This window comes from Curtobacterium sp. 22159 (assembly GCF_052045775.1).
GTDB lineage: Bacteria > Actinomycetota > Actinomycetes > Actinomycetales > Microbacteriaceae > Curtobacterium.
Window position 1 is genome coordinate 88,871 of sequence record NZ_JBQEPN010000003.1, and the last position, 57,122, is coordinate 145,992.

Consider the following 57,122-nt stretch of genomic DNA (forward strand, 5'->3'; position numbering starts at 1 on the left):
GGCACCGGCACCGGTGGCCGACGCGGAACGGCACTGTCGCTGTCGTACGACGACCACAACGTCGCAAGCACGCGCGCGCAACAGTTGCAGCCGCGCACTAGCGACAACCTCGCCGTCGTACGACGTCGACAACGTCGCAACGCCCGCACAGGCGCTGGCCTGCCACCGCAGCGTGACCGCCTGGAGGCGNCGCCTCCAGTGCGTTGCGTCCGGGCGGGCCGACGCGGAACGACACTGTCGCTGTCGTACGACGGCCACAACGTCGCAACCACGCGCGCGCAACAGTTGCAGCCGCGCGGTTGCGACAACCTCGCTGTCGTACGACCTCGACGATGTCGCAACGCAGCGGGCGGAGCCGCCACACCCACCCCGCACACTTCGTGCACGAACGGTACGCTGGGACGATGACCGAGACCGAGACCGACGTCGATCCCCTCGCCCTCGACCGACAGCTCTGCTTCGCCCTCGCCGCGACGAGCCGGAGCGTCATCGGCCTGTACCGCGACCTGCTCGACCCGATGGGACTCACCCACCCCCAGTACCTCGTCATGCTCGCTCTCTGGGAGCACGACCCGCGGTCCGTCCGCGAGATCGCGCGCGAACTCCGACTCGACTCGGCGACGCTCAGCCCGCTGCTCAAGCGACTCGAGGCATCCGGCTACGTCCGACGGTCCCGCAGCACGACCGACGAACGCCAACTCGAGGTCTCCCTCACCACCGCCGGACGCGCACTCCGCACCCGCGCCGAGGCCGTCCCGCTCGCAGTCGCCGATCGCCTGGGCTGGCCGCTCGGACGGCTCGAAGCACTGAAGGACGAACTCACCGCCCTGCTCGACGTGGTCGACCGGGTGTGATCGACGACCGTTCGTGGCACAATGGTTAGTGTACGAACGAAAGGACGGATCGTGGGTCGCTTCGGACAGTGGTACGAACGGTGGAACAGCACGCTCATCGCGAAGATGGGCCCCTCGCAGATCGGCGCCGGTCACCCCGAGGGCATCGACGACCGCACGATCGACCGCGGCTGCCCGCTCTGTGGCGAGCCGCTCTCCCTGCACCAGGTGATCCGCCCCGAGGGCCAAGTGCGCTCCTCGACCCTCGTGTGCCCCGTTCGCTGACGATTCCCTGCGCGCCGGAATTGCCGAGCGCAACAGGGTGTTGGCTCGCGTCGTGAAGCTCTTCGAACCCGCCGACCTCGGCGCTCTCCACCTGCAGAACCGCATCGTCATGGCGCCGCTCACGCGCACCCGCGCCGGTGAGCAGGGCATCCCGAACGACCTGCTCGTCGAGCACTACGCCCAGCGCGCCGGCCTCGGCATGATCATCACCGAGGGCACCTGGCCCGTGCAGGAAGGTCGCTCCTACCCCGGGCAGCCCGGGATCGAGACCGACGAGCAGATCGCCGGCTGGCGTCGCGTCGCCGACGCAGTGCACGCCCGTGGCGGCCTGATCGTCATGCAGCTCATGCACGGCGGTCGTGTCTCGCACACCGCCATCTCGCAGACCCCGCGGATCGTCGCTCCGAGCGCGCTCGCCGCGCCGGGGCAGACGCACCTCGCCGACGGGTCGAAGGTCGACATGCCGGTCCCCCACGAGCTGACCACCGACGAGGTGCAGGAGGCAGTGCAGGGCTTCGTCCGTGCCGCCCGCAACGCCCTGGCGGCCGGACTCGACGGCGTCGAGGTGCACGGCGCGAACGGGTACCTGGTGCACGAGTTCCTCTCCGCCGCGTCCAACACCCGCGCCGACCAGTACGGCGGCTCCCCGGAGAACCGCGCGCGCTTCGCGATCGAGGTCACCACGGCGGTCGCCGAGGCCATCGGGGCGGACCGCACCGGCATCCGCCTCTCGCCCGAGCACGGCATCCAAGGCGTCATCGAGGACGACCCGGCGGACGTCCGCGCCACCTACACCGCCGTCGCCGAGGGGCTCGCACCGCTCGGCCTGGCCTTCATCGACGTCCTGCACGCCGAGCCGACCGGTGACCTCGTGCAGCACGTGCGCCGGACCGCGGGCGCGCCGTTCATCGTGAACTCGGGCTTCTCGTCGCTGACCACCCGGGACGAGGCGATCGCGCTCGTCGAGGGCGACGACGCCGACGCCGTGGGCGTGGGCCGCGCGGCGATCGCGAACCCGGACCTGGCGCACCGCTGGGAGCAGGACGCGGAGCTCAACGAGCCGCGGCCGGAACTGTTCTACGGCCCGGGCGCCGAGGGCTACACGGACTACCCGACGCTGGCCGAGGCGCGCGCCCGCGTCTCGTAGCGACGCCGAGGCGGACGGGAGGCGCGGTGCCNCGCCTCCCGTCCTTCAGGCGCCCGCGCCCCGCGCCCTCGTCGCCAAGTGCAGCGCCAACCGCGTCTCCGGGTCCGTGAGGTCGACCCCGAGCAGCCGTTCGACGCGCGCGATCCGGTCCGACACCGTGTTGCGGTGGACGCCGAGCACCGCCGCGGTCTCCGCCACCGACGACTCCGCGTCGAGGTAGGCGGACAGCGTCACGAGGAGCGCTCCCCCACCGCGTTCGAGCGGCGACAGGAGCTGCTGTGCGGCGGGCAGGAACGTGTCGGTCTGGGTCCAGGCCAGGAGCAGCTGGGCGAGCCCGAGCCGGTCGACGTGGACGAAGTGGCCGGATTCGGGCCGGCTGCCGGCCAGCCGTGCGGCGTCGCTCGCCTCGCCGAGGGTCCGGACGAGCCCGGCGGGACCCGCCTGCACGCTCCCCACGCCGATGTTGGTCTCCACGGTGCTGCGCAGCGCGTTCTGCGCCCGGCGCAGGCGGCCGGCCACGTCGGTGACGGTGTCGCGACCGGGTTCGTCGACGAACGAGAGCCACAGCGCCCATCCGTCCGCCTGCTCCACCACGACGGCGTCGAGCCCCTCGGCTGCGACGGCCTCCCCCACCTCGCGCCGGAGTGCCACGTGGTCGACGGCCTGCCGCGCCACCACGCGCACGCCGACGTGCCAGGCGTCGAGGCGCCAGCCGGCCGCGATCGTGCGCTGCACCAGTTGCGGGGCGGGTACACCGTCGGTCGCGCGGAGCTCGTCGAGCATCGCCATCCGGTACCGGGCGTCGCGCTCGTCGTCGAGCCGGGTGAGCAGCAACCGGTGCCCGACCGCGACCGCGGCGACGCGGAGGCCGCTCGCGACGACCTCCTGCTCGGCGACGAGGGGTGCCGGCAGCCCGACGGCGAGCCACGCCCGCGGCCCGATGCCCGTCCCGACCGGCACCGCCACGACCGTCTCGCCGGGGCCGTCGGCCGTGACCACCTCGCTGGTGCCGGTCCGGCGCACGAGGACCGCCCGCGCCTCGTCGTCGAGTCCGGCGCCGCGGAGCGCCCGGCCCGAGGCGTCGAGGAAGCGCACGGGGTGCCCCAGCGCTCGGTCGAGCACGGGGAGGAGGTCGCCGAGTTCGGGGCCCGCGTCGAGCGCCGCACGGGACACCGCGAGGGCCGTCTGCGCGGCAGCCGCCATGCCGCTCCCGATGAGTTCGTGCAGCCGGACGGACGTCGCCCAGGGGTCGGGTGTGGCGAGGACGGCGACCCCGAGGCGCTCCGCCAGCGCGACGGTCCCGGCGCCGAGGCCGACTGCGCCGTCGACGACGACCGCGGTCACCCCGGCGGTGGCAGCGCGTCGGAGGAGCACGTCGAACCGGGCGTCCGGCCGCTCGACCGGGGTGAGCAGCACCACGACGTCGTCGTCCGTGCGCAGCGCCCGACCGACCTCGTCGGGGGTGCCGACGATCCCCCGGACGCCCCGGACGGGTGCGGTGCCGGGACCGACGAGCAGCCGGGTGCCGTCGGGCAGGAGCGGGACGAGTGCGTCCAGGCCGGTCATGCGATGCCCTCCGGGACGACGTCGGCGTCGACGCCGTAGGCGCGCGGTGCGACCCGCTCGGTGCGTCGCGGGTCGGCCCACCACCACGGCGCGGACGGCAGGACGAGCACCGCGAGCTCGTTGCCGACGCGGGTGCGGTCGGTCGCGACGGGCTCGAGCGAGCGGGCGTCGACGACGGTGATGACGCTCGGCGTGCTGGCGACCGGGAGTCCGTCGACCAGGCAGTGCACGTACTCGCTGCCTGCTTCGACCCGTGCGACCGCTCCCGTGCGGTCGTCCCGGATCGCCATGCTGCTGTGCACGAACGCGAGCGCGTCGCCCCCACGGCCGACGTCGACGACCCGGCCCTGGGCGACCACGCGGCCGCCGATGCGCGCTGCGAGGTGCTCGGCGTCCCGCGCCCCGTCCGAGGCGCGACCGATCCGCATGGCCCGGTCGACACTGCCCACGACGGCCCGTTCGCGCAGCAGTGCGACGGGGAGGGGCCCGATCGCGAACGCGGCCCATCCGCCGCTGTGCGAGACGGCCTCGCGCCAGACGGTCTCGAGGTCGTGCGGGTCCGGCGCGTCCACGACGATGCGGAGACCGCTCGTGGTGGACGCCGCAGCGGTGACGCTCGGCATCGCCCCGACGAACACCGACAGCTGGTCGATCCGCGGTGCCGCCCGGCCGACGAGGTCCGCGTCGACCAGGGGCAGCCCCGACGCGTGCGCGGTGAGGGCTGCTGCCGGGCCGGTGACGCCGCCGATCTGCGCTGCGACGACCGCGTCGGCGCGCACGCCGGTCCACCGTTCGACCGCGGCGAGGGCGTCCGGCAGCTCGTGTCCGCTCGGCATCTTCTCCTCGAGCACCGTCGTGGAGCCGACGAGCCCGACCGCCGCGACCGACACGAGACCGGGGTCGTCGAGGTCGACGACCGGCACGGTGCGGTCGCCGAGGGCGAGCCGGAGCGCGCTCACCATGTGGTCGACGCGGCCGCCGCCGCCGCACCCGAGGAGCGCGGCGCCCCGTCCGAGCACGGTCGCGTCGTCGGCCTGGAGGCGCGTCACGCCCCCGTCCCGTCCCTCACGCTGGCCCATGGGTCCATTCTGGTGCCGCACGCGCGGGAGCCGCGTGGCGGCCCGGTCGCGGCGGCCGTTCCCGCTCAGGAGGGGGTGAGCACCGGGACCGCGCGCACGTCGGCGTGCAGGTCCTCGACGGCGACGAACGCGTCGTCGAGCCCGAAGCACGACGGGCCGAACACGTCGAGTGCCTCCGGCGTGCGCATGAGGTCGGGCGTCGAGACCCCGATGACCCGCACCCGCTGCCCGAACCGCAGGCGCTCGGTGGTGATCGGTTCCGCCGTCTCGGCATCGAGCACGCAGATGAGGTCCGGGACCACGGCCACGAGTTCGCCGTCCCGCCGGGCCACGAGGTTCTCGTTCTGGAACTGCACCTCGAGCTCCGACCCGTCGGCCCCTTGCACGGTCGCTCGGCCCCGGGCGAACCCGTCGACCGTCCGGCGCTCGACGTCGACGACCTTGCCGTCGAAGAGCTCGCGCAGGTGCGTGTAGATGGTCGCGCCGAACGCCTCGGCGAGGGCGTCCACCGGGTCGCGGTGCTGTTCGCGCGCGAGGCGGATCGCCCGGCCCACGGAGAGCGCGAGCGAGATCGTGCGCGGGACCGCGGTGTCCTTGACCTGTCGGCCGGACATCGCGTACTCGGCGATGTAGGCGACGCCCCCGAGCCGGATCGTGACCCCGCGGGCGAGCCACTCCATCTGCCGGTTGTCGTGGCCGGTCTCGATGATGACGCCGTGACCGTTCTCGTCACTGATCGCGAGGGGACTCCCCGGCACGCCGTACACCGAGAACGTCTCCATCTGGAGTTCCGGGAACGCACGACCCATCCCGTCCGCGTCGACGACGGGCAGTCCGCCGGTGGCGCCGACGAGCAGCGGGATCATCGAGTTGATGCCGCCGCACTCGATCGGCATGGTCGCCGTCGCGGTCCGGCCGAGGTGCGCCTCGAGTCGGCGGAGTGCACCGAGCGGCTCGGGTCCGGCCGGGATGCGCTCGAGCACCACCGTCGGAGCGCCCATCTGCGCCGTGGGGATGACGAGCGCGTCGTCGTCGACCTCGGACGGGTCGAGGATCGTCACCGGGCCGTGCTGTTCGATCGCCGCGCGGACGAGCAGCATCCCGATCGTCGGGTCGCCTCCGCCACCGGTGCCGAGGAGGGCCGCGCCTCGGGCGAGGTCGGGCAGGTCGTCGACGTCCAGGGTCCAGCTCATCGGGTCTCCCCCTCGCTCGTGGTGCCGTCGTGACGGATCGCGACGGTGTCGTAGCCGAAGTACCGCGGCCCGGCGAGCGTGAGGCCGGCCGCCGTGTGCCACCGGTCGTCGGCGGGCGCGGTGACGATCCGGACCCGCGCGCCGAACCGCAGGCCCTCGGTCGTGATCGGCTCGCCGGTCTCGGCGTCCAACGTGACGATGAGGTCGGGGGCCGTGGTGCGGACCTCCCCGGCCACCTCGACCAGCAGGTGCTCGTTCTGGAACCGGAGCACCGCCTCCTGGCCCGCATCCCGCCCCGTCCCGGTCACGCGAGCCGTGCCGCGCGCGAACCCGGTGACGGTCTTGCGCTCGACGTCCGCGACCTTGCCCTCGAACACGACGGTGCCGCCGAGCACCTCCACGACCGCCTCGACGGGGTCGTCGTTCCGCTGCCGAGCGGCGACGAGCGTCTCGCCGAGCCGCACGCTCAGGGAGAGGCTCCCGCGGACGAAGGACTCCTTCACCTCGGCTCCGGACATCGCGTACTGTGCGGTGATCGCCGAGCAGCCCATCTCGACCGTCGCGGTGCGGGCGAGTCGTTCGGCCCACCGGTTGTCGACGGTGTCGAACACCGCGGTGTTGCCCTTCTCGTCGGCGAGGGCCATCGGGGTCGCTCGGACACCGGACAGCGTCGGGAGCACCATCTGCACCTCGGGGAAGGCCCGGCCCATGCCGTCGCCGTCGACGAGCGGCAGCCCGAGCTCGGCGGCCGCGACGATCGGGGTGGTGGAGTTCACCCCACCGACCTCGATGCAGGCGAGGTGCGTCGGCGAGATGCCGAGGTACGCGGCGAGGCTGCGCACCGCCTCGGCGAACTGCGCCGACGACGGGAGCTTCTCGACCATCACGGTGGGCGCGCCGATCATCGCGACGGAGAGCACCACGGCGTCGTCGGGCAGGTCCTCGACCTGGACCACGTCGACCGGTCCGTGCTCGCGGACGGCCGCCTCGGCGAGGAGTCGGCCGATGTAGGGGTCGCCACCGCCGCCGGTGCCGAGGATCGCCGCACCCCGGGCGAGCGCGGAGCAGTCGGTCCCGATGGTGGTGAGCGGGGCGGCGGGCGCCGCGGTCGTGGTGCTCATCGGACGAGCGCCCCGAGCGCGAGGTCACCGACGGCCTTCGCCCGGATCCGGGTCGCGTTGCCGGGCAGGTACGGGATCGGGACCTCGTCGAAGTCGACGATGGCGACCGAACCCGGGTCGGCACCGGCAGCGATCGCGCGGTCGACCGCCTCCTGACGGGCCTCGTCGACCACCGCGGCACGCTTGCCGTCGCTGATCGCGTAGACCTTGTCGACCTCGCCGCTCACCTGCGCGATGGCGGCGCCGATCGCGTTCGCGACCGAGTAGTGCTCCGGGCGGTGCACGGTGCCGAGGCCGGGCAGCGCGTCCGGCAGGAGCACCGAGCCGCCACCGACCGCGACGACCGGGAGCGGTGCAGACGACGTGCGCATCCGCTCGACGATGTCCGCGACACGTTCGGCGATGACGTCGAGCGCGCGCGCGGCCACCTCGGCCGGCACGCCGGCGACGAGCGACGGGTCGCCGATCTGCCCGCGACCGCCACGGACGGCCACGTCCGTCGCCGTCAGCGTCGATCCGCCGAAGACCATCCCCTCCTCGGTGAGCCGGTAGCCGACCGATCCCGGGCCGACGACGCTGCCGTCGTCACTGATCCGGGAGCCGCCACCGATGCCGACCGAGAGCACGTCGGGCATGCGGAAGTTCGTGCGGATGCCGGCGACGGCGACCTCGCCCGTGGCCTCGCGCGGGAAGCCGGCCGTCAGGACGCCGACGTCGCTCGTGGTGCCGCCGACGTCGACGACCGCGCAGGTGTCGAACCCGGAGAGCACCGCAGCGCCGCGCATCGAGTTCGTCGGCCCGGACGCGAAGGTGGCCACGGGGTACCGGCGGGCGTACTCGACGTCCATCAGGGTGCCGTCGTTCTGGCTGAGGAACAGCGGAGCGTCGATGCCGCTGCCCGTGACCGACCCGGACAGGCCGTCCACGATGCGGTCGGCGAGTTCCCGGAGCGCAGCGTTGATGATCGTCGCGTTCTCCCGCTCGAGCAGGCCGATGCGCCCGATCTCTGACGACAGCGAGAACGCCACGTCGGGTCCGAGCTCCGCGGCCATGATCTCCTGGGCGCGCTGCTCGAACTCGTCGTTGATCGGCGAGAAGACCGACGAGATCGCGACGGAGCGGATGCCGGCGTCGCCGATCGCACCCGCGTGCCGCTTCAGCTCCTCGGGGTCGAGCTCGGAGATCACCCGTCCGTCGAACTCGTGCCCGCCGTGCGCGAGGAACGGCCGGGCGTTCACTGCGGACACCAGGTGCGCAGGCCAGTCGGTGAACGGCGGCAGGGACGCCGTGGCGGGCAGGCCGAGCCGCACCGCCGCCGTCGGGGCGAGCCCACGTGCCTCGATGAGCGCGTTGATGAAGTGCGTCGTGCCGATCATCACGCCGTCGATGTCCGCCGTCCCGAACGCGTGCTGCTCGCGGAGCCCGTCGAGTGCGGCGACGATCCCCGACGTGACGTCGGGGCTCGTGGACCGCTTGACCGCGGCTCGGACGGTGCTGCCGTCCATCAGGACGGCGTCCGTGTTGGTGCCGCCGACGTCGATGCCGATGCGCATGGGTGGTTCCCTTCGGTGGTGCTGTGGTGCGGGTGCGGGTCCGCTGGCTCGGTGTGCTGGGACCGGCCGCGTCGTCACGCGGATCAGGTACGCGGCGGCGCGACCGGTCGTCGGGGGTGGTCCCTCAGGCCCGCGTGGACGCGGGGCCGACCGGTGCGGTCTCGGTGCGGCTGACACCGAGCCCGCGGACGAGGCCGGTCTTGCCGGCGATCACGTAGAGGACGAAGGCGATCACGACCGAGTTGATCGACGGGATGCCGAACGCCACGAAGTAGCCGACCACCGATGCGATGGCCCAGACGACCAGGGTCGCCGGGACCCACGTGGGCGAGGTGGCGGGGATGCTCTCCGCGTCGCTCAGTTCACGACGCCAGCGCTTCACCACGAAGTACTCGGCGACCATGATCCCGGCGATCGGCGGGAAGACGACCCCGAGGACGGTGAGGAACGGGGTGAACGCGTCGAGGAACCCGACCGCGGCGAGGACCGAACCGATGACGCCCATCACGAGGGTGACGACGCCGCGGTTCACCTGCTTGCCGAAGACCGCGTCGATGAAGTTCGTGACGCCCAGGCTGGAGCTGTAGATGTTCCAGTCGTTGATCTTGAACGTGCCGAGCAGGATCACGAGGATGCCGACCCAGCCGACGCTCGAGGTGATCACCCGGGTGATGTCGGAGGACCCGACCGCGTGCGCGAGCAGCACGCCCGCCAGGCCGATCGCGTACTCGCCCAGGGTCACGCCCAGCGCGGTCTGCTTCACCACGTCGCCGACCGATCGGTTGAAGCGGGTCATGTCCGGCGTGATGACGGCGCCGACGATGAACCCGCCCGCCACGAGCGTGGTACCGGCGACGAAGCTCAGGTGCGGACCCGCCGGAGCGCGCGACGCGAGTTCGGCGATCGAGTGCTGGCTCAGCTCGACGACGACGGCCCAGCCGACCAGGATCAGGAAGAGCGGCACGGTGATGTTCGCGAGCCACTGCATGGAGTGGAAGCCGCGCAGGACGATCGCCGTGACGAGCAGACCGAAGACGAGCGACCACGCCCACGCCGGCAGGATCGGCAGGATCGAGACGAGGCCGGCCGCGGAGACGCCGGACTGGATGCCGAACCAGCCGATCAGGCTCATGCCGATCGCGAGTCCGACGAGTGCCGACCCGCCCTTGCCGAAGCCGGTCCACCGGGCGATGACCGAGGTGTTGAGGCCCTCGCGGACGCCGATGACACCGACCAGCACCGACACGATCTCCAGGATGACGGCACCGAGCGTGATCGCCCAGAACGCCTCCCAGAAGCCCATGCCGAAGCCGAGCGTGGCGCCGAGCAGGAACTGGGACAGCGCCGAGATCTGGCCGAAGCGCTGCACGGCGACCTGGAACCAGCCGTAGCGGGCGGACTGCGGGACGCGGCTCAGGGAGTAGTCGTCCACGACGACGGACTCGGAGGACGGGGTGCGTGGTGCTGACACTGCGGTATCGCTGGCCATCGGTGGCTCCTCGGGGGGAGGGAGGGTGTCGGCGGGCGCCGATCGGGGTTGGAGCAACCGTAGGGGGATCACCGAACGCGGTACATGTGCAGAACGTCGTTACGGGCGCATGAATCGATGCACACTGCACAGAAACCGCGAGTCGGACCCGGTTCTTCGCCCCGCGACGTGACGATCGGCCCGGCGGGCCCGTCTCCTCCAGTGGCGCTCCCGGGCTCTGCCAGCCTGTTGGCGCGTCGCACGCTCCGGGACCGGATGGCCGATGCGGAGCGTGCGGGGAGGTGGCCGGTGGGGTTCGGCCGCCTCCCCACCACGAGCGGCACCGCCGGAACCCGAACCGGCGGTGCCGCGCCGGGGTCGGTGCAGCGCGGCCGGAGCAGTACGTGCGGGTGGAACGCAGAACGCCCCGAGCCGGAGGGCTTCGGGGCGTTCTGCTGTTCGGTGTGTGCGCTCGAAGGGACTCGAACCCCCAACCTTCTGATCCGTAGTCAGATGCTCTATCCATTGAGCTACGAGCGCAGGTGGCCTTGCGGCCGTGGAAGACTCTACAACAGGTGCACCCCCGGGCGCCAATCGAGCGCCTCCCACAGCCGACCCCGGCGTGTCGCCCCTCAGTGCGCGGCGAGCTCCTCGTCGAACACCTCGGCGAGGAACACCTCGAGCGCCCGCCACGACCGTCGGTCCGCTCGCGCCTGGTACTGCGCCCCGTGGTCCGGCGAGTCGGCGTCGGGCACGGCGAACGCGTGCATCGCCCCGGCGTAGGTGACGACCTGCCAGTCCACCGCCGGGGCTGCGCGCATCTCGTCCTGCCACTCGGCGATCTGGGAGTCGGGCACGACCGGGTCCGATCCGCCGGTGAGCACGAGGAGCTTCGCGCGGACGTCCCCGGCGTCGGACGGGTCGTGCACGAGCAGTCGTCCGTGGAACGAGACCGCCCCGACGAGCTCGGCACCGGTACGGGCGAGTTCCAGCGCCGCCGATCCGCCGAAGCAGTACCCCATCACGACGACCCGGGAACGGTCGACGTCGGGGTCCTCGAGCAGCCGGTCGAGTCCGGCTCGGACCCGTGCCCGCATCAGCGGGAGGTCTCCGTAGAACGCGCCGGCGACCTGACCGGCCGTGTCGTCACCGGGTCGTACGTCGGCGCCGTACACGTCGGCGCCGAACGCGACGTAGCCGAGCCGCGCGAGCATCGTCACGCGGGCCCGGACGTGTTCGTTCACCCCGTGCCAGTCGTGCACGACGAGGACGGCCGGGCGGGGACCGGTGACGGCCGCGTCCTTCGCGAGGACGCCCTCGAGCACGGTGCCCTCGTGGTCGTAGCGGACGGTGTCGACGCGCACGTCGGCGCCGGCGGGTTCTGGGACGGTCTGGAGGACGTCGTCGATGGTGGTCACGTCGGGCACGTTACGCGTCGATGTTGTCCCAGCCCTCGGGCCCGTGCGAGCCGGCGGGGTACTCGTCGAGCGGCGCCGCCCCGTCACGCCAGGCCCGGAGGAAGGGTTCGACGACCTTCCACCCCTGCACGGCACTGTCGCCCCGCACCGAGAGGGTGGCATCGCCCTCGAGCACACCGGCGAGGACCTCGCCGTAGGCGCTCAGCCGACCGGGGTTGAAGGTCGTCTCGAGTGTCGTGTGGTCGATCGTGTACGGGTCGCCGGGTCCGTTCACGTTGAGTTCGAGCTGCATCTCGTCGGGGGCGATCCAGATGCGGAGCCGGTCCGGGTGTTCCGCGCCGGACAGTCCGACGGGCACGTGCGGCGAGTCCTTGAACGTGATGACGATCTCGCGGCGTTGCTCGGCGAGCGCCTTGCCCGACCGCAGTGTGAAGGGCACCCCGGCCCAGCGCCAGTTCGCGATCTCGAGGGTGAGCTGTGCGAGGGTCTCGGTGCCGAGCGACGGGTCCACGCCCTCCTCGTCGGCGTAGGACGGCAACGACCGGTCCCCGACCTCCCCGGCGGTGTACCGCGCGCGCTTGCCGGCCGCGACGGGGTCTCCGCCCCAGGGACGGACGGCGCGCAGCACGAGTTCCTTCTGGGTCCGCAGGTCGTCCGCGTCGATCGAGGCGGGCGCCTCCATCGCGACGACCGCCATCACCTGCAGCAGGTGGCTCTGGATCATGTCGACGAGCGCCCCGGCCTTGTCGTAGTAGCGGGCGCGCCCTTCGAGCCCGAGGGTCTCGTCGTAGACGATGTCCACCCGCTCCACGTGCGCGGACGACAGCAGCGGTTCGACGACGCGGTTCGCGAACCGCAGTCCGAGCACGTTGAGGACCGTTGAGCGGCCGAGGAAGTGGTCGACGCGGTGGATGCGTTCCTCGGGGAGGAACGAGTGCAGCAGGTCGTTGAGGTGCTCGGCGCTCGCGGCATCCGTGCCGAACGGCTTCTCGAGCGCGAACCGCGTCCCGTCGGGCAGGTCGAGCCCCTTGAGGACGGCGCAGCTCTTCTCGGTCACCGCCGGCGGCAGGGCGAAGTAGACGGCCGGGTCGTGCTCGCAGGCTCCGAGCAGGGTCTCCAGGTCGTGCGCGTCGGTGACGTCCGCCTTGTGGTAGCTCGACGCTTCGACGACTGCCTGCAGACGGTCCGACAGTCGGCTCTCGCCGGTGGCGCCCTCGTCCTCGTTCCGTGACGCCTGCGCGTTCTCGAAGGAGTCGCGGACCTGCGCCTTCCAGTCGGCGTCGGAGATGTCCTCGACGCCCGCGCCGACGAGCTGCACGTCCCAGTCCTCCTTCACCTCGAGGAGGCTCGCGAGGCCGGGGAGCAGCAGCCGCTTCGACAGGTCACCGCTGGCACCGAGGATGAGCAAGGAGGTCTGGAGGCTCGACATGCCCCAGAACGTACTCACGCGTTCCGACACGTGGCCGGGTGACGTCGATACGGTGGGACCAGTTCGGCGCGAGGGAGCACCATGAGCAGTGGGTACGGAGGGCGACGCCTACGCGTCGCCGTGGTCGGGACGGGCATGATCGCCGGGGTGCACGCCCGCGCGGCGCGCGCGGCCGGCGCCGACGTCATCGGGGTGCTCGGCCGGAGTGCGGCGCGGTCGGAACAGGTCGCCGCCCAGCTCGACCTCCCCCGGGGGTACGCGTCCCTCGACGAGGTGCTCGCGGACTCCCCGGACGTCGTGCACGTCTGCACCCCGAACGACCAGCACCACCCGCAGGCCCTCGCCGTCATCCGGGCCGGGGTGCACGTCGTGTGCGAGAAGCCCCTCGCGATCGATGCCGCCCAGGCCTCGGAGCTGGTCGACGCCGCCCGGGAGGCCGGCGTCGTGGCGACCGTCCCGTTCGTCTACCGCTACCACCCGATCGTGCGGGAGATCCGCGGCCGCATCGCCGCCGGCGACCTGGGACGCGTGCTGGCCGTGCACGGGCACTACCTGCAGGACTGGATGCTCGACGAGGACGCCTCGTCGTGGCGGGTGGACGCCGGCTCCGGCGGGCTCTCCCGCGCGTTCGCCGACATCGGCTCGCACTGGTGCGACCTCGTCGAGTTCGTGACGGGCGAGCGCTTCGCGAGCGTCTCCGCCGCGACCGACATCGTCTACCCGACCCGCCCGGCGGCCTCCGGTCCGTCCTTCTCCGGTTCCCCCGATCCCGACCCGGTCGCCGACACGAGCACCAGGGCCGAGGTCACGACGGAGGACACCGCGGTGGCGACCTTCCGGACCGGCACCGGCCGGATCGGCAACGTCGTGATCTCGCAGGTCGCGTCCGGCCGCAAGAACCGGCTGTGGTTCGAGGTCGACGGCACCCGCGGCTCGGCGGCCTTCGACCAGGAGCAACCCGAGACGGCCTGGTTCGGGAACGAACGGGGTGCCCAGATCGTCGTCCGCGACCCGGCGCTCGGGGTGCCGGACCAACGCCGTCTGGCGCTCGTGCCGTCCGGACACCCGCAGGGCTACCTCGATGCCTTCGCCGCCTTCGTCGCCGACACGTACGCGGCCGTCCGGAGCGGTGCCGACCCGGCCGGCTGGCCGGAGGGGCTGCCGACCTTCGCGGACGGCGCGCGGGCGGCACAGATCATCGACGCGGTCATCGGCAGCGCGGCCGACGGCGCCTGGAGGGAGATCCGATGAAGCTCGGGATGCTGACGGCCTGCTTGCCCGGCTGGTCGCTGGACCGCATCGCGGAGTTCGCCGCCGGACAGGGGTACGAGCGGCTGGAGGTCGGGGTGTGGCCGGGGACGGGCGGTCGTGACTTCGAGGCCGCGCACCTGCCCGTCGCGACCTTCACCGACGAGGACGCAGAGGCGACCCGTGCACTGCTCGACCGGACCGGGCTCGAGATCTCGGCGTTCGCCTACTACGAGAACAACCTGCACCAGGACCCGGACCGACGCGCCGCGGTCAAGCAGCACCTGTTCCACGCCGTGGACGCCGCGCAGACCCTCGGGGTGCCGTACGTCGGGACCTTCATCGGACGGGACAACACGAAGTCCGTGCGCGAGAACATGCGCGAGGGCGACCGGGTCCTGCCGGAGCTCGTCGACTACGCGGGTGAGCGCGGGGTGCGCCTCATCATCGAGAACTGCGTGATGGAGGGGTGGCACCCGGACGGCTACCCGGGCAACATCGCCTACTCCCCCGAGCTCTGGGACTGGGTCACCGGGCTGGGGTTCGGCCTGAACTGGGACCCGTCGCACCTGACGTGGATCGGCATCGACCCGGTGGAGACGATCCTGCCGTTCGCCGAGCACATCGTGCACGCGCAGGCGAAGGACCTGGAGCTGTTCCCCGAGCGGCGGAACCGGTACGGCTTCTTCGGCAAGGTCGACAAGGGCGACGACCCGTGGGACATGGGCTGGTGGCGCTTCCGGGTGCCCGGGCGCGGGGTCGTGGACTGGCCGCACGTGGTCGACCGCCTGTACGAGGCGGGGTTCGACGGCACGCTCAGTGTCGAGCACGAGGACCCGCTGTGGGGCGGGCCCGACGACAAGGTGCTCGAAGGCCTCCGGATCGCGCACCGCACGCTGCGGCCGCTCATCGCCCGGGAGTCCTGAGCCCGTACAGGAACGGCCGAGCACGCTGGGCGCATGAGCACCACAGTGAGCGACTTCGTGATCGACCGCATCAAGGCGTGGGGCGTCTCCCGCGTGTTCGGGTACCCGGGTGACGGCATCGGCGCCTTCGACGGTGCGCTCGGCAAGGCGGACGGGAGCGAGCGCGCGCTCGAGTACGTCCGGCCGACGCACGAGGAGATCGCGGCGCTCATGGCGACCGCGCACGCCAAGTTCACCGGCGAGGTCGGGGTCTGTGTCGCGACGTCGAGCCCGGGGGCGTTCCACCTGCTCAACGGGCTGTACGACGCCCAGATGGACAACCAGCCCGTCGTCGCGATCGTCGGCCAGCAGGGCCTCGCCTCCATCGGGACGTTCACCCAGCAGGAGTCGAACCTCGAGCGCGTGTTCGCCGACGTGGCCTGCTACGTCGAGACGGTGACGACGCCGGACGCGGTCGGCGTGGTCGTCGACACGGCCTTCCGGACGGCGATGCTCCGGAAGCAGCCGGCCGTGGTCGTCCTCCCCCACGACGTGCAGGCGATGACGTACGAGGCGCCGTCGGCGGAGCACTGGGTGTCCCGGTCCAGCGACGTGGCACCGTCGACCCGGATCACGCCACCGGCCGACGAGGTGGCGAAGATGGCCGACATCATCAACGCCGGCGAGCGGGTGACGTTCCTGGTCGGCGCCGGAGCACGCGGCGCGACGGACCAGGTGCTCGCGGCGGCCGAGAAGGCCGGTGCCGGCATCATCACGGCCCTCCGCGGCAAGGACGTCGTCCCCTCCGACGTGCCCTACCACACCCAGCAGGTCGGACTCCTCGGCTCCCGGCCGAGCCTGACCCAGATCAAGGAGTGCGACACGATCGTGCTCCTCGGCACGAACTACCCGTACGGCGAGTACCTGCCGGCGACCGGTCAGGCTCGCGGTGTCCAGGTCGACATCAAGCCCGAGCAGCTCGGCCTGCGGTACCCGACCGAACTCAACCTCTGGGGCGACGTCGGAGCGACCCTCGACGCGCTGCTGCCGCTGCTGACGGCGAAGTCGGACAGGTCCTGGCAGGAGCGCCTCGCTGGCGAGATGCGCGAGTGGGAAGCCGAGATGGCCCGCCAGGCCGAGGTCGGCTACGACGACGGCGTGAACCCGCGCCGGGTGATCCGCGCCGTCGACGAGCACCTGCCCGAGGGCGTGACCGTCACCTGCGACGCCGGCACCACGGCCGACTGGTACGGCCACCACATCCGGCTCCGCCGCGGCATGCGTGGTGACCTGTCCGGGCGACTCGCGACGATGCTCGCTGCGATGCCGTACGCGGTCGCCGCGAAGTTCGCCTTCCCGGACCGCCCCGCGGTGTGCACGATCGGCGACGGTGCGTTCCAGATGCTCGGCATGAACGAGCTCATCACGGTGAAGAAGTACATGGCGGACTGGCCGAACCAGCAGCTCGTCGTCGTGATCATGCACAACGACGACCTGGGGCAGGTGTCGTGGGAGATGCGCACGGAGGACGGCAACCCGATGTGGCGCGGGTCCCAGGACGTCGAGACGATGGACTACGCCGGCTACGCCGAACTCCTCGGCTTCACCGGCATCGCGGTCCACGACGACGACGAGGTCGAGGCAGCCGTCGAGCGTGCCTTCGCGAACCCGGGCGTGACCGTGATCGATGCGTACGTCAGCCGGAACGTGCCGCCGCTGCCGCCGCACATCACCGCCGAGTACGCGATCAACACCGCGAAGAGCCTGCTCAAGGGCGACCCGGTGGAGCTCGGCGTCGTCAAGGACTCGGCGAAGGCGATGGCCACCGAGGCCGTCGAACGCGTCAAGGGAGCACTCGGCCGCGACTGAGGTGTGCGCTGTGTGAACAACACGTGACGTGTTGCGGCAACTGCTGGCGCGTTGCCTGTGGGAGTTCGTAGGTTCTCGGACGATGAACGCACACTCCACCTCCCCGCGCCGGCGCAGCCGGATCGTCGGCGGGGCAGCGCTGGCCACCGCCGGCGTCCTCGTCGCCCTGTCCGTCCCCTCCGCCGCGGTCGCTGCCGACGGCGACACCACGATCGACATCCTCGACATCAACGACTTCCACGGTCGCATCGAGTCCGAGGGCACGGCCGCCGACAAGGCTGCCGGTGCCGCGAAGCTCGCCTCCGTCGTGCAGTCGTACCGCGAGGCCAACCCGAACACGATCTTCACGAGCGCCGGCGACAACGTCGGCGCCTCGACGTTCACCTCGCTCATCCAGCAGGACTCGCCGACCATCGACGCGCTCAACGCGATGCACCTCGACGTCAGCGCGATCGGCAACCACGAGCTCGACAAGGGCCAGGACGACCTGACCGGGCGCATCGAGGACCGCGCGGACTGGCCGTACATCTCGGCGAACATCGTCAAGCAGGGCACGACCGACCCCGCCTTCACCCCGTACCAGGTCGTCGAGAAGGGCGGCGTCAAGGTCGGCTTCATCGGCGCCACCACCGAGGACCTCATCCCCGGCCTCGTCAGCCCCGGCGGCGTGAAGGGCCTCGCGATGGCCCCGATCGTCAGCCAGGTCAACAAGTACGCCGACCAGCTCACCGACGGCAACGCCGCGAACGGCGAGGCCGACGTGCTCGTCCTGCTCGTCCACGAGGGCGCCACCACCTCGAACATCGCGGACGCGACCGGCAACGGCGCCTTCGGCAAGATCACCTCGGGCGTCTCGTCGAAGGTCGCGGCGATCGTCTCGGCGCACACGCACGCGAAGTACGACCACTCCATCCCCGGACCGGACGGCACGCCCCGCCCGGTCATCCAGACCGGTTCGTACGGGGTGAACTACGGCCACCTGAAGCTCACCGTGGGCTCCGACAAAAAGCTCACGGCCATCACCTCCGAGGTGAAGTCCGTCAACGCCGAGACGACGGTCCCCGCCGACCTCACCTCGACGAACGCGGTGGCCGGGATCGTCTCCTCGGCGAAGGCGGTCGCCGACGTCGAGGGCGCGAAGAAGCTCGGGGAGATCACGAGCGACTTCCGCCGCGCGGTGCAGTCCGACCGCACCTCCGAGAACCGCGGCGGCGAGTCGAAGCTGGGCAACTACATCGCCGAGGTGCAGCGCACCGCGACCGCCCGGCAGGGCTCGCAGGTCGCGTTCATGAACCCGGGCGGGCTCCGCACCGACATGCTCTACAAGTCGAGCGGCGCCGGTGACCCGGACGGGACCGTGACCTACAAGGAAGCCGCCCTCGTCCAGCCCTTCGCCAACACCCTCGTCACCGAGGACATGACCGGCGCGCAGATCAAGGCCGCCCTCGAGCAGCAGTGGCAGCCCGACGGTCTCGAGCGTCCGTTCCTGAAGCTCGGCGTGTCGAACGGCTTCGCCTACACCTACGACCCGTCGAAGGGTCGCGGCGACCGCATCACCTCGATGTCGCTGAACGGGAAGACGATCGCGCCGACGGACACGCTCAAGGTGACCGTCAACTCGTTCCTGTCGACCGGTGGCGACAACTTCGCCGCCTTCGCGACGGGGTCGAACATCGCCGACTCGGGTCAGGTGGACCTGCAGGCCCAGGTGGACTACTTCGCCGCGCAGACGAAGGCCGTCGCACCGCCGACCGACCAGCGTGCCGTCGGTGTCACCGTCACCCCGACCCCGGCCGGTGGCTTCCAGCCGGGCGACGAGGTCACCGTCGGCCTGTCGTCGCTGACGTTCTCGAGCGACGACCCCGCCACCGCGGGCCGGGTCTCGGTCAGCGCGGGCGGCACCGAGCTGACGAGCGCTGACGTCGACCCGTCGATCGTGGACAAGACCGACGAGCAGGGACGCGCGACGCTGACGTTCCGGGTGCCCGGCGCCCCGACGGCCGCGAACCCCGCGACCGCGCTCGGCGCCGCGTTCGGCACGACCGTCCTCGCGGCGGCCGTGGCACCGGCCGCCACCACGGACGAGCCGCTCGTGGTCACGCTGCCCGACGGCCAGACCGTCACGCTCGCGGTCACCATCCCGATCGCCGCCGCGGTCGACCCGACGGACCCGGCCGACCCCGCCGACCCGACCGATCCGACCACGCCCGGCGCCGGTGACGCCGGTCCCGGCACCGGTGCCGCCGGCGGCGACACCGACGGGGTCGTCGACGGCACGGTCCCGGCGAACGCCGGCGGTGCGCTCGCGTACACGGGCGCCGACATCGCGGTCCCCGCGATCGCCGCGGGCGTGCTGCTCCTCGCCGGACTCGTCGCGCTGGTCGTCGCACGCCGGAAGCGGGCACAGCGCGAGGTGACCGTCCAGGCGGACTGACCGCGCCCCTCCCGGCCCGAGCGGCCGGAGCGGCCGGAACGGCCGGAACGACGGATCCCGAGCGGGCCGTCCCACCGAGGTGGGGCGGCCCGCTCCCGTCCGTCCAGGAGGCGCGTCACCCCGTCAGCACGCCCCTCGCCGTCGTCTCGGTGCGCGAACCGGCCCTTCCCACGGCTTCCCGGTGGTGGCGGCGATGCGCGGGGTACGCTCGGCCCTGTCGCATCGCGACGCGTCGCGCCGGGTCGCCTCTCACGCCGGGCGGTGGTTCCGCCCGTCGAGACTCCGCGGCGCGGGTGCTCTCCGTCTCCAGGGAAACGACGGAGGGCACCCACCACCGGGGCCGCCGGGGGTCAGCGGAACAGCTGCTCGCCGATGTACGAGCCCTTGCGCGGGGCAGGCGGGATCGCGAACACCGCGGAGCCGATGTGCGAGATGTACTCGTTCAGACGGTCCGACGCCCCGAGCCTGCGCTGCAGCCGGGTGAAGTGCTCGGGGTCGTTCATGTAGGCCGTGAACAGCAGCCCGGCGTCGAGCTGCCCGTACTGGTTGAGCCCGTCCGTGTAGTTGTACGGACGGCGGAGGATCTTCACCCCGCCGTTCGCCTCGTGCGCCGCGAGCGCGATGTGCGACCGCGGGTCGATCTTCTCCGTGCCGTCGGCGCCCTTCGCTGCAAAGTCCGGCGTGGTGTGCTCGGACCCGCCGGACAGCGGCGCGCCCTCGATCTTGGTCCGGCCGAACACGCGCTGCTGGTCGCTGACGACGTCGGCGTCCCAGATCTCGATGTTCATCCGGATCTTGCGGACCACCTGGTACGTCCCGCCCGCCATCCAGTCGGCACCGTCCCCGGCGTCGTCCGCGCCGATCCACACGAAGCGCTCGTACTCCTCGTCGGTGGTGACGTTGCGCGTGCCGTCCTTGAACCCCATGAGGTTCCGCGGTGTGGACTGGTCCGGCCCGGCGGACGCACGTCCGAAGCCGAGCACCGTCCACCGCACCGTCGCGGTGCCCCGGGCGATGCGGGCGAGGTCGCGGACCGCGTGGTACGCCACCTGCGGGTCGTCGGCGCACGCCTGCAGGGACAGGTCCCCGCCGGTGAGCGTGTCGTCGAGGTTGTCGCTCGGCAGGGTCGGGATCGCCGCGAGGTGCTGCGGCTTCTTGCCGGCGAGCCCGAAGCGCTCGTCGAAGATCCCGGGGCCGAGTCCGACCGTGACGGTGAGCGACGCGGGGCCGAGGTCGAGCGCCTCGCCCGTGTCCGCACCGACGCCGTCCCCGTGCGCGGGTTCGACGCTGCCGACCGTCTTGCCGGCCTGCAGCTGCGCGATCGATGCCGACCACCGGGCGAGCAGCACCTGGAGGTCGGTGGTGACGCTCGACGCCATGTCGAAGGTCATGAACACGCAGTACCGCTGCGGCTCCGTCCGCACGCCGCCCTGGGGTGCGCGGGCCGCGGTGGCGTAGAACGGGTGGCTCCGCGAGAGGTCGATCGACTCGTCGCCGTTCGTCGCCGCGGTGAACGGGTCGACGCCGGTCGCGGCCGTGGACCCGGCGATGCCGGCGGCTGCTCCGACACCTGCCCCCGCTGCGGCGAGACCGGCACCGAACAGACCACGCCGGGAGACGTCCGGGCGGCTCACGCCGTGGCGACCTTCTCGGCGAGCCGGGACAGCGGGTCCTGCAGCGCCTGCACCTGCTGCGAGATCTTGTTCGCGTCGGCGGCCTTCGTGGCTGCGTCCCACGTGCGGAAGCCGCCGAGGGCGCTCGAGTCGCGGTAGTCGTCCATCAGCGTGTTCGTGGCGTCGAACTGCTTCGCGATCTGCTTCGTCAGGGTGGGGTCCAGCTTGGTCAGACCCGGCTTGAGGTACGCGAAGGCCTGGCGGGCGCCCTCGACGTTCGCGGCGAGGTCGACGAGGTCGATGTGGCTGAAGGCCTCTTCCTCGCCGGTGATCTTGTTCGACTGCACCTCCTCGAGCAGACCGGCGGCGCCGTTGGCGAGGTCCTCCGGCTTGTAGTCGAGGGTCGGGACGAGCTTCGCGAGCAGCTCGACGTTCTCGGTGAGGTCACGAGCGGTCTGCTTGGTGGACGCGGTGATCGCGCCGGCCTGGAACAGGTCCTTCTCGACGGCGTGGAAGCCGCTCCACCCGACGGCGTCGTCGAGGTTCGAGGCGCGCATGTCGATGAGGTAGTCGAGGTTGCCGGCGTTGTCGGTGGCCTTGAAGCCCTGCTTCACGAAGCCGTCGACGTCGCTCTCGACGTGCTCGTAGTACGGACGGGCGTTCGCGTAGTCGGTCTTCGCCGCGGTGAGGTCGCCCTTGTCGACGTCGGCCTGCAGCTGCCGCACGGCGGTCACCATGTCGGTCACCTGGCCGTCGACGTACGTGGCGTAGCCCTTCGTGCCCTCCTGCAGGAGCGTCGCGGCGCTGCTGTTCGCGGTCGAGGTCGCCTTGCCGGTGACGGTGAAGTCGGTGAGCTCCTGCTCGGCACCCGGGCAGTAGACCTGGTACTTCCCGCCGGTCAGCGTGGCCGTGAAGCGGACCGCGCCGAGCCCCGGGGCGAGGTTCTCCTTCTCGCCGAGGATGCGCTGGTCCTGCAGCAGCTCCACCTCGGTGATGGCGGTCGACGACTCGTTCTTCACGGTGAACGTGACGGGGCCGGCGGGCACCTTGGTGGTCGAGACCGAGCACGTGTCCGATCCGTCGTTCTCCAGGGTCACCGAGACCCGGGACACCTTGCCGGACCCCGTGGACCCGTTCCCCGCCGAGGAGGACGAGTCCGCGCAGCCGGTGAGTGCGAGCGCGGTCACGACGCCGACGGCGCCGAGCGCGATCAACGGGCGGGCGGTCAGGGGGCGGGCGGTCCTACCGAACGGCATACTCGGGGCTCCTCGTGGGGTCGGCGGGCGTGGTGCCCGACGGGTCGGTCTCGGGGGCGGTGGTCGGGGTGAGGGGTCGGCGGCGGCGGTCGCGCAGGGCCAGGAGCGCCTGGGTGACGGCGGCCACGCCGAGGGCGATCGGCAGCCAGGCCTTCCAGAGCAGCAGCTCGGCCGACCGGGTGGCGGCAGCGGTGACGACCGCGGCGTGCTGCTGGACGTGTGCGTCGGGGACGGACCACAGGTCACGGTCGAGCGTGGTGGTGCGTGCGGACGGGAGGCCCCCACCGCTCAGCGTGAGCACCGTGCGTTCAGTGCGGCTCGCGTCCAGGACGCCCCCTCCGACGGTCCAGAGGGTCACGGTGTCGCGGACGGCCCAACGCGCGGTGAAGGGGCCCGGGTTCGTGCTCGGCGAGATCCCGACGGGCACGCGGCCGAACAGGGTGACGAGGTCGTCGAGGCCGAGGGTGGCGGGCCGGGAGGCGCTGGACGCGTCGTCCGTGACGCGCCACCGGTCTGCCGTCACGCCGGCCCGGGTGACGCGCTGGTGCGCCGACGCCGGCAGGGTGATCCGTCCCTCCTGGCCCGTCCCCGTGGTCCGCAGCACGGCGCTCGTCCCGTGGACGGAGGCCGTGACGGACGTCGCGTCGCCGGTCACGTCGGTCGTCGGCGACAGGCTGGCGCCGCCGGTCGGGACGGCGACCACGAGCGCGGCGGCCGCGACGGCGAGGGCGGTGGCGATGCCGGCCCGGACGGCCGGCACGCACGCGGGAGCCGGACGCCAGGCGCGGGGCCAGAGCGAGATCGCCAGGACCGGCACGACGTAGAGGACCCAGCCGAGTACCTCGATGACCCGCGGGTCCGGTGGGATGCCGAGCACGCCGGTCACGAGCGCGCCCTGCACGGAGCCGTTCGGAGCGAGCCACGAGAGGTCGACGGTGCGCTGCTGGCCGATCACGATCCAGCCGGCCTCGTGGGCGCGGCGGAGCACCGTCAGGACGAGCCCGCCGGCGACGAACACGAGGAAGATCCCGGTGCCGGTGAAGAACTTCGACAGGTTCAGCCGCACACCACCGGTGTAGATGCCGTACCCGATGACGACCGCGCCCCCGATGCCGATGACGGCGCCGAGGGCAGCGAGTCCGGTGTCCGCGGACGCCTGGAACGTGGCGAGCAGGAAGACGGCCGTCTCGAAGCCCTCCTTGAGCACGGCGAGGAACGCCATGCCCGCGAGCGCCCAGGCGGTCCCGCGGCCGAGTGCCGCGCTCGCGCTCGCCTCGAGCTCCTTCGTCAGGGATCGCGCGTGGCTGCGCATCCAGACGATCATGCCGGTGACGAAGACGACCGCGACGACGCCGATGACGGCTTCCATGCCCTCCTGCTGCGCCTGCGGCAGACCCTGCTCGACCACCTGCAGGCCGAAGCCGACCGCGACGCTGAGCACGACGGCGGTCCCGACGCCGAGCCACATCGGTGCGAGCGGTACCCGGTTGCGACGGAGGAACGCGGCGATGATGCCGACGATGAGGGTCGCTTCGAGGCCTTCGCGGAGGCCGATGACGAGAGTGGCGAGCATGACGAAGGTGAGGCTAACCTAACCGGCCGTCGCCCCGCCACTCCGCGCCGGTGATGTTTGATGGTTCTCATGAACCTGCTGTCCGTCGAAGGCCTGGCGTCGATCACGAACGTGCTCGACCTGGCCGGGGTGTTCGCGTCGGCACTGCTCGGCGGTTCCCTCGCCCGGACGATGGACTTCGACCTCTTCGGGTTCCTCGTCGTCGGGTTCGTCTCGGGCCTCGGCGGCGGCATGCTCCGCGACACCCTGCTGCAGAACGGACCGCCCGTCGCGCTCGTGGACCCGCTCTACGCGCCGGTCGCGATCGCGGGTGCGCTCATCGCGTTCTTCGTGTCGTTCTCGGAACGTGCGTGGGACCGGCTGTTCACCGTGCTCGACGCCGCGGTCATCGGGTTCTGGTCGGTCGTCGGGGTCCAGCGGACGTTCGATGCCGGGCTCCACTGGCCCGCCGCCATCATCATGGGGACCATCACGGCGGTCGGCGGCGGTGCGATGCGGGACCTGCTGCTCCGCCGTGTGCCCGCGGTCTTCGGCGGCAACGCCCTGTACGCCACGGTGGCGGTCGCCGCGTCGGCCGTCATGGTCGTCGCGTCGCACCTCGGGGCACCGTCGGTCGGGATCGTCGCAGCGATCGTGCTGTCCCTCGGGCTGCGGTGGGGAGCGGTCCGGCGGGGATGGGGGCTGCCGAACGGCCGCGACTGGCAGCCGAAGTCCACGCTCGGCTCGCTCCTGCAACGGGGACGGAAGCTGCGCCCCGACGCGATCCGACTGCTGCGCCGACCCGGCCGACGCTCCGGTGTGGGCAGCGTGCGCCACGAACAGGCGCCCACCGGCGAGAGCGACCGCACCGACCGCTGAGGGGTGTCATACGCCGACGGCCGGGCGTAGCATCGGTACCGCCGGGTATCGTCCCGGCGCACGTCGCCCGCTCCGGCACCGACGCGACCCGAACGCGGCGGATCCGAACGGACGTGTTGACGGGGGCTTCGCTGATGCCGCGCGGGATCAGACGCGCGGCGCGGCAGGTCCCCGGTCACGCGCTGCCTCCAGCACAATGGTCCTGACCCACCACCACGCCAGCCCGACGAAGCCGGACCCGACGGACCGCGGCGGGCCCCGTCGAATCAGGAACCGATGAGCGACGACGCCTCCGTCTCCCCCACTCCACGCACCCCGCGGGCCGAGGTCCGCGAACGTCTCCTGAACGCCGGTGCCGCGGTGTTCGCCGAACAGGGCGTGCACGAAGCCCGGCTGGACGAGGTCGCCGCCCGCGCCGGGTTCAGCAAGGGCGCCGTGTACTCGAACTTCTCGTCGAAGGAGGACCTCGTCGCGCAGGTCATGCAGCGCGCGACGAACCTGGTGCTCGGCTCGCTGCGGGAACTCGTGCGCGCCGACGTCACCGCCGTGGAGATCGGGGACGTCGTGCGTGCGGCATTCGGCCGCCACGACCAGAGCGCACAGTTCGCGCTGCTGTCCGAGTTCCGCGGCTACGCGCTCCGGCACCCGGAGTTCCTGCCCGAGTTCGTCCGACAGCGGCGCGAACTGCAGGAGGGCGTCCTCGAACTCGTCCGGCTGTGGTTCGGGGCACACCCCGAGATCGACCCCGGGATGCGGTTGGAGGACCTGGCGACGGTGCTCATCGGGGCGAACGTGGGCATCGTGTTCGACGCGGAGGCGCTGCCGGGAACGAACCCGGGCGAGGTCGTCGCTGCCCTGGTCGAGGCGGTCATCCGGAGGCGCTGACCACCGCCCGCACCCGGCTCCTGCCTCGTGCCTGCCGCGGCCCCGTGCGCTAGGCGGGACGTCGGCGTGTCCGGCGGCCCTCGTGCGACCACGCCGACGACGGCAGCAGGCTCGGCGGCAGCACGCGCGACCGCACCACCCGCACGACGGAGGAGGACCGGTCCAGCGCGGCCCGCGCCTCCTGGACGGCGACCAGCAGCGCACCGGTGTCCACCGCGGCCGGTCCGCCCGCGGCGAAGCGCTCACGATCGACGGCGTCCACCACGGTGTCCAGGGACGGCAGCACGTCGTCCGGCACGGCAGCCCGGAGCCGACCGAGGACCGCCCGAGCCGTCCGCGCAGCGGCGGCGGCGTCGCCCGGTGGTGCGAGCCCCGGCGCGTAGCCGTGGTCCGCGACGTCGTCGAGCACCTCTCGCCAGGCGTTCACGGCGGGCGACCTGCCGGAGCGCACCGCACCGATCCGGGACCGTCGGCGAGCCGCGCGGACGACGCCCGGGGTCACGAGGAGCGCCACCACGAGCAGGAGCCCGACGGCGAGTCCGAGCGGCCCGTCGTCGCGGCGACCCGTCGACCCGGCGGCGCCCGGCGCGGCGGAGGACGTCGGCGTCGGGTCCGTCGACGCGGCGGGCGCGGACCGGTCCGGCGCCGGCAACGGGGTGTCCGGTGCCGCGGCCGACGGCGTCGAGGTGGGCTCGGTGGGGGCGGTCGCGGCCTGGTCGGAGTCGGGGGTCGGCTCGAACGCGACCCAGCCGGCGCCCTTGATGTACAGCTCCGGCCACGAGTGCAGCTGACGGTTCGACACCGAGTACTCGCCGTCGGCCCGGGTCGGCCCGGCTCGGTACCCGACCGCGATGCGCGACGGGATGCCGAGCGTGCGTGCCATGACCGCCATCGCCGACGCGAAGTGCACGCAGTACCCCTCGCGCACCTGCAGGAACTTCGCGACGACGTCCATGCTGTCGCCGTCGTACCCCTGCTCGACGGGAGCCGTCTCGGAGTAGGTGAACAGGTCGCTCCGGAACCACTGTTCGAGCGCGCGGCCCTCCTCGTAGTCCGTGCCCGCGCTCCCGGCGACGCGGCGGGCCGTGCTCGCGATGCTCCGGGGAAGGTCCTTCGGCAGCGCCCGGTCCGTCCGGAGCTGCGCGGCGGACGGCGCGGCGAAGCCCCGTTCGTCGCCGTGGCCGAGCAGCCCGGAGGCGGCGATCGCGTCGAGGTACTCCCCCGCCCACGTGGACGCGCCGTACGCCTCGTACGTGGCGCCTCGGGGAGTCGACGGACCGGTGGAACGGACCGTGCTGGAGTCCCCCATCCAGCGCCACTGCCCGAGGTCGAGGTTCGTCGAGCGGGACTCGATCGACATCGCCCCGGACGGGACGGGCAGGTAGTTGCTCGACAGCCCCGTCACACGGATCGTGACGTCCCCGCGGGTGGACAGCCGCGGGTTGATGCCGACCGCCCACTGCTGCCGGTCCGCCGTCTCGGACTTCGAGGCGTCGGTCGTCGTCGGCACCCAGTCGCCCGTGCCGAACTCGTCGAGGTCGGCGAGCTTGAGGTACTCGGGCTGCCCGTCGGACGAGCGGTAGCGGAAGACCTCGAGCTCGTTCGGCTGCCGGAGGTCCTTGCCGAGGTTGAGCAGCGTGCCGGGACGCCCCGGCTGCACGGGCGACTGGATCGCCCCGGTGACGCCGGACAGCCACCCGGCATCCAGCGGCACGACCGCCGGGAGCCCCACGGCCACCACGAGGCCGATCGCCCCGACGACGGCCGCCGGCACCGCGCGCTGCAGGGGACGCACCGACGACCACAACAGGGCGAGGAAGGCGACACTGGCGGCGATGACGAGTCCGGGCGACGCCGGGGTCCCGGTGACGACCCCCGGCACGATGAGGATCACGAGCGCCGGTGTCGCGGCGAGCGCTGCCGTCGGGGCCACGGCGGCGAGGAACAGCGACACCCCGGCGACCCAGCCGATCGCGACGGTCACGATGAGCCGGATCGCGTCGGACTGCGGCAGCGGCGCCGGGTTGAGACGGACCGCCGCCAGGGTCTCGCCGAGCGCGCCGTCCTGGTCGAGCCAACCGAGCGGCTGCACGCCGTTCAGCACCGCGGCCGCACACGAGCTGACGATCAGGGCGGCGACCAGCGCGACGAAGCGGACACCGGGAGCACGACGACGCACGGCCAGCACGGTGCCGACCAGCACGGCGACGACGAGCACGCCGGACACCCACCACGCGATGCCCTGCACGAGGGGCCGCATCGCGAGGGCGGCGATGAGCACCGGGACCGGAGCGAGCGCCACGACCCAGGGGCTCGGCGAGTCCGGTCGTTCGGCGCGGGCGTCGGGATCAGGGCGGGCCTCGGACCGAGCGGAACGCGTGCGGGTCTGGACGCCGCTCACCGGATGCTCCCCGGCGCGTGCGCCCCGGCGACCGGCACGACGAGGGTCCGCCAGCCGCCGCGGTCGAGGATCCCGCGGACCACCGGGTCCGGCGGGACGATCGTGGCGAGGATCCCACGACTCGACCCGGTCGTCGACGACACGAGTTCTGCGGCCTGTTCGGCGGTGCAGTGCCCGGTGACGACCGCGGTCATGCCGTGCACGTCGCGGCCACGGACGTCGGGCAGGACCTCGGTCACCTCGCGCGCGTCGGATCGGATCCGCACGTCGGCGAGTCCCACCAGCACGTCGGTCAGGCCGCCGGCGTCGCCCGCATGCCGCGTGCTCCCGGACGGCGAGTCGCTGACCAGGACGACCCGGGACGTCCGTGCGGCCAGTGCACGCGCGACGCTCGCGGCCACCACGACGGCGTGCTCGAAGGCCGCATCGCCCCCGAGGTCGGACAGCTCGGCGAGGTCGTCGCGGCCCAGCCGCTGGTACGACTCACGGCGCACGTCGAGGGCGATGACCGCCTCGGGCGGTTGCGCCTGCGTCGTCTGGCGCACGTGGAGCTCCCCGCGGCGGGCACTCTGCGCCCAGTGCACGCGCCGGATCGGGTCGCCCGGGCGGTACGGCCGGAGTTCGCTGTCGTCCGCCGACCCGCCCTGGCCGACCCGGCCCTCGTCGGCGGAGACGGCACCGGCGAGCGCACCGGTGTCGAGCGCGGCGAGCGGGGTCGTCGCCGGGACGACGACGACCTCTTCCGCCGCGACCACGGGCCGGTCGATGCGCAGCAGTCCGAACGGGTCCTCGACGCGGATGGTCACCGGCCCGACCAGGCTCCGTCCGCGGTGCATCGCGAGCGCCTCGACGTCGAGCACCGCCGGCGGGAGGTTCGGCCCGACCTGCGCGTAGGTCTCGGCGGTCGACAGGCTCGCCAGGCCGTCGTCGAGCTGCTCGCGGACGAGCAGGGTCGAGCGTGGTCCGAACGGCAGGCTCGTGCCGCCCAGGGTGATGCGTTCGCGGAAGACCTCGCCGACCTGGACGATCGCGCGCGCCGTGCCCCGGCTGCCGCGGAGCGGTGCCGCCACGACGAAAGCCATCACGATGCCGAGCACCACGAGGACGAGCAGCAGGAGCCCGGCGGACACCGCCACGCTCGTCGTCCCCACGAGCCCGCCGCCGACGAGGCCGACACCGACCGCGATCACCGTCCACCCGCGCGCCGTCGGCCGCGGGAACGGGGTCCGGCGGAGCAACGCCACCCCCCGACGCCCGTACCGCAGGGCGGTCGATCGCGCGGCACCCGCCCGCAGTGCGAGCGACGAGGGTGCCGACGGCCCGGACATCAGGAGCGGACGGGTGCCGCCGTGAACGGCACGGCGGTGTCGGAGACGATGCGCACGACGATGTCGCGGACGGTGTCGTCGCCGGTGCCGCCCAGGCCGCGGGCGACCGGGACGAGCCGGTGCGCGAGGATCACCGGTGCGAGGGTGGCGACGTCGTCCGGCGTGACGAACGGTCGGCCGAGCAGGGCGGCGTGGGCGCGGGCGGCCTGGGCGAGGTGGAGCGTGGCGCGCGGGCTGGCGCCGAGCACGATGTCCGGGTGGGTGCGGGTGGCGCGGACGATCGCGACGATGTACGCCTCGACGTCGGGCGCGACGTGCACGGTGCGGACCGACCGGATGAGGTCGCGGAGCGTGGTGACGTCGACGATCGGACGGAGCTGCGCGAGCGGGTCGCCGCCGCCACGGTTCGTGAGCATCCGCCGCTCGGCGTCGGCGCTCGGGTACCCCATGGTCAGGCGCGCCATGAACCGGTCGCGCTGGGCCTCGGGCAGCGGGTAGGTGCCCTCCATGTCGATCGGGTTCTGCGTCGCGACGATCATGAACGGTCGGTCCAGCGGACGCGTCACGCCGTCGACCGTGACCTGCGCCTCGGCCATCGCCTCGAGCAGGGCGGACTGGGTCTTCGGGCTCGTGCGGTTGATCTCGTCGCCGATGACGACGTTCGCGAACACCGGTCCGGGCGAGAACCGGAACGTGCCGGACGACTGGTCGAAGATGTTCACGCCCGTGACGTCCGACGGGAGCATGTCCGAGGTGAACTGGATGCGGTTGACCGACCCGCCGACCGATGCACCGAGCGCCTTCGCCAGGACCGTCTTGCCGACGCCGGGGACGTCCTCGACGAGCAGGTGCCCTTCGGCGAGCATCACGGTCAGCGCCGTGCGGATCGCTTCGGTCTTGCCGTCGATCACGGTCGCCACGGCGGCGATGATGGCGTCCCCGACGTCCTGGATGCGGTCGATGGGGAAGGCGGGGTCCGTCGGTTCCGGCACGCAGGCCTCCTCGGCTCGGGACAGGTGTCGTGCATGCTACAACGGCCCGGTGACATCTCCCGGGGATGCGTCACCGACTGCGCCCCGGGACACACGCACCGCGGGGCGGACGGGAGGCGCGGGGCGGGCCCGCAGCGTGCCTCCCGTCCGCCTCGTCAGCGTCCTCCGGCGCGCGCCGACAGCGCCGCGTCCGCCGCCAGCAGGACCTCCGCTGCGACGGCCGCCCCGTCCTCGCGCCCGAGTTCGGTGTCCTCGTGCTCGATGTTCACCCACATCTCCGGGTCGACCTCGTGCAGCGCGGCGAGGAACTCCGTCCAGTACGCCGTGTCGTGCCCCTTGCCGAGCGCGACGAAGTCCCACGCGGACGGCTTCGGCCACTCGTTCGCCCACTCGTCCCCGCCGAGGTTCGTCCGGGGCTCCTCCGGCGACAACCGGCGGAACGCGTTGTCGAGCACCCCGTCGATCGCCGCGTGGGGGTTGATGCGGACGTCCTTCGCCGCGGCGTGGAACACGAGCGGTCCGAGGTCCCGCACGACCGCCACCGGGTCCATCTGCTGCCAGAAGAGGTGGCTCGCGTCGAGCTCGACACCGATGTTCGTCAGACCGCCACGGGACACCAACTCGCGCACCGATGCCGGGTTGAAGACGAGGTTCTGCGGGTGCAGTTCGAGCGCCACCCGGACGCCGTGCTCCCGGGCGAGGGCGTCGATCTCCTGCCAGAACGGCACGGCGACGCTCCACTGGTACTCGAGGACGTCGAGCGCCGCCGAGTTCCACGCGTTGACGATCCAGTTCGGGCGGGTCGCTCCGGGCTCACCGCCGGGCAGGCCGGACATCGTGACGACGCGGTCCTGACCGAGCCGGGCCGCCAGTCGGATGCTCCGCCGGATGTCCTCGGCGTGCCGCTCCCCGATCGAGCGGTCGGGGTGCAGCGGGTTCCCGTTGCAGTTGAGGCCCGCGATCGAGACCCCGGTGCCGTCGAACCGAGCGAGGAACGCGTCGCGCGCCACGTCGTCGACGAGGATCCGGTCGAGGTCGGGCACGTGCACGGGCGGCAGGAACCCGCCGGTGTTCAGCTCGATGCCGGTGAGTCCGTTCCCGGCGATCGCTGCGAGCGCGTCCTCGAGCGGCCGGTCGTGGAAGATCGCGTCGTAGAGACCGAGTTTCATGCGTGCACCGCTTCCGTGACCGTCTGGGCTGCCCCACCTGCGGCGGCGGACCGCGCCACCGCGTCGAGGACCTCCATGTTGTGGACGCCGTCGGAGAACGTCGCGTTCGCCGGCAGGGGGTCGGTCGTGTTGCCGGTCACCTCGTCGAGGAAGGCCCGTGCCTGGTACTCGAACATCTGGTTCTGTCCCCACCCGACCCCTGGCGCGTCCATCGCCATCCCACCGGCGACGTAGGGGTGTTCGGGGCCGAGCACGACCTGACGGTACCCGCCGAGCCGCGATCCGTCGGACTGCAGTGCGAGGCCGATCTCGGACGCGCGCTCCTGGTCCCAGCGGGCGGCGCCCCGCTCGCAGACGACCTCGACGACGAGGCCGTTCGGGTGCGCGGTCGCGACCCGCGAGACCTCGAGCGAACCGACGACCGTCCCGTCGACGAACCGTGCACCGAATGCCGCGTAGTCGTCGTTCTCGACGTCGGCGGACTCCCCCGTCAGCGGGACCGTCTGCCCGCGGAGGGCGAACCCCGCGGCGATCGGGCGCTTCGTGATCGCGGTCGTGAACGTGCCGCCGTTGACGCTCCGGATCTCGCCGGCGAGGAACTCCGCCACGTAGGCCAGGTGCGAACCGACGTCCGCGAGTGCCCCGGTACCGGGCGCCCCGGCGAAGCGCCACGAGAACGGCACGTCCGGCGACGACCCGTAGTCGGTCCAGTACCGGCCGGACACGTGCAGGACCCGCCCGAGCGTGCCGTCCTCGACGAGCTCCTTGACGGCGGCGAGACCCGGTGCGCGCCGGTAGGTGAACCCGACGCGGGCGACCTGACCCCGCTCGGCGGCGGCGTCCGCGGCGACGACCATGGCGCGGGCGTCCTCGAGGGAGTCGGCGAGCGGCTTCTCGCAGAGCACGTGCTTGCCGGCGGCCAGCAGGCCCTCGACGATCTCGCGGTGCAGGGTGTTCGCGACGACGACGCTCACCACGTCGATGTCGTCCGCCTCGGCGATCGCTCGCCAGTCCGTGTCGTGCCGGGAGTACCCGAAGCGTCGCGCGGCCCCGGCGGCGAGCGGCTCGTACACGTCCCCGACCGACACGAGCCGGACCGGCGGGAGTGTCGACCCGAACAGGGACGGTGCGTTCCGCCAGGCGGCCATGTGCGCCTTGCCGGCCATGCCGGCTCCGATGACGGCGACGCCGATGCTGTCGCTCATGTTCTCTCCTTCGAGAAGACAGGTGGTTCTGGAACGTTCCAGAAGATGTCGGTAGACTGTAGCCCGTCCCACCCATGTCCTGTCAAGCGTCTCGCCGGAGGATCCGCGTGCCACCTCGCCCCCCGACGATCATCGACGTCGCCGAACGAGCCGGCGTCTCCAAGTCGCTCGTCTCGATGGTCATGCGCGACGACCCCGGGGTCTCCGACGCCCGGCGTTCGGCGGTCCTGGCGGCCGCCGCGGAACTCGGGTACCGGCCGAACCGGGCCGCGGCGATCCTGGCCGGCACACGCACACGGACGATCGGCGTGGTCGTCGACGACTTCCGGAACCCCTGGTACGTCCCGCTGCTCAACGGCATCCGCGAGGCGCTGGCCCCGCACGGTCTCCGGCTCACGCTCGCCGACACGCGCGCCAACGCCCACCTCGGCTCGTCACCGTTCGACGACCTCGTCTCGCTGCGCGTCGACGGCGTCGTGCTCGCCGCCGAGGGGTTCCCCGACCTCGTCGTGCCACCCGACACACCCGTGGTCGTGGCCGGCAACCGGGCCGACGTGCCCGGCGGGCTCGACGTCGTCACCTCGGACGAGGCGACCGGCGCCCGGCTCGCGACGGAACACCTCCTCGACCTGGGTCACCGCCACATCGTGCACGTGAGCGGTTCGGGAGGCCCGGCCGCCGTCCGCCGCGACGCCACGGTCACCCGTCTGGTCGCGGCCGGCACCACGCCGGTGGTCTCCGGCGACGGCGCCACGTCCGACACCGCAGGCTTCGACGCCACCCGGCGAGCGCTCGCCGACCACCCCGAGACCACCGCCGTGTTCGCCGCGAACGACCTCATGGCGATGGGCGCGATCGCCGCCGTGCACGAGGCCGGGCTCCGGGTGCCCGAGGACGTGTCGGTGGTCGGGAACGACGCGACCCCGCTCGCCGCGTCACCACTGCTCCGGCTGACGACCGTGGACCCGCACAACGACGAGGTCGGACGGCTGGCAGCGGCGCGGCTCGTCGAACGCATCGGCGCGCCCGAGCACGCCGCACCCACCCGCACGCTCGTCCCACCATCGCTCGTCGTCCGCTCGACGACGGCGCCGCCCCGCCACTGAGGCGCGTCGCTCAGCGCGGCAGGCCCAGCGTGTTCAGGGACCAGAGCGCGACACCGTGCAGCCCGAGCTGCCGAGCGAGCACCACCCGCGCCCGGTACGAGCGGGCGTCCGACCAGTGCAGTTCCCGCCCGTCACGGAGCTTCGCCGACCATTCGCCGTCGCGCTCGGACCACCGTGCAGCACGCCCCGCGAGCCGGCTCGCCGCTGCCGGAGCGACCTGCGGGTCACCGGTACCACCCCAGACGTAGCCGTACCCGGCGATGCCGAGGTCGATCCGGTCAGCCCGGAGCCCCTCGTGCTCGGCCGCGGCGACGACGCGCTTCGCCCAGGGCAGGGCGCCGATCGCACCCGGGCCGCTCCACGGGCCGTGCTGGTCGTACGTCATGAGCACGAACCGGTCGACGTTGCCCGCGAGCGCACGGAGGTCGTAGCCGGTGTCCCGGAACCCGGCCGCGTCGGTTGATGCCATCACCGCCATCGAGACGCGTGCGCGCTTGCCGAGCCGGTCGTGCACGGCGCTCCGGAGCCCAGCGGCGAACGCGACGAGTCCGGCGCGGTCCTGGCTGCGGAGCGACTCGAGGTCGATCTGCACGCCGCGCATGTGTTGCTGCGCCGCGAGCGTGGCCAGCTGGTCGGCCACGCGCTCCCGGTTGCCCGCGTCGGAGAGCAGGGCCGTCCCGACCTCGGGCGAGAAGTCCCCGATCGACTCGGAGTAGTTGCTCACGAGCAGCTCGGGCACGGCGCCGCGCTTCGAGGCGGTGCGCGCCAGCGTTCCGACGCCGTCGGGCAGGGCGTTCAACCCGGCCCCGTCGTCCGTGACCGTGACGCCGTCGATGCCGATGGTCGCCGCCCGTGGCGCCGCGTCGGAGACCCGGGCGGCTGCACCGTCGTCGGGCTCCACGTACGCCTCGACGGACGGGCTGCGCGGCGTCCCGTTCGTCGACGCGACCCCCGGGGAGACCGAACACCCGCCGAGGACCGCCCCCACGAGGACGATCCCCACCACCAGCCCTGCGCGACGCACCATCCGCTCACCGTAGCGTGCGGGCGGAGACGAGCCGCGCCTCCAGTCCAGGGGACCGACGCAGACCGCGACTCGTCAGACCGCGGCGCCCTCCAGCCGGTCGACCGCGACCGCGAGCTCCTCGAGCTCGGGCACCTCGCGCGCCTCGGCGAGCGCTTCCTCCAACGCCGCGGCGTGCACCGGCGTGGCCTCGTCGAGCAGGGCCTGACCGGCGTGGGTGAGCTCCGTGTAGAGCCCGCGACGATCGTCGGCGCAGAGCACGCGCGTGAGGAGCGCGCGTTCCTCCAGCCGGTTGACGAGGCGGGTGGTCGCGCTCGGGCTGAGCGCTGCGGCGCGCGCGAGCTGCTGCATCCGCATGTGGAAGCCGTCCTGTCGCCGCAGCGCGTCGAGGACCGTGTACTCGACCACCGACAGGTCGACCGCACGCAGCGCACGTTCCAGCCGCGCCTCGATGAGGCCGTGCAGGGACGCGAGGGTGCGCCACCCGTGGGCGCGGACGGCGAGCGACGTGTCGTCGACGGACATGGGACCTCCAGCGGTGCTTCCGGGCAGGATTGCTTGCTTGCGCGGATACCCCGCGTGTGCAACTATCGATATCCCGCGTCTGCAACAACCAGCGTACGCGGCACAGCAGCGCCGCACAACGGAAGGACATCCATGCCAGCGGGACTCATCGCCCTCGCACTCGGCGGGTTCGGCATCGGCCTGACCGAGTTCGTCATCACCGGCCTCCTGCCCGAGGTCGCCGCCGACTACGGCGTGACCGAGACCACCGCCGGCTGGTTGGTCACGGGGTACGCCCTCGCCGTCGTCGTCGGCGCGCTCGGACTCACCGCCGCCACCACGCGGCTGCCCCGCAAGCCCGTCCTCATCGGGCTGCTCGTGCTGTTCGTCATCGGCAACACCCTCTCCGCGATCGCGCCCGTGTACGGCGTGATGATGGCCGGCCGGGTCATCGCCGCACTCTGCCACGGAGCGTTCTTCGGCATCGGGTCGGTCGTCGCGTCCGACATGGTCGCGCGGGAGAAGCGCGGCTCCGCCGTGGCGCTCATGTTCACCGGACTCACCGCGTCGAACGTCCTCGGCGTCCCGTTCGGCACCTTCCTCGGCCAGGCCCTCGGGTGGCGCGCCACGTTCTGGACGATCGCCGCGATCGGCATCGTCGCGCTCGTCGGCGTCGCCGTCCTCGTCCCCCGCGTCCGCACGCCCGAGGCGGAGACCCCGTCCCTCATCCGCGAACTCGGGGCCTTCCGCTCCGGCCAGGTGTGGCTCTCGCTCGGCATCACCGTGCTCGGCTTCGGCGGGATGTTCGGCGCGTTCACCTACATCGCGTACACCCTAACCGACGTCTCCGGGTTCCCGTCGAGCAGCGTCCCGTGGTTGCTCATCGTGTTCGGCATCGGCCTCTTCATCGGCAACTTCGCCGGGGGCAAGCTCGCGTCGCGGTCCATCGACGGCACGCTCCTGGTCGTCCTGGCGATCCTCACGGTGGTGCTCGCGGTGTTCGCGCTCGTCGCGACCTCCCCCGTCCTCACCATCGTCGCCCTCGTGCTCATGGGCGCGTTCGGGTTCGCGACCGTGCCCGTGCTGCAGACGCGGGTCATGCACTACGCCGATCACGCCCCGACCCTGGCGAGCGGTGCCAACATCGCGGCGTTCAACCTCGGGAACGCCCTCGGGGCCTGGATCGGCGGCCTGACCATCGCGGTGGGCCTCGGCTACACGTCGCCGATCTGGGCGGGCGCCGGGATCACGCTCGCGGCGGTCGTGCTCACGGCCCTCGCCGCGGGTGCGGCGCGGCGCGGCCGTGCGGCACACGACGTCGCGACGAGCGGGGTGGCGACGGTCTGACGCTCCGGTCGCCTCCCGTCCGTCATCGCTGCTGCGCTCGGGCGTAGCCCGCACGTGGCGCGTCGGCCCGGGCAGAAGCACGACGAGTGGCGTGCGAGCGAGGCTCGGGCGACAGACGCGAACGTTTCGTCGAACGGAGAGCCGGGACACCCCGACGATCCTGGAGCGGAGACGGAGGGATTTGAACCCTCGGTCCCCTCAAAGGGGACTCCACCTTAGCAGGGTGGTGCACTCGGCCTGACTATGCGACGTCTCCAAGCACTCTTGCGAGCGCTGCGACCACCATACAGGAGGTCGAGCCCCGTCTCGACCTCGGCCACGCGCACCCGTTGCGGAACGGTCCCCCGAAGTGGGGACATGCGGGGGTTGTCGACCCGTACCCCGGTCAATAGCATCGTCGGGACGCGGCGATCACGTTCCGGGGTCTCCACCCCGCAGTCGCGACACAGCACCGACGTCGCTCCCGGCGGCCGAGCCCGACGCGCCCGATCGTGTGGCGCTCGGCCCGGGAGCGGCCGAGGGGGCGCGGCCCACCACCGCGCCCCCGTTCTCGGTCTGTCGTGACGCCGCGAGCGGCAACCGTTCTCGGTGCGCGCGAGCGTGCTCGTCAGGCAGTCAGGAGCCGAACGCCTTCGAGCAGGTCTGCTCGTCGGCCGACTGTCCCTGCAGCCCGTCGATGGTGTCGTCGGGCGCGCTCGACGCCGCGGCGCTCCCGGTCGGAGCGGTCCCGGCAGGAGCAGCACCGGTGGCGGGAGCACTCGCTGCACCGCCCGCGGACGGGGCGGGCGACGCTGCCGCCGTCGGACCGGCAGCGGCACTGGTCGGAGCGGCGGACGCGGCACGTTCCGACCCGATGCCCGTGCTGTCCGCTCCGAGCGAGAACGACTGGTCCGTCTTGATCTTCGCGAACAACTGCGTCGCGAGCTCGGTCGACGGCTGCACCTTGCCGGAGTAGACCCCGGTACCGCCCGTCGTCCCGGGGTACTGCACGAAGTTCACCTGCGCGAGCGGGAGGTCCTGCAGCGCCCGTCCCATCTGCACCATGGTGCCGACGTCGTTGAGGCTCTGCGACAGCTGCATGTTGGACGCCGCTGCCCGGGCGAGCTTGTAGAGCGTCGCCGGTGAGGTGAGGGTGTCGTTCGACTTCACCGTCCGCAGCAGCGAGGACAGGAAGACCTGCTGGCTGGAGATCCGTCCGAGGTCGGACCCGTCCCCGACGCCGTGCCGGGATCGGAGGAACGCGAGCGCCTGGTCACCCTGGAGCGTCGAGGTGCCCTGCGGCAGGTCGAGCCCGGTGTAGCGGTCGTGGATCGGTTGCGCGACGCACACCGGCACACCGCCGATCGCGTTCGACATCTCGATGACGCCCTTGAACGACACCGCCGCCGAGTACTGCACGTCGAGTCCGGTCAGGCCCTGCACGGTCTGGACGACGCAGTTGAGCCCACCCTCACCCCACGCCGTGTTGATCGGCCGTGCCGACTGCGCCGCCGTGGTGCCCGAGCCGTCCGGCTTCCGGCACGCCGGGATCGGCGCGACGAGGTCACGCGGGATGCTCACCGCGGTGGCGTTCGAGTGGTCGGCGGCGACGTGGAGCAGGATGTTGACGTCGTTCAGGGTGGCCTCGCGTTCGCCGTACGCGGTTCCTTGTTCGGGGTCGTTGTCCGTGCCGACGACGAGCATGTTGAAGCCGCCCCGGTACGAGCTGAGTCCGGTCGATCCCGCTGCCCTCGGTGCCGGCTGACCCTCGATCCGAACACCGTCGCCGAGGTCGTCGGTGACCTGCTTCGCGGCGATCGCGGCGACCGAGGCCGTGCTGACGAGCGCCACCGCCGCGACCCCCGAGAGGGCCTTGACGAGGGTGCCGGCAGCACCGGTGCGACGGAGACGTCCGTGGCGTGCGATCCCGGTCGTCCGGTTGAGTCGGTGGGATCGGTCGCGGACGTCGTTCACGGGCACTCCTGTCGTGTGCGGACACGGTGCGGCACCCGGCCGGCCGGGGACGCGAGCAGCGCCCTCCCTGTCGGGCGCCGGGACGTCCCGCCCGAGCCCGTGCGGGACGGGTCGAGGGGACGCGACCGGTCCACCCTGGCACGACGGTGCCTGACGGTTCAGTGCGAAGGCCCCCGGAAACCGCGGTGAGTGTCAGGCGACGGAACGGAAGCGGTCGGGCATCGCGATCAGGGCGTCGGCGAGCTCGACGAGGGCGGCAGCGCAGTCGGCGAGGGCGTCCTGCTCGGCAGCAGCCGTCGCGCGGTCGACGATCCGCAGCCGGTCCCGACGGGCGACGACGGCGTCGATCCCGTTCGCGAGCGCGACGTCGTCGGTGAAGAACGCGTCGAGCACGTCGCGCTGCGAGAAGAGCCAGTCGGCGCTGACCGCGGCGCCGTTCCGACGGAGCCACCACGCGCCGAGTTCGGCGAAGGCACCACCCTCGGTCGCGCACTCGCGGAGCCACGCGACGTCGAACCGGTCGGCGCAGCACACGGAACCGACCGACGGCTCCGTGATCATCGTGCGGGCGATCCGCACCCGCTCGATCATGTGGTCGACGGTCCAGTGTGCGATGACCACGCCGACGTACCGCTGCACGGTGACGAGGCGCAGGTTCTCGAGCGGCACGAGCGCTTCGCGCACCGGGGTGCGGGACACGCGCATGTCCGCCGCGATGGTGTCGAGCCGGATGCGCTGCCCGCGCCGGTACACGCCACGGAGCACGTTGTCGAGCAACCGCGCGAACACGGCGTCGCGCAGCAGACTGCGCCGGATGCCGTTCGGATCGTCGTCACCGCGACCCGCACGGTTCAGTGATCGCTCCATGACGCCAGGATCAGGCACGGGCCGCCCCACCGGGTTCGGGCGTGGACGGGCCGTGGACCGTTCTGGGTGCTGTCGTGCTGTGGAGGAGTGCCATGCCTGCACGATGACAGGCTGCAGTCCGCCGCGCTAAACACTCCGTATACGGAATACTACTTCCGTGCGGCGTCCGCTTCCTTCGTCAGCACGGACAGCGGTTGGGTGACGTCCTCGAGCCCCTTCCGAGCCGCATCGACGCCGAAGATCAACGCGACCACACCGCCTCCGATCATGACCGCCGACCCGAGCAGGTAGCCCCAGAAGAGCGGCTCGCGGGAGGACCCGTCGCCGATGAACGCACCGTAGATCAGCGGGGCGATCGCGCCGAAGATCTGCGCCAGCGCGAAGAAGTACGAGATGGCCTGCGACCGGAGCTCGAGCGGGAAGATCTCGCTGACGGTGAGGTAGGCGCTCGATGCTCCGGCCGATGCGAAGAAGAACGACACGCACCAGAACACGACCTGCACGCCCGCGCTGATCGCGTCGACGCGGAACAGGAACGCCGACGTGGCCAGGACGAGCCCGGAGACCAGGTACGTCGAGAAGATCATCTGCCGACGGCCCCAGGTGTCGAACAACCGCCCGAGGACGAGCGGGCCGAGCAGGTTGCCGATCGCGAACGGGAAGAAGTAGATCGACGTCTGCGACGTCTTCAGACCGAAGAAGTTCGTGAGCACGAGCGCGTAGGTGAAGAAGATCGCGTTGTAGAGGAACGCCTGCGTGATCATCATCGTCGCGCCGACCAGGGTCCGCGTCGGGTACTGCCGGAACAGCACCTTGACGATCGTGCTGAACCGCACGTTGTCGAGCGGCGTCACCGTCATGGCCTTCGACCCGTCGACGTCGGGCAGCCGGTGCCCGGTCGACTTCTCGACGGAGTCCTCGATCCGTGCCACCGTCGCCTCGGCCTCTTCCTCACGACCGTGCGTCATCAGCCACCGCGGGCTCTCCGGGATGTGCCGTCGCAGGAAGATGATCACGATGCCGAGCACCGGGCCGAGGAAGAAGCCGATGCGCCAGCCGATGTTCTCGGCGAAGATCGAGGTGTCGAGCAGGTAGATGTTCGCGAAGGCGCCGAGGGCGGCACCACCCCAGTACGTCCCGTTGATCGCGATGTCCACGTGTCCGCGGTACTTCGCCGGGATGAGCTCGTCGATCGCGGAGTTGATCGCCGCGTACTCGCCGCCGATGCCGAGACCGGCGACGAAGCGGAAGATCGCCAGGAACCAGAAGGCGGGCGCGAGTCCGGCGATGCCGGACCCGATCAGGTAGATCGCCAGGGTCAGGATGAACAGCTTGCGTCGTCCCAGTCGGTCCGACATCCGACCGAACACCAGGGCTCCGACGACCTGGCCGACGAGGTAGATGGTGCCGAGCGAGGCGACCTGCTGCGTCGAGAGGTGCAGGTCGGCCTGGAAGCCGGCGTTCGACACGATCTGGATCTCGAGGCCGTCGAGGATCCACGAGACCCCGAGTCCCACCACGACGCTCCAGTGGAACCGTGTCCACGGCAGTCTGTCCATCCTGGCGGGGACCAGGCTCTTGATCGCCCCGTTCGTCGTCGCGCTGCTCACGAATGGGGAACGTACGCCGAGATCGCCGGGATGGTTCACGGACCGTGGGACGGACCCGCCGGACCAGCGCTCGCGGCGTACCGTTGACGGGGTGACCCGACCTGCCATCAGAACGGTCGGCGAGCTCCGCGCCTCTGGTCACGTCCAGAAGTCGGTCCGCGCCGAGATCCGCGACAACCTCCTCCGTGCCCTCCGCGAGGGCCGCGACCCGTGGCCCGGCCTCCACGGCTTCGCCACCACCGTCGTCCCACAACTCGAACGCGCCCTCATCGCCGGCCACGACGTCGTCCTGCTCGGCGAACGCGGGCAGGGCAAGACCCGCCTCCTCCGCACCCTGCAGGGACTCCTCGACGAGTGGACCCCCGTCATCGCCGGGTCCGAGCTCGGCGAGCACCCGTACGACCCGATCACCACCGCCAGCCAGCGGCGTGCCGAGGACCTCGGGGACGCCCTGCCGATCGAGTGGCGGCACCGCGACGACCGCTACGTCGAGAAGCTGGCGACGCCGGACACGAGCGTGGCCGACCTCATCGGCGACGTCGACCCGATGAAGGTCGCCGAGGGACGCAGCCTCGGCGACCCCGAGACGATCCACTTCGGACTCGTCCCGCGTGGCCACCGCGGCATCGTCGCGATCAACGAGCTGCCCGACCTCGCCGAGCGCATCCAGGTCGCGATGCTCAACGTGATGGAGGAACGCGACGTCCAGATCCGCGGCTACGTCCTCCGCCTGCCCCTCGACGTCCTCGTCGTCGCGAGCGCGAACCCCGAGGACTACACGAACCGCGGCCGCATCATCACGCCGCTGAAGGACCGCTTCGGCGCCGAGATCCGCACCCACTACCCGATCGAGCTCGCCGACGAGATCGCCGTGATCCGCCAGGAGGCGCAGCTCACCGCCGACGTGCCGGACGCGCTCATCGAGATCCTCGCCCGGTTCACGCGCGCGCTGCGCGGCTCGAGCGCCGTCGACCAACGCAGCGGCGTCAGCGCGCGCTTCGCGATCGCGGGCGCCGAGACCATCTCGGCCGCGGCCGTGCACCGTGCCGCACGGCAGGGCGAGGAGCACGCCGTCGCCCGACCGATCGACCTCGAGACCGCGGTCGACGTCCTCGGCGGGAAGATCGAGTTCGAGAACGGCGAGGAGGACCGTGCCGACGAGATCCTCGAGCACCTCCTCCGCACCGCGACCGCCGAGACGGTCCGGGAGCGTTTCCGCGGCCTCGACTTCGCGGTCCTGGTCGAGGCGCTCGACGGCGGCACGATGGTGACGACGGGCGAGCAGGTCAGTGCGCGCGCGTTCCTCGAGGGGCTGCCCTCGATCGGCGAGTCGGACCTCTACGACCAGGTCTGCGACCGCCTCGGGGCCACGAACGACGGCGAGCGTGCCGGCGCGATCGAACTCGCGCTCGAGGGCCTCTACCTCGCCCGACGCATCAGCAAGGAGTCCGGCGGGGGCGAAGCCGTCTATGGCTAGGCAGAACCGGCGGCTCACGCGCGACGCCCGGTACGGCAGGTACGAGGACGGGCCCGACCCGCTCGCTCCCCCGGTCGACCTGTCCGAGGCGCTCGACGCCATCGGAGAGGACGTCATGGGCGGCACTTCGCCGGACCGCGCCATCCGGGAGTTCCTGCGCCGCGGGGGCCGCGACCGACGGGGGTTGGACGACCTCGCCCGCCGCGTCGCCGAACGCCGTCGCGAGCTCACCAGCAAGAACAACCTCGACGGCACGCTCCAGCAGGTCAAGCAGCTCCTCGACGAGGCCGTGCTCGCCGAACGCGGGCAGCTCGCCCGCGACACCGAGCTCGACGACGGCGACCGTGCCCTCGCCGAGATGCAGCTCGACAGCCTCTCCCCCTCGCCCGCCACCGCGGTGCAGGAGCTGAACGGGTACGACTGGAAGAGCCCGACGGCGCGGCAGAAGTACGAGGAGATCAAGGACCTCCTCCGCCGCGAGATGCTCGACCAGCGGTTCGCCGGCATGAAGCAGGCGCTCGAGAACGCCACCGACGAGGACCGTGCGGCGGTGGCGGACATGATGCGCGACCTCAACCAGCTGCTCGAGGACCACCAGCGCGGCACGGACACGCAGGAGCAGTTCGACGCGTTCATGGCCGAGCACGGACAGTACTTCCCGTCGAACCCGCAGAACGTCGAAGAGCTGCTCGACGACCTCGCCGCGCGTGCCGCGGCAGCGCAACGGATGCGGAACTCGATGACGCAGGAGCAGCGGGACGAGCTCGACGCGCTCGCCCAGCAGGCGTTCGGGTCGCCCGACCTCATGGGGCAGCTCGGGCAGCTCGACCAGAACCTGCGCGCGCTCCGCCCCGGGGAGGACTGGGGCGGGTCCGAGCGGATGGACGGCGACCAGGGGCTCGGCCTCGGTGACGGCACCGGTGTGTTCCAGGACATCGCTGACCTCGACGCCCTCGCCGACCAGCTGGCCCAGTCCGGCCCCGGCTCGGACCTGGACGACCTCGACCTCGATGCGCTCGCGCGGCAGCTCGGCGACGAGGCGGCCGTCGACGCGAAGACGCTGCAGCAGCTCGAGAAGGCCCTCCGCAACTCCGGCGCGATGCGACGGGGCGCGGACGGTCAGCTCCGGCTCACGCCGAAGGCGATGCGCCAGCTCGGCAACAGCCTGCTCAAGGACGTCGCCCAGCGGATGTCCGGGCGTCAGGGCGCGCGGGATCTCCGTCGCTCCGGTGCAGCCGGCGAGCCGTCGGGTGCGACCAGGCAGTGGGCCTTCGGCGACACCGAGCCGTGGGACATCCCGCGGACGATCACCAACGCCGTCACCCGCACGGCGGCCGGTGGACGCCCGGGGCCCGGCGTGCGCCTCACGATCGAGGACGTCGAGGTGCAGGAGACCGAGGCGCGCACCCAGGCGTGCGTGGCGTTGCTCGTCGACACGTCGTTCTCGATGGCGATGGAGGACCGCTGGGTCCCGATGAAGCGCACCGCCCTCGCGCTGCACACCCTCGTGTCCACCCGCTTCCGGGGCGACGACCTGCAGCTCATCGCGTTCGGACGCGAGGCCGAGGTCATGGACATCGAGCAGCTCGTCGGGCTCGACGCGATGTGGGACAAGGGCACGAACCTGCACCACGCGCTGCTGCTCGCGAACCGGCACTTCCGGAAGCACCCGAACGCGCAGCCGGTGCTGCTCATCGTCACCGACGGCGAGCCCACCTCCCACCTCGAACCGAACGGACAGGTCTGGTTCGGCTACCCGCCGGACCCGATCACGATCGCCCTGTCCGTCCGCGAACTCGAGAACGCCGGACGACTCGGTGCGCAGACGACGTTCTTCCGGCTCGGTGACGACCCGGGCCTGGCACGGTTCGTCGACGCGATGGCGAAGCGGGTGGACGGGACGGTGGTCGCGCCGGAGAACGACGACCTCGGGGTCGCGGTCGTGGGGTCCTACCTCGGCGCGCGCGGCGGCGCGTCGCCGCTGTTCGGCGGGTACGGACGCGACGACTGGTGACCGGGAGGACGGGAGGCGCGGGTCCGGCCGAACCCGCGCCTCCCGTCCGTCAGAAGAGCGGCCAGGGCACGGCCGGCCCGTGACCGGGGGGCGGCGGGAACACACCGACCGCCCGCAGGGCCGCGATGCGCGCCCTGAGGGTGTCGACCTCGGCGACCGTGAGGTGCTCGTCGAGCGCCGCGCCGAGGTCACCCCGCAGGGCGTCCGCCACGCGGTCCAGACCCTCGAGCTCGTCCGGGTCGAGCGGCTCGCCGATCCACCCCCACAGGACGGTGCGGAGCTTGTGCTCGACGTGGAAGGTCAGCCCGTGGTCGACGCCGAAGCGGTGCCCGTCCGGCATCGCGAGCACGTGGCCGCCCTTGCGGTCGGCGTTGTTCACGACGACGTCGAACACGGCCATCCGCCGCAGGACCGCGGTGTCCTCGTGCACGAGCGTCACGGGTCGGTCCTGCTCGTCGATCGCCTCGAGCACGGGCAGCCACGGCGGCGCACCCTCGGGGGTGTCGGTCACGTCGGCGGGGACGAGGTCGACCGCGTCCTGCTCGACGTCGATCTCCTGCCAGCGCTGGACCATGCCGCGGCCGAAGGGCCCGTCGCCCATCCACGTCGGGGGCACCACGTCCCATCCGAACGCCTCGGACACGAGGTAGGCAGCGACCTCACGGTCGGCGAGCGTGCCGTCCGGGAAGTCCCACAGCGGCCGCTCGCCCTCGATCGGCTTGTAGACGACGGGTTCACCGTCGAGGTCGGCCAGGAAGGTGGCGTTCGACGCTTCGCGGATGCGTGCCCGGATCGACAGCGATCCGTCGCTCATGCGTCCCCGGGCGGACGCCCCGCGGCCACGATCTCGCGTGTGCGCTCCACGAACGCGCGCGCGGTGCCGACGGGGATCTTCACCTGGAACAGCTCGGCCGGTTCCGGGATCTCGACGACCGCCTCGATCTCCTCGCCGTCGTCGCTCGTCTCGGCGAGGATCTCCAGCTCGTCGTCGATCGGGTACGCCTCGATCACCACCTGCGCCGTCGCCGGGTCGAACCCGAGGCTCAGGGCGCCGGCCCGGAACTCGGGCTCGACGGGCTGGTCGAGCGGCGCGAGGTCCTGCAGCTCGGACGGGGCGGAGGGCGGGACGCTGAAGCGGTTGTCCTCCACCGAGGCGACCTCGTCCAGGAGCTCGTCGATCTTGTCCGCGAGGACCGCCGACTGCTCCTTCTCGAGCGCGACGCTCGTCACGCGGCGGCCGTCCCGCGCCTGGAGGTAGAAGGACCGCTCGCCGGGGCGGCCGATCGTCCCGACGACGAGACGGTCCGGCCAGTCGAAGCCGTGCACGATGGTGGGCATACCCGCATTGTAGGAGGGGCGGACGAGCGCCGTTCAGGCTCTGCCGGTACCCGTCTCGGTCGGGTCGTCGTGCCCGGCGCCGCCGCCGACCGCGGCGTCCCCGGACGGCGCGCCGACTGCGGCCAGCCAGCCCAGGTCGCCGGAGTCGGTGTTCGAGGCGACGACCTCGGGGCGGTGCTCGCCGTAGCGCACGATGGACACCGAAGCGGGTCCGACGGCGATGCGCTGGAACAGGTCGAGGTGCATGCCGAGCGCGTCGGCCAGGACGGACTTGATGACGTCGCCGTGGCTCACCGCCGCCCAGACCGCGGTCGGGCCGTGCTCCGCCTCGACCTCGGCGTCGAGGCGCCGGATGGCTGCGACCGCCCGTGCCTGCATGCCCTGCATCGACTCGCCGCCGGGGAACACGACGGCGCTGGGGTTCGCCTGCACCGTCCGCCAGAGCGGCTCCTTCGCGAGGTCGGCGAGCCTGCGGCCCTGCCAGTCGCCGTAGTCGCACTCGGTGATCGCCCGCTCGATGCGCGTGGTGGGCGTGCCCGTCTGCCGTCGGAGCAGCGCACGGGAGGTCTGCCGGCACCGCTCGAGCGGGCTGGACACGACGGCCGCGAGCGGGACCGCGGCGAGGCGCTCCGCGGTCCGGGCGGCCTGCTGGCGTCCGACGGCGTCGAGCGCGACGCCCGCCGTCCGCCCGGCGAGCACCCCGGTCGCGTTCGCGGTGGTGCGTCCGTGCCGGACGAGGAGGACGGTCGCCATGTGCTCGATCCTAGGTCCCTCCTCGGGGCCGCCGGGCTCACGGGGCCGGTCGCTCGAGTGTGACCCACTCCTCGTCGCGCACGTAGCCGAGGGCGGTGTTCGCCGCGATGATCCCGGCGTTGTCCGACGACCCGCCGGTCCGGAACCGTTCCACCCCGTCGTCGAGCAGGGCGAGCACGGACGCGGCCTTCACCGCGCTCCCGACGCCGCGCCCGCGCCACCCCGGGGCGACGACGGTGAAGTGGGTCTCGACGTCCGCCCCGACGCGGTCGACGTACGTGACCGCGACGAGCGCACCGTCGGGGCTCCACGCGCCGAACCCGCGGCGGCCGCCGTGGACCCGGACGGTCTCGTGGTCGAGCGGTGTGTGCTGCGTCGCGACGCTCCCGGGGTAGTCGTCGATGGTCGCGGCGTCGAGCGCCGACACCGCCGCCAGGTCGGCCTCCGAGACCGCACGGATCGTCACCACGCCGTCGACACGCTGCACCAGCGCACGCAACCGTGCGCGGTCCGCCCGCGCCGCGTCGAGCTGCCCCGCCCACGAACGGGCCACCACGGTCCAGCCCGCTCGGCGCAACCCCTCGACGTCCGGATGGTCCTCCGGCAGCACGCGTACGTCCCCCACGGGGTCAGTCTGCCCCGCGGAACGCCTCCGCCACCACCCCGAACAGGCGCTCGCGGTGCCGTGGGTCGGCCGTGCCCGCGAGCAGCACGTGCCACATCGTCTCGACGGCGGCGAACAGGTCGGCCCGTCCGGTGCGGACCTCGGACACGAGCTGCACGCCCGTGAAGTACGGCACGACCGTCGCGCCGAGCTGTTCGGCGGCCAGGTCGGTGCGGAGTTCGCCGCTCGCGATCGCCGAGCGGAACACGTCGACGATCCCGCCGATCCACTGCTCGTAGAAGCTCGCGGTGGCGTGCGCGAACTCGCCGCGTTCGAGCGACAGCCGGATGCCGGCACGGACGATCGCGTCGGTCCGGAGCAGTTCGGCGATGGCACGGGAGGCCCCGATGAGCGCCGCCGTCGGGGAGCCGTCGCCGTGGCTCACCACCGCGAAGGTGCGGGAGTTCTGCTCGTCGATGACCGCGAGCGCCATCGAGAGCTTGGTCGGGAAGTGGAAGTGCAGCGTCCCCTGCGGGACCCCGGCGGTCCGGGCGATCCCGGCGATGCTCGCGCCGGCGAAGCCGGCTCGGTCGAACTCGCGGGCGGCGGCCACCAGGATCTGCTCACGTCGTTCCACCCGTCCAGTCTCACGGACGGGAGGCACGGTGCGGGGCGGCACCGCGCCTCCAGAACGAGGGATGGTCGCGTCAGGCGGCGTGTCGTGCCAGGGTGATCCGCTCCTCCGGGACGTCGAGGAGGTCGCGGCCGCGGAACCAGCGCAGCAGCCAGTCCGCTGGCGAGCCGGCGAGCTCGGTCGGGAGGCCGGACCGCTCCGTGAGGAACGTGCTGAACCCGGGCTCGTCGCGGACCTCGGTGTCGGTGGGGTTGCCGAACGCCATCGCCCAGCCGTCGAAGCGCCTCGCGTCGATGCGCTCGCGGGAGAGCGACCGGACGTCACGGTGACGGGGATCCCGCTCGATCGCGGCGAAGCGGTCCTCGACGCTCCACGACGGCCCTTCGAGGACCTGCATGAACCGTCCGCCCTTCGCGAGGAGCAGCCCGGAGACGCCGAGCGCCTCGTTGCGGAGCCGCGCCTCACGCAGCATGGCGACCAGCTGGTCGTCGGTGAGGTCGTCGACGGCGACGGACATGTACACGAGGGATTCGAGGGACGTCATCGGCGCCAGTCTGGGTCGTGCACGGCCGTTCGGTCAACGCGTCGTCCGCACACCGCACTCGGGCGCGGTGTGCGGACGAACCGCGTCGTGTCAGGTGAGCGCGAGCAGGTTGTTGACCTGCTCGTTGATCCCGGTGAGGGTGCTGATCGGTCTCCCGTTGGCGTAGACGTCGTCGAACGCCGGCTGGAGGAGCGCCTGCACGTCGGCCGGGTTCCGGGTCACGGGGAACAGGAACGTGGTCTGCTCCTCGACCTGGCGCGTGAACGCGGTGACGTCGAGGCCACGCTTCCGGAAGGACGCGACGGCCGCCTCGGTGCCCGCGGGGCGTGCCGGGAAGACGATGCCCGCCTCGCCGACGATCCGCTGCGCCGCGTCGCTGCCGAGGTACGCCACCCACTTCGCCGCGGCCTCGGGGTCCTTCGCCTGCTTCGTGATCGAGTCGCCGAGTCCGTTGAACATCGAGGCGCGGTGCCCCACCGGTCCGACGGGGGTCGGGGCGACGGCGATGTCGAGGTCCTTCATGCCGAGGTACGCGCCGATCATCCACGAGCCGTTGAACGACAGCGCGCACTTGCCCGCCCCGAGTTGCACGTCCGGGCCGGTCGTCGTCGAGAAGACGCCGTACTTCGCCATGTAGCCCTTGTCGGCCAGCCCGTAGTACCACGCCAGGGTCTTCTGGACGACCTCCTCCTGGTAGCGGAACTTGTCGCCCCAGGGGTTCCGGTTCGTGTAGAACCAGTCGGTGGAACCGGTGAAGGGCGACCACTGCGTCTGGCCGAAGCCGTCGCCGCCGGAGCCGTTCGACGAGATGCCGTAGACCTCGACGTCGTGCTTGTCGAAGCCCGGTTCGTCGCCGCGCCGCCCCTTGCGGTCGACGGTCAGGTGGGCGAGCATCCGCTCGAAGGTGCCGCCGTCGTCCGGGTTCCACTCGAGGTCCTGCAGCTCGGCCTCCGAGACCCCGGCCTTGGCCATCGCCCTGCGGTCGTAGAACATCGCGATGGTGTCCCAGTCCTTCGGCGACCCGTACCGGTGCCCGTCCTGCCCCTTCCACAGCTCGGCGAGGCCGGACTGGTAGTCGTCGTCGCGGATCCCCTTCGTCGCGTCCAGCTCGTCGAGCTTGTAGAGGACGTCGAGGTCGGCGTACTGCGGGAACTTCGTGAGGTGGTCGGTGAACACGTCCGGTGCGGTGCCCGCGATGAAGCCCGCGGTGAGCTTCGTCCAGTAGTCACCCCAGCCGAGCTGCGTGATCTTGATCGTGATGTCCGGGTTCTCGCGGTGGAATGCGTCCGCGACGGCCTGGTACGCCGGCAGCTGGTTCGAGTCCCAGAGCCAGTAGCTGACGGTGCGGGTGCCCGTGCCCGAGGCGGCGCCACGGCCGGGCGACGAGCAGGCGGCGAGCGCGCCGAGTGCGAGGGCGGAGGCGCCGCCGGCGAACAGGGCGCGGCGGGAGAGCTGGTTCGTCATGTCGTCCTACTTGATGCCGGAGAAGCCGATGGAGTTGACGATGCGCTTGGCGAACAGGCCGAACAGCACGATCATCGGGAGGGCCGCGACGAGCGTCGCGGCCATGAGTCCGGCCCAGTCGGTGCCGGACTGCGGTGCCTGGGACTTGAAGACGCCGAGCGCGACGGTGAGCACGCGGGAGCTGTCCGTGTACGACACCATGAGCGGCCAGAAGTAGTCGTTCCAGCTCGTGATGTAGGTGAGCACCGCGAGCGTGGCGATCGGGGCGGCGGCCATCGGGATGACCAGGCGGAAGAACACGCGGACCTTGCCGGCGCCGTCGATGAGCGCCGCTTCCTCGACCTCCTTCGAGATGCCGAGGAAGAACTGCCGGAGGAAGAACACCGCGAACGGTGTCATGAACATCGTCGGGAGGGCGATGCCCAGCAGGTTGTCGACCAGCCCGAGCTCCTTGATGAGCGCGAAGTTCGGCAGCAGCGTGAAGATCGCGGGCACCATCAGTCCCGCGAGGAACACCGCGAACACCTTGTCGCGTCCGGGCCAGCGCAGTCGCGCGAACGCGTAGGCCGCGGCTGCGGAGAAGAACACCTGGCCGACCGTGACCATCGTCGACACGATGACCGAGTTGAGCAGGTACCGCCAGAAGTCCAGCGCGGCACCCGAGCCGCCCTGCGCGAGCGCCTCCTTGGTGGACTGCAGGCCGAACACGCGCTCGAAGCCGCCGAGGCTGAACCCCACCGGGAGCAGGGACGTCGGATCGGAGTTGATCGCGCCGTTCGAGGACAGCGCGGTGCGGAGGATCCAGTAGAACGGGAACAGCGTGACGACGATGACTGCGATCATCGCGATCCACGCGAGGACTCGGCCCACCGAGGGACGGCGGCGGTGCGCGGCGCCCGGTCGGGCGGGCCGCTTCGTGGTGACGGAACGGGTGAGGGTCGTGGTCATGATCGGCGCTTCCCGTTCAGTCGAGGTCGGACTCGCCCGAGCGGGTGAGCCGGTACTGGATGATCGTGATGATGCTCAGGACGATGAGGAGCGCGACCGACACGGCGGACGCGTAGCCGAACTGGAACCGGCCGAACGCCAGGTTGTAGATGTAGTTCTGCACGACGTTCGTGGCGTTCGCGGGGCCGCCCTGTGTGGTGACGGCGACGGTGTCGAACACCTGGAACGACCCGATGACGGTGATGATGAGCACCAGGGAGAGGATCGGGCGCAGCAGCGGCACCGTGATCCGCCAGAACATCTTCCACTCGCTCGCCCCGTCGATGCGCCCGGCCTCGTACACCGTCTCGGGCAGGGACTGCAGCCCGGCGAAGATGAGCAGCGCCGTGTAGCCGACGTGCCGCCAGACGTTGATGAGCGCGATCGAGGGGATGCCCCACACGTCGCTCTGCAGGAACGGGATGCGGTCGAGCCCGATGGCGGCGAGGAGTTCGTTGCCGATGCCGAGCTGCGTGTCGAGGATCCACAGCCAGACCAGCGCCGCGACGACGTTGGACACGAGGTACGGCGCGAGGACGATCCCGCGCACGAAGGTCGACTTCGTCAGGCGGTGCATCATCACGGCGATGAAGAGCGCCACGATCGTCTGGATGACGATGTTCACGACGACGTACTCGACGGTGACGACCATCGAGTGCCAGAAGATCGAGTCCTGCACGAGCCGCACGTAGTTCTGCAGGCCGGTGAACTCGGGCGGGGTGAGCAGGTTGTAGGTGGTGAAGCTCAGGTAGATGCCCCGGACGGTCGGCCACGCCAGGAACACGGCGAAGCCGACGGCCGCCGGGGCGATGAAGACCAGGGCGAGCCACAGGTCGTTCCTGGGCCGGCGGCGGGGTGATGTCGTCCGGGCACGGGCGAGGTCGGCGGACCGACTCCTCCGTGGGCGGGCGGTCGTCAGGGGTGACGACACGGGGCTCTCGGTGGCCATCGCGACTCCTTCGTCTGCGGTGGACTGACGTGGACCAGTCCGTGAGCCGGGAATCTACACGTGGGGATACGTGCTGACAAGAGCCATTTTCCCGGCCGGTATCGGTGGTTGTCACGAGTAGACAATCGTGTCAGGATGACACCCGATCGCATCGGAGCGACCTGCTCGGCGACGCATCCAACACCTGGAAAGGTCACTGATGATCTCTGTCGGAATGGTCGGCGCCGGCCAGTTCGCCCCCCAGTTCGCCAAGCTGTTCAAGCTGCACCCCGACGTCGACCGCGTGTACGTCACGGACCTCGTCGACGAGCGCGCGTCGGAGCTCGTCGAGACGCAGCACCTGGACGGCACGTTCCCGGACTTCGACGCCGTGCTCGCCTCGGACGTCGACGCCGTCGCGATCTTCACGCAGCGCTGGACGCACGGGCCGCTCGTCGTCAAGGCGCTCCGTGCGGGCAAGCACGTCTACTCGGCGGTGCCGATGGCGATCTCGGTCGAGGAGATCGAGGCCATCATCGACACCGTCCGCGAGACCGGCCTGACCTACATGATGGGCGAGACCAGCTACTACAACCCCGCGACCGTCTTCGCGCGGGGGAAGGTGGCGGAGGGCGCCTTCGGCCGCGTCTTCTACGCCGAGGGCGACTACGTCCACGACATGGACCTCGGCTTCTACGCCGCGTACCAGTACAGCGGCGGCGAGGACTGGAAGCGCACCGCCAGCTACCCGCCCATGCTCTACCCCACGCACTCCGTCGGCGGGGTGCTCGGCGCGATCCCCGGCCACGCGGTCAGCGTCAGCTGCATCGGCGTGAAGGACGACCGTGGCGACGGCGTCTTCGACAAGGACGTCAGCCAGTTCGACAACGACTTCTCGAACGCCACCGCACTGTTCGAGCTGGACAACGGCGGGGTCGTGCGCATCAACGAGATGCGCCGTGTGGGCTACCCGTCACACATCCGCGAGTCGCGGTTCCGGTACTTCGGCACCGAGGCGAGCTTCGAGCAGCTCGCACGCGTCAGCGTCTGGCAGGACAAGGAGGACGTGCACGACATCAGCGACCAGATCAACACGCAGGCGACGATGTCGCTCGACGACCCGCGCCTCGCCGACGTCGACCCGTCCCTCCGCGATGCGTTCGTCTCCGGGTACGCGGCCGTGCACGACACCTCGCGCCTGCCCGACGAGTACGCCGGCGTCCCCACGGGGCACGAGGGCAGCCACCAGTTCCTCGCCGACGACTTCGTGCGCGCCGTCGTGGACCGCACGCTGCCTCCGGTGAACGCCTGGACCGCCGCACGCTTCACGCTCCCGGGGATCATCGCCCACCAGTCGGCACTGCAGGGCGGCGTCCGGCTCGACGTCCCGGACTTCGGCGACGCACCCGAGCCGACAGCGGCGTCGGCGGCGTCGTCTAGTATCGCCAGCGAGTAGCACCACGTGTTCGGGTGTCGGTCGGAGGGCCGGCACCCGATCGTGGTTCCCGGACCCGACGAAGGTGGCTGACGTGACCGTGCCGACGACCCCGAGGGCGGTCACCCGTGCGGACGTCGCCCGGTACGCCGGCGTCAGCACCTCCGTCGTCAGCTACGTCGTGCACGACGGGCCCCGTCCGGTCGCCGCCGAGACGGCCGCACGGGTCCGCGACGCCATCCGGGTCCTCGGCTACCGGCCGAACGCCAGCGCGCAGGCGCTCCGGACCGGCTCGTCGAAGATGCTCGGCCTCATCGTCCCCGAGCTCGACAACCCCTTCTGGTCGGAGCTCGCGGTCGAGGTCACGCACGCCGCGGCCGCCCGGGGCTACGACGTCCTGCTCGCCAACAGCGACGGGGACGCCGCGCAGGAGCTCGAGCGGCTCCGGAGTCTGTCGGCCCGCCAGGTCGACGGCATCATCGTCACGAGCATCATGACCCGGCCGGACCTCTCCCGCGTCTCGGACCCGGGCATCCCGATGGTCCTGCTCAACACGTTCTTCGAAGTGCCCGAGTACGCGAGCATCGGCGTCGATGCCCTCCGCGGCGCGTACGACGGCACGAAGCACCTCGTCGAGCACGGCTACGAGTCGATCGGGCTCGTCATGGGCCACACCGGGTCCATGGAGCTCCGCGAGCAGGGCTGGATGCAGGCCCTGCGCGAGGCCGGCATGCCCGACGGGCCGATCGTCCGCTGCGACTTCAACCGTCGTGGCGGGTACGAGGCCGGGCTCCGCATGTTCGGCTCGCCCAACCACCCGCGGGCCGTCTTCGTCAGCTCCGACATGCAGGCCGTCGGGGTGCTGCGCGCCCTGCACGAGCTGGGGCTGCGGGCTCCGGACGACGTGGCCGTGGTCTCCTTCGACGGCACGGCCGAGGCCGACTACACGAACCCCCAGCTCACCGTCGCCCGGCAGCCGATCGAGACGATGGCCGCCGCCGCGGTCGACCGGGTCCTCGGGCTCGATGCCGACAATCAGTGGCACCGCGACCTCGTACCCGCCGAGCTGGTGCTCGGGGCGAGTTGCGGGTGCGACGTGCGGCGCTGACGCACCGCGCGTGGGCGCGCTGACGCACCGCGCGTGGGACGGGAGGCGCGGGGCGGCGCCGCACCGCGCCTCCCGTCCGGCACGCGTCAGGTCGTGGACGCCGGTGCCCTGACGGCGGCGAGCCGCTCGGTCGGGACGCGCCGGCCGTCGCCGCTGGAGACCGCGACGGCCGTCACCCGGTCGCCGGTGGCCTCGTCGACGAAGTCGAGGTCCGGGGTGCGCTCCGACGGACGGTGACGGTCTGCCCAGCCGCCGAGCGCGAGCAGCACCAGGGAGAGGTCCCGCCCCGCGGTGGTGAGGACGTACCCGTCGCGGGCGCGGCCGCCCTCCGGTTTGTAGCTGTTCCGCTCGAGCACGCCGCCCTCGACGAGGGTGCCGAGGCGCGCGGTGAGCACCTCGCGCGGGATCCCCAGGCTCTGCTGGAACTGGCTGAAGCGGGTGGATCCGGCGAGGGCGTCGCGGACGATCATGAGCGTCCACTTCTCGCCGAGGACGTCGAGCGAGCGCGCGATGGGGCAGCGCTCGTCGCCGCCGAGGATGCCGAGCATGGACCGATGCTACCTGGGTTCGGAATGCAGACACAACGTGCTAGGTTCGCTTTCCGTACTCAACCCTTCCGCGACTGGAGTCCCCATGACCACCCTCACCGACGCGATCGTCCTCGTCACCGGAGCGAACGGCGGCCTCGGCGCAGAGTTCGTGCAGCAGGCCCTCGACCGCGGTGCCGCCAAGGTGTACGCGACCGCCCGCTCCCCCAGGACCTGGGACGACGAGCGCATCGTGCCCCTCGCCCTCGACGTCACCGACCAGGCGAGCGTCGACGCAGCCGCCCGAGCCGCCGCCGACACCACCATCGTCGTCAACAACGCCGGCATCGGTGGCTCCGCGCCGCTGCTCGAGACCGCCGTCGAAGAGGTCGAGCGCATCTTCGCGACGAACGTCTTCGGCGCGCTGCGGGTCGCCAAGGCCTTCGCGCCCACCATCGCCGGTGGCGCCCTCGTCGACGTGCACTCCGTGCTGAGCTGGATCGCGCTCGGCAGCGGGTACTCCGCGTCGAAGGCCGCGTTCTGGTCCCTCACGAACTCCCTGCGTCTCGAGCTCGCACCGCAGGGCACGCAGGTCGTCGGGGCGCACCTCGGCTACACGGACACCGGCATGACGGCGGACCTCGACGTCGAGAAGGCGGACCCGGCGGTCATCGTCACGGCCATCTGGGACGCCGTCGAGGCCGGGGAGCACGAAGTGCTCGCGGACCAGATCAGCCGGGACGTGCGGGCGGGGCTGAGTGCGCCGCTGGAGGCGCTGTACCCGGCGTTGGCGTCGGCCTGACGCCGACGAGCGACGCCACGCGTCAGCCGTCGGCACCACGGGCGGTGATCCCGCGCGTGGTGGCGGCGATGGAGGCGCGCTCCTCGACCGTGAGTCCTGCCGCGCGCAGGACCCGGTCGAGGATCTCCGCCTTCCGCGCGATGTAGTCGTCGATGTCCGAGGCGACCGCTGCCGCGCGGGACTTCACGTCGGCGTACTCGTCGCGCAGAGCGTCGTCGGAACGCAGGACGTCGCGGACGGCCAGGTGGTTGCGGAGCGCGAGCGAGCCCTCGGCGACGACGTAGGTGTTCGTCGGCGCGAAGCGTTTCGGCGGCTGGAACGCCTCGCGCCCCGGGATGCCGAGGTCACCGCGGGGTCGGAAGCCGATCGAGCCCAGGGCAGCGACCGCCGCCGGGACGTCCACCGGTGCGACCACCACGTCGACGTCGATCACGGGCTTCGCCGCGAGTCCGGGCACCGCGGTGCTGCCCACATGCTCGACCCTGTGCGGTACGCCCGCTGCCGTGAGCGCGGCTGCATAGGCGCCACGGAGCGCTGCGAACCGTTCCGGCCACGATGCTCGGTACGCGACGACCTCGATCACTGCTGCCCTCCGTCCAGCCGAACCTACTCGTGGCAGATCCCGATCGGAGGGGGCGGCTGCACGGCTGGCCGTTCGAACAGGCGACGCAGTGCTGCGAGGGCGAGCAAGCGGTCCGCAGTCGCCCCGGCCTCGTGTCCCGCGCCCGGCCAGGCCCGGTGACGCACGGGCGCGCGGTAGGCGGCGGCGGCAGCATTGGTGGTCTCCGGAGGGCAGACGGTGTCGTCGAGCCCGGCAGACAACCAGCCGGGTGCAGTCGCGTGCCGAGCGGAGGTCACTCCGTCGACGTAGGCGAGCGTGGAGGCCACGGCCTGCGCCCGGTCGGGGTCTTCGTCGAGGAAGCGCCGCAGCTCCGTCCACGGTCCGGCCGTGGCGCGCCGGAGGGCCTCGGGCGCGTGAGTGAGGAACGGCGCCTGCGCGAACACCCCGACGAGGTCCGACACGAGCGCCCCGACACCGAGCGCGATCGCGCCGCCCTGGCTGTTGCCGATCATCGCCACGCGCATCGGGTCGACCACGTCGAGCGCCCGGACGGCTGCGACCGCGCGGGCGCCGTCCACGAAGACGCCTCGGTAGTAGGAGCGTTCCGGCTGGAGGATGCCGTCGAGGATGTGTCCCGAGGAGCCGGCTCCTTGTCCGTGGGTGCCGAGGACGAGGTGGACGTACCCCGCCGCGGACCAGGTGAGGT

The 57,122-nt window shown here is 72.0% G+C and carries 49 protein-coding genes and 2 tRNA genes (1 of these 51 cut by a window edge); 16 read left to right on the top strand and 35 right to left on the bottom strand.

The window, feature by feature from the left end:
- The first annotated feature begins 404 nt into the window (after positions 1-404).
- The 3 genes from ACTJKO_RS04405 to ACTJKO_RS04415 are packed head-to-tail and all read left to right on the top strand — an operon-like array spanning position 405 to position 2,265.
- Positions 405-854 carry a MarR family winged helix-turn-helix transcriptional regulator gene (locus ACTJKO_RS04405; RefSeq protein ID WP_440686077.1) on the top strand — a complete coding sequence of 150 codons (450 nt, stop codon included), beginning with the start codon at positions 405-407 and terminating at the stop codon, positions 852-854.
- Positions 855-905: 51 nt separating this feature from the next.
- Positions 906-1,118, top strand: coding sequence for a hypothetical protein (locus ACTJKO_RS04410; RefSeq protein WP_440686079.1), 213 nt, complete (start codon positions 906-908; stop codon positions 1,116-1,118).
- 52 nt (positions 1,119-1,170) lie between these two features.
- The gene (locus tag ACTJKO_RS04415; RefSeq protein WP_440686081.1) at positions 1,171-2,265 is read left to right on the top strand and encodes an alkene reductase; all 1,095 of its coding nucleotides are present in this window, start codon (positions 1,171-1,173) and stop codon (positions 2,263-2,265) included.
- A gap of 45 nt (positions 2,266-2,310) precedes the next feature.
- Here the strand turns inward: ACTJKO_RS04415 and ACTJKO_RS04420 are convergent, their stop codons facing one another.
- From ACTJKO_RS04420 to ACTJKO_RS04460, 9 genes are all read right to left on the bottom strand, one after another.
- Positions 2,311-3,831 carry a PucR family transcriptional regulator gene (locus tag ACTJKO_RS04420; RefSeq protein ID WP_440686083.1) on the bottom strand — a complete coding sequence of 507 codons (1,521 nt, stop codon included), beginning with the start codon at positions 3,829-3,831 and terminating at the stop codon, positions 2,311-2,313.
- On the bottom strand, positions 3,828-4,910 hold the full coding sequence (locus tag ACTJKO_RS04425) for a DUF917 domain-containing protein (RefSeq protein WP_440686085.1): 1,083 nt from the start codon (positions 4,908-4,910) through the stop codon (positions 3,828-3,830). Before ACTJKO_RS04425 ends, ACTJKO_RS04420 begins: the two co-directional genes overlap by 4 nt.
- A 65-nt stretch (positions 4,911-4,975) precedes the next feature.
- On the bottom strand, positions 4,976-6,103 hold the full coding sequence (locus ACTJKO_RS04430; RefSeq protein ID WP_440686087.1) for a DUF917 domain-containing protein: 1,128 nt from the start codon (positions 6,101-6,103) through the stop codon (positions 4,976-4,978).
- Positions 6,100-7,224, bottom strand: coding sequence for a DUF917 domain-containing protein (locus ACTJKO_RS04435; RefSeq protein WP_440686088.1), 1,125 nt, complete (start codon positions 7,222-7,224; stop codon positions 6,100-6,102). The genes ACTJKO_RS04430 and ACTJKO_RS04435 overlap by 4 nt, the downstream gene beginning before the upstream one ends.
- A complete protein-coding gene (locus ACTJKO_RS04440) occupies positions 7,221-8,777 on the bottom strand; it encodes a hydantoinase/oxoprolinase N-terminal domain-containing protein (RefSeq protein WP_440686090.1) in 1,557 nt (518 codons plus the stop codon). Before ACTJKO_RS04440 ends, ACTJKO_RS04435 begins: the two co-directional genes overlap by 4 nt.
- A gap of 124 nt (positions 8,778-8,901) precedes the next feature.
- Positions 8,902-10,266 (bottom strand): purine-cytosine permease family protein, encoded by a 1,365-nt coding sequence (locus tag ACTJKO_RS04445; protein ID WP_440686092.1) that lies wholly within the window; start codon positions 10,264-10,266, stop codon positions 8,902-8,904.
- Between the two features lie 446 nt (positions 10,267-10,712).
- A tRNA-Arg gene (locus ACTJKO_RS04450) sits at positions 10,713-10,785 on the bottom strand.
- A 92-nt stretch (positions 10,786-10,877) separates the two neighbouring features.
- A complete protein-coding gene (locus tag ACTJKO_RS04455) occupies positions 10,878-11,663 on the bottom strand; it encodes a dienelactone hydrolase family protein (RefSeq protein WP_440686094.1) in 786 nt (261 codons plus the stop codon).
- A gap of 10 nt (positions 11,664-11,673) precedes the next feature.
- Positions 11,674-13,092 (bottom strand): glucose-6-phosphate dehydrogenase, encoded by a 1,419-nt coding sequence (locus tag ACTJKO_RS04460; protein WP_440686096.1) that lies wholly within the window; start codon positions 13,090-13,092, stop codon positions 11,674-11,676.
- Between the two features lie 81 nt (positions 13,093-13,173).
- Here ACTJKO_RS04460 and ACTJKO_RS04465 point away from each other — a divergent pair, with 81 nt between their 5' ends.
- From ACTJKO_RS04465 to ACTJKO_RS04480, 4 genes are all read left to right on the top strand, one after another.
- A complete protein-coding gene (locus ACTJKO_RS04465) occupies positions 13,174-14,343 on the top strand; it encodes a Gfo/Idh/MocA family protein (RefSeq protein WP_440686098.1) in 1,170 nt (389 codons plus the stop codon).
- Positions 14,340-15,266 carry a sugar phosphate isomerase/epimerase family protein gene (locus ACTJKO_RS04470; protein WP_440686100.1) on the top strand — a complete coding sequence of 309 codons (927 nt, stop codon included), beginning with the start codon at positions 14,340-14,342 and terminating at the stop codon, positions 15,264-15,266. The genes ACTJKO_RS04465 and ACTJKO_RS04470 overlap by 4 nt, the downstream gene beginning before the upstream one ends.
- A gap of 33 nt (positions 15,267-15,299) precedes the next feature.
- Positions 15,300-17,114 carry a thiamine pyrophosphate-requiring protein gene (locus ACTJKO_RS04475; RefSeq protein ID WP_440686102.1) on the top strand — a complete coding sequence of 605 codons (1,815 nt, stop codon included), beginning with the start codon at positions 15,300-15,302 and terminating at the stop codon, positions 17,112-17,114.
- Between the two features lie 82 nt (positions 17,115-17,196).
- Positions 17,197-19,548 (top strand): bifunctional metallophosphatase/5'-nucleotidase, encoded by a 2,352-nt coding sequence (locus tag ACTJKO_RS04480; RefSeq protein ID WP_440686104.1) that lies wholly within the window; start codon positions 17,197-17,199, stop codon positions 19,546-19,548.
- Positions 19,549-19,898: 350 nt separating this feature from the next.
- On the opposite strand, the gene efeB is transcribed toward ACTJKO_RS04480, so the two are convergent.
- The 3 genes from efeB to efeU are packed head-to-tail and all read right to left on the bottom strand — an operon-like array spanning position 19,899 to position 23,990.
- Entirely contained in the window at positions 19,899-21,182 is a 1,284-nt protein-coding gene (gene efeB, locus ACTJKO_RS04485) for an iron uptake transporter deferrochelatase/peroxidase subunit (RefSeq protein ID WP_440686106.1), read from the bottom strand.
- A complete protein-coding gene (gene efeO, locus ACTJKO_RS04490) occupies positions 21,179-22,417 on the bottom strand; it encodes an iron uptake system protein EfeO (protein WP_440686108.1) in 1,239 nt (412 codons plus the stop codon). Before efeO ends, efeB begins: the two co-directional genes overlap by 4 nt.
- A complete protein-coding gene (gene efeU, locus ACTJKO_RS04495) occupies positions 22,404-23,990 on the bottom strand; it encodes an iron uptake transporter permease EfeU (protein WP_440686110.1) in 1,587 nt (528 codons plus the stop codon). The genes efeO and efeU overlap by 14 nt, the downstream gene beginning before the upstream one ends.
- Before the next feature lie 69 nt (positions 23,991-24,059).
- Between efeU and ACTJKO_RS04500 the strand changes: the two genes are divergently transcribed.
- Together ACTJKO_RS04500 and ACTJKO_RS04505 are read left to right on the top strand one after the other, a co-directional pair.
- Positions 24,060-24,848, top strand: coding sequence for a trimeric intracellular cation channel family protein (locus tag ACTJKO_RS04500; protein WP_440686112.1), 789 nt, complete (start codon positions 24,060-24,062; stop codon positions 24,846-24,848).
- A gap of 276 nt (positions 24,849-25,124) precedes the next feature.
- On the top strand, positions 25,125-25,733 hold the full coding sequence (locus ACTJKO_RS04505; RefSeq protein ID WP_440686114.1) for a TetR/AcrR family transcriptional regulator: 609 nt from the start codon (positions 25,125-25,127) through the stop codon (positions 25,731-25,733).
- A gap of 49 nt (positions 25,734-25,782) precedes the next feature.
- Here ACTJKO_RS04505 and ACTJKO_RS04510 read toward each other — a convergent pair whose 3' ends face one another.
- The 5 genes from ACTJKO_RS04510 to ACTJKO_RS04530 form a co-directional block, all read right to left on the bottom strand.
- Positions 25,783-28,134, bottom strand: a complete 2,352-nt coding sequence (locus tag ACTJKO_RS04510) for a transglutaminaseTgpA domain-containing protein (RefSeq protein WP_440686116.1) — start codon at positions 28,132-28,134, stop codon at positions 25,783-25,785.
- Positions 28,131-29,378: a DUF58 domain-containing protein gene (locus tag ACTJKO_RS04515; RefSeq protein WP_440686118.1), complete on the bottom strand. Its 1,248-nt coding sequence runs from the start codon at positions 29,376-29,378 to the stop codon at positions 28,131-28,133. Before ACTJKO_RS04515 ends, ACTJKO_RS04510 begins: the two co-directional genes overlap by 4 nt.
- An 83-nt stretch (positions 29,379-29,461) precedes the next feature.
- Positions 29,462-30,454: an AAA family ATPase gene (locus ACTJKO_RS04520; RefSeq protein ID WP_440686120.1), complete on the bottom strand. Its 993-nt coding sequence runs from the start codon at positions 30,452-30,454 to the stop codon at positions 29,462-29,464.
- 155 nt (positions 30,455-30,609) lie between these two features.
- Complete coding sequence (locus ACTJKO_RS04525) at positions 30,610-31,623, bottom strand: sugar phosphate isomerase/epimerase family protein (RefSeq protein ID WP_440686122.1); 1,014 nt, start codon at positions 31,621-31,623, stop codon at positions 30,610-30,612.
- Complete coding sequence (locus tag ACTJKO_RS04530; RefSeq protein ID WP_440686124.1) at positions 31,620-32,828, bottom strand: Gfo/Idh/MocA family protein; 1,209 nt, start codon at positions 32,826-32,828, stop codon at positions 31,620-31,622. Before ACTJKO_RS04530 ends, ACTJKO_RS04525 begins: the two co-directional genes overlap by 4 nt.
- 107 nt (positions 32,829-32,935) lie before the next feature.
- Between ACTJKO_RS04530 and ACTJKO_RS04535 the strand changes: the two genes are divergently transcribed.
- On the top strand, positions 32,936-33,934 hold the full coding sequence (locus ACTJKO_RS04535; protein ID WP_440686126.1) for a LacI family DNA-binding transcriptional regulator: 999 nt from the start codon (positions 32,936-32,938) through the stop codon (positions 33,932-33,934).
- Between the two features lie 10 nt (positions 33,935-33,944).
- Here ACTJKO_RS04535 and ACTJKO_RS04540 read toward each other — a convergent pair whose 3' ends face one another.
- Complete coding sequence (locus tag ACTJKO_RS04540; RefSeq protein WP_440686128.1) at positions 33,945-34,961, bottom strand: glycosyl hydrolase family 18 protein; 1,017 nt, start codon at positions 34,959-34,961, stop codon at positions 33,945-33,947.
- Between the two features lie 72 nt (positions 34,962-35,033).
- Positions 35,034-35,483 (bottom strand): MarR family winged helix-turn-helix transcriptional regulator, encoded by a 450-nt coding sequence (locus ACTJKO_RS04545; RefSeq protein WP_440686130.1) that lies wholly within the window; start codon positions 35,481-35,483, stop codon positions 35,034-35,036.
- A 132-nt stretch (positions 35,484-35,615) separates the two neighbouring features.
- Here ACTJKO_RS04545 and ACTJKO_RS04550 point away from each other — a divergent pair, with 132 nt between their 5' ends.
- A complete protein-coding gene (locus ACTJKO_RS04550; RefSeq protein ID WP_440686132.1) occupies positions 35,616-36,809 on the top strand; it encodes an MFS transporter in 1,194 nt (397 codons plus the stop codon).
- 166 nt (positions 36,810-36,975) lie between these two features.
- Here the strand turns inward: ACTJKO_RS04550 and ACTJKO_RS04555 are convergent.
- The 4 genes from ACTJKO_RS04555 to ACTJKO_RS04570 all read right to left on the bottom strand — a co-directional run bounded on the left by ACTJKO_RS04555 (position 36,976) and on the right by ACTJKO_RS04570 (position 41,239).
- A tRNA-Ser gene (locus tag ACTJKO_RS04555) sits at positions 36,976-37,065 on the bottom strand.
- A 359-nt stretch (positions 37,066-37,424) separates the two neighbouring features.
- Entirely contained in the window at positions 37,425-38,762 is a 1,338-nt protein-coding gene (locus ACTJKO_RS04560; protein WP_440686134.1) for an LCP family protein, read from the bottom strand.
- Positions 38,763-38,954: 192 nt separating this feature from the next.
- Positions 38,955-39,629, bottom strand: coding sequence for a GntR family transcriptional regulator (locus ACTJKO_RS04565; RefSeq protein WP_440686136.1), 675 nt, complete (start codon positions 39,627-39,629; stop codon positions 38,955-38,957).
- Positions 39,630-39,778: 149 nt separating this feature from the next.
- The gene (locus ACTJKO_RS04570; protein WP_440686138.1) at positions 39,779-41,239 is read right to left on the bottom strand and encodes an MFS transporter; all 1,461 of its coding nucleotides are present in this window, start codon (positions 41,237-41,239) and stop codon (positions 39,779-39,781) included.
- Between the two features lie 91 nt (positions 41,240-41,330).
- Between ACTJKO_RS04570 and ACTJKO_RS04575 the strand changes: the two genes are divergently transcribed.
- Both ACTJKO_RS04575 and ACTJKO_RS04580 read left to right on the top strand, forming a co-directional pair.
- Positions 41,331-42,716: a magnesium chelatase gene (locus ACTJKO_RS04575; RefSeq protein ID WP_440686140.1), complete on the top strand. Its 1,386-nt coding sequence runs from the start codon at positions 41,331-41,333 to the stop codon at positions 42,714-42,716.
- On the top strand, positions 42,709-44,730 hold the full coding sequence (locus tag ACTJKO_RS04580) for a vWA domain-containing protein (protein WP_440686142.1): 2,022 nt from the start codon (positions 42,709-42,711) through the stop codon (positions 44,728-44,730). The genes ACTJKO_RS04575 and ACTJKO_RS04580 overlap by 8 nt, the downstream gene beginning before the upstream one ends.
- A gap of 49 nt (positions 44,731-44,779) precedes the next feature.
- Here the strand turns inward: ACTJKO_RS04580 and ACTJKO_RS04585 are convergent, their stop codons facing one another.
- The 9 genes from ACTJKO_RS04585 to ACTJKO_RS04625 form a co-directional block, all read right to left on the bottom strand.
- Positions 44,780-45,544 (bottom strand): SCO1664 family protein, encoded by a 765-nt coding sequence (locus ACTJKO_RS04585; RefSeq protein ID WP_440686144.1) that lies wholly within the window; start codon positions 45,542-45,544, stop codon positions 44,780-44,782.
- The gene (locus ACTJKO_RS04590; protein ID WP_440686146.1) at positions 45,541-46,068 is read right to left on the bottom strand and encodes a DUF3090 domain-containing protein; all 528 of its coding nucleotides are present in this window, start codon (positions 46,066-46,068) and stop codon (positions 45,541-45,543) included. The genes ACTJKO_RS04585 and ACTJKO_RS04590 overlap by 4 nt, the downstream gene beginning before the upstream one ends.
- A gap of 33 nt (positions 46,069-46,101) precedes the next feature.
- A complete protein-coding gene (locus ACTJKO_RS04595) occupies positions 46,102-46,821 on the bottom strand; it encodes a histidine phosphatase family protein (protein ID WP_440686148.1) in 720 nt (239 codons plus the stop codon).
- Positions 46,822-46,858: 37 nt separating this feature from the next.
- On the bottom strand, positions 46,859-47,446 hold the full coding sequence (locus ACTJKO_RS04600) for an N-acetyltransferase family protein (RefSeq protein ID WP_440686150.1): 588 nt from the start codon (positions 47,444-47,446) through the stop codon (positions 46,859-46,861).
- Positions 47,447-47,450: 4 nt separating this feature from the next.
- The gene (locus ACTJKO_RS04605; RefSeq protein ID WP_440686152.1) at positions 47,451-48,062 is read right to left on the bottom strand and encodes a ScbR family autoregulator-binding transcription factor; all 612 of its coding nucleotides are present in this window, start codon (positions 48,060-48,062) and stop codon (positions 47,451-47,453) included.
- Between the two features lie 70 nt (positions 48,063-48,132).
- A complete protein-coding gene (locus tag ACTJKO_RS04610) occupies positions 48,133-48,603 on the bottom strand; it encodes a BLUF domain-containing protein (protein ID WP_440686153.1) in 471 nt (156 codons plus the stop codon).
- Positions 48,604-48,693: 90 nt separating this feature from the next.
- Positions 48,694-50,067 (bottom strand): ABC transporter substrate-binding protein, encoded by a 1,374-nt coding sequence (locus ACTJKO_RS04615; protein WP_440686155.1) that lies wholly within the window; start codon positions 50,065-50,067, stop codon positions 48,694-48,696.
- A gap of 6 nt (positions 50,068-50,073) precedes the next feature.
- Complete coding sequence (locus ACTJKO_RS04620) at positions 50,074-51,015, bottom strand: carbohydrate ABC transporter permease (RefSeq protein WP_440686157.1); 942 nt, start codon at positions 51,013-51,015, stop codon at positions 50,074-50,076.
- A 16-nt stretch (positions 51,016-51,031) separates the two neighbouring features.
- Positions 51,032-52,003: a carbohydrate ABC transporter permease gene (locus tag ACTJKO_RS04625; protein WP_440686159.1), complete on the bottom strand. Its 972-nt coding sequence runs from the start codon at positions 52,001-52,003 to the stop codon at positions 51,032-51,034.
- Between the two features lie 199 nt (positions 52,004-52,202).
- Between ACTJKO_RS04625 and ACTJKO_RS04630 the strand changes: the two genes are divergently transcribed.
- Together ACTJKO_RS04630 and ACTJKO_RS04635 are read left to right on the top strand one after the other, a co-directional pair.
- A complete protein-coding gene (locus ACTJKO_RS04630; protein WP_440686161.1) occupies positions 52,203-53,438 on the top strand; it encodes a Gfo/Idh/MocA family protein in 1,236 nt (411 codons plus the stop codon).
- A 73-nt stretch (positions 53,439-53,511) separates the two neighbouring features.
- Positions 53,512-54,525, top strand: coding sequence for a LacI family DNA-binding transcriptional regulator (locus ACTJKO_RS04635; RefSeq protein WP_440686163.1), 1,014 nt, complete (start codon positions 53,512-53,514; stop codon positions 54,523-54,525).
- An 86-nt stretch (positions 54,526-54,611) separates the two neighbouring features.
- Here ACTJKO_RS04635 and ACTJKO_RS04640 read toward each other — a convergent pair whose 3' ends face one another.
- The gene (locus ACTJKO_RS04640; RefSeq protein ID WP_440686165.1) at positions 54,612-55,073 is read right to left on the bottom strand and encodes a winged helix-turn-helix transcriptional regulator; all 462 of its coding nucleotides are present in this window, start codon (positions 55,071-55,073) and stop codon (positions 54,612-54,614) included.
- Positions 55,074-55,158: 85 nt separating this feature from the next.
- On the opposite strand from ACTJKO_RS04640, the gene ACTJKO_RS04645 reads away from it, so the two are divergent.
- Positions 55,159-55,854, top strand: coding sequence for an SDR family oxidoreductase (locus ACTJKO_RS04645; RefSeq protein WP_440686167.1), 696 nt, complete (start codon positions 55,159-55,161; stop codon positions 55,852-55,854).
- 22 nt (positions 55,855-55,876) lie between these two features.
- Here the strand turns inward: ACTJKO_RS04645 and ACTJKO_RS04650 are convergent, their stop codons facing one another.
- Both ACTJKO_RS04650 and ACTJKO_RS04655 read right to left on the bottom strand, forming a co-directional pair.
- Positions 55,877-56,437, bottom strand: a complete 561-nt coding sequence (locus ACTJKO_RS04650; protein ID WP_440686169.1) for a GrpB family protein — start codon at positions 56,435-56,437, stop codon at positions 55,877-55,879.
- 23 nt (positions 56,438-56,460) lie between these two features.
- Positions 56,461-57,122, bottom strand: partial view of an acetylxylan esterase gene (locus ACTJKO_RS04655; RefSeq protein ID WP_440686171.1) — the 3' portion only. 283 nt of this gene lie beyond the right edge of the window; only the last 662 of its 945 coding nucleotides appear in the window; its start codon lies off the right edge, out of view; it ends in the stop codon at positions 56,461-56,463.

What these genes read in the sequence shown, in the direction of transcription:
- ACTJKO_RS04405 (WP_440686077.1), top strand. Translation starts at nt 405, where the DNA reads ATGACCGAGACCGAGACCGACGTCGATCCCCTCGCCCTCGACCGACAG.
- ACTJKO_RS04420 (WP_440686083.1), bottom strand. Translation starts at nt 3,831, where the DNA reads ATGACCGGCCTGGACGCACTCGTCCCGCTCCTGCCCGACGGCACCCGG.
- ACTJKO_RS04425 (WP_440686085.1), bottom strand. Translation starts at nt 4,910, where the DNA reads ATGGGCCAGCGTGAGGGACGGGACGGGGGCGTGACGCGCCTCCAGGCC.
- ACTJKO_RS04430 (WP_440686087.1), bottom strand. Translation starts at nt 6,103, where the DNA reads ATGAGCTGGACCCTGGACGTCGACGACCTGCCCGACCTCGCCCGAGGC.
- ACTJKO_RS04435 (WP_440686088.1), bottom strand. Translation starts at nt 7,224, where the DNA reads ATGAGCACCACGACCGCGGCGCCCGCCGCCCCGCTCACCACCATCGGG.
- ACTJKO_RS04440 (WP_440686090.1), bottom strand. Translation starts at nt 8,777, where the DNA reads ATGCGCATCGGCATCGACGTCGGCGGCACCAACACGGACGCCGTCCTG.
- ACTJKO_RS04445 (WP_440686092.1), bottom strand. Translation starts at nt 10,266, where the DNA reads ATGGCCAGCGATACCGCAGTGTCAGCACCACGCACCCCGTCCTCCGAG.
- ACTJKO_RS04460 (WP_440686096.1), bottom strand. Translation starts at nt 13,092, where the DNA reads ATGTCGAGCCTCCAGACCTCCTTGCTCATCCTCGGTGCCAGCGGTGAC.
- ACTJKO_RS04465 (WP_440686098.1), top strand. Translation starts at nt 13,174, where the DNA reads ATGAGCAGTGGGTACGGAGGGCGACGCCTACGCGTCGCCGTGGTCGGG.
- ACTJKO_RS04470 (WP_440686100.1), top strand. Translation starts at nt 14,340, where the DNA reads ATGAAGCTCGGGATGCTGACGGCCTGCTTGCCCGGCTGGTCGCTGGAC.
- ACTJKO_RS04475 (WP_440686102.1), top strand. Translation starts at nt 15,300, where the DNA reads ATGAGCACCACAGTGAGCGACTTCGTGATCGACCGCATCAAGGCGTGG.
- ACTJKO_RS04480 (WP_440686104.1), top strand. Translation starts at nt 17,197, where the DNA reads ATGAACGCACACTCCACCTCCCCGCGCCGGCGCAGCCGGATCGTCGGC.
- efeO (WP_440686108.1), bottom strand. Translation starts at nt 22,417, where the DNA reads ATGCCGTTCGGTAGGACCGCCCGCCCCCTGACCGCCCGCCCGTTGATC.
- efeU (WP_440686110.1), bottom strand. Translation starts at nt 23,990, where the DNA reads ATGCTCGCCACTCTCGTCATCGGCCTCCGCGAAGGCCTCGAAGCGACC.
- ACTJKO_RS04500 (WP_440686112.1), top strand. Translation starts at nt 24,060, where the DNA reads ATGAACCTGCTGTCCGTCGAAGGCCTGGCGTCGATCACGAACGTGCTC.
- ACTJKO_RS04505 (WP_440686114.1), top strand. Translation starts at nt 25,125, where the DNA reads ATGAGCGACGACGCCTCCGTCTCCCCCACTCCACGCACCCCGCGGGCC.
- ACTJKO_RS04525 (WP_440686122.1), bottom strand. Translation starts at nt 31,623, where the DNA reads ATGAAACTCGGTCTCTACGACGCGATCTTCCACGACCGGCCGCTCGAG.
- ACTJKO_RS04530 (WP_440686124.1), bottom strand. Translation starts at nt 32,828, where the DNA reads ATGAGCGACAGCATCGGCGTCGCCGTCATCGGAGCCGGCATGGCCGGC.
- ACTJKO_RS04540 (WP_440686128.1), bottom strand. Translation starts at nt 34,961, where the DNA reads ATGGTGCGTCGCGCAGGGCTGGTGGTGGGGATCGTCCTCGTGGGGGCG.
- ACTJKO_RS04545 (WP_440686130.1), bottom strand. Translation starts at nt 35,483, where the DNA reads ATGTCCGTCGACGACACGTCGCTCGCCGTCCGCGCCCACGGGTGGCGC.
- ACTJKO_RS04550 (WP_440686132.1), top strand. Translation starts at nt 35,616, where the DNA reads ATGCCAGCGGGACTCATCGCCCTCGCACTCGGCGGGTTCGGCATCGGC.
- ACTJKO_RS04565 (WP_440686136.1), bottom strand. Translation starts at nt 39,629, where the DNA reads ATGGAGCGATCACTGAACCGTGCGGGTCGCGGTGACGACGATCCGAAC.
- ACTJKO_RS04580 (WP_440686142.1), top strand. Translation starts at nt 42,709, where the DNA reads ATGGCTAGGCAGAACCGGCGGCTCACGCGCGACGCCCGGTACGGCAGG.
- ACTJKO_RS04585 (WP_440686144.1), bottom strand. Translation starts at nt 45,544, where the DNA reads ATGAGCGACGGATCGCTGTCGATCCGGGCACGCATCCGCGAAGCGTCG.
- ACTJKO_RS04590 (WP_440686146.1), bottom strand. Translation starts at nt 46,068, where the DNA reads ATGCCCACCATCGTGCACGGCTTCGACTGGCCGGACCGTCTCGTCGTC.
- ACTJKO_RS04595 (WP_440686148.1), bottom strand. Translation starts at nt 46,821, where the DNA reads ATGGCGACCGTCCTCCTCGTCCGGCACGGACGCACCACCGCGAACGCG.
- ACTJKO_RS04610 (WP_440686153.1), bottom strand. Translation starts at nt 48,603, where the DNA reads ATGACGTCCCTCGAATCCCTCGTGTACATGTCCGTCGCCGTCGACGAC.
- ACTJKO_RS04615 (WP_440686155.1), bottom strand. Translation starts at nt 50,067, where the DNA reads ATGACGAACCAGCTCTCCCGCCGCGCCCTGTTCGCCGGCGGCGCCTCC.
- ACTJKO_RS04620 (WP_440686157.1), bottom strand. Translation starts at nt 51,015, where the DNA reads ATGACCACGACCCTCACCCGTTCCGTCACCACGAAGCGGCCCGCCCGA.
- ACTJKO_RS04625 (WP_440686159.1), bottom strand. Translation starts at nt 52,003, where the DNA reads ATGGCCACCGAGAGCCCCGTGTCGTCACCCCTGACGACCGCCCGCCCA.
- ACTJKO_RS04630 (WP_440686161.1), top strand. Translation starts at nt 52,203, where the DNA reads ATGATCTCTGTCGGAATGGTCGGCGCCGGCCAGTTCGCCCCCCAGTTC.
- ACTJKO_RS04640 (WP_440686165.1), bottom strand. Translation starts at nt 55,073, where the DNA reads ATGCTCGGCATCCTCGGCGGCGACGAGCGCTGCCCCATCGCGCGCTCG.
- ACTJKO_RS04645 (WP_440686167.1), top strand. Translation starts at nt 55,159, where the DNA reads ATGACCACCCTCACCGACGCGATCGTCCTCGTCACCGGAGCGAACGGC.